Annotated in this window: 67 protein-coding genes and 2 pseudogenes (1 of these 69 only partly in view); 13 read left to right on the forward strand and 56 right to left on the reverse strand. The window is 32.2% G+C overall.

What is annotated here, in order from left to right:
- Positions 1-803: 803 nt before the first annotated feature.
- The 3 genes from EM808_RS19230 to EM808_RS19240 form a co-directional block, all read right to left on the reverse strand.
- Positions 804-1103 (reverse strand): ArsR family transcriptional regulator, encoded by a 300-nt coding sequence (locus tag EM808_RS19230; protein WP_127739829.1) that lies wholly within the window; start codon positions 1101-1103, stop codon positions 804-806.
- 299 nt (positions 1104-1402) lie between these two features.
- The gene (locus EM808_RS19235; protein WP_127739830.1) at positions 1403-2353 is read right to left on the reverse strand and encodes a cation diffusion facilitator family transporter; all 951 of its coding nucleotides are present in this window, start codon (positions 2351-2353) and stop codon (positions 1403-1405) included.
- Between the two features lie 222 nt (positions 2354-2575).
- On the reverse strand, positions 2576-3616 hold the full coding sequence (locus EM808_RS19240; RefSeq protein ID WP_127739831.1) for a flavin-containing monooxygenase: 1041 nt from the start codon (positions 3614-3616) through the stop codon (positions 2576-2578).
- 464 nt (positions 3617-4080) lie between these two features.
- Here EM808_RS19240 and EM808_RS19245 point away from each other — a divergent pair, with 464 nt between their 5' ends.
- Complete coding sequence (locus EM808_RS19245; RefSeq protein WP_127739832.1) at positions 4081-5037, forward strand: class I SAM-dependent methyltransferase; 957 nt, start codon at positions 4081-4083, stop codon at positions 5035-5037.
- Positions 5038-5312: 275 nt separating this feature from the next.
- Here the strand turns inward: EM808_RS19245 and EM808_RS29815 are convergent, their stop codons facing one another.
- Positions 5313-5552, reverse strand: coding sequence for a transposase (locus EM808_RS29815; protein ID WP_366881137.1), 240 nt, complete (start codon positions 5550-5552; stop codon positions 5313-5315).
- Positions 5553-6028: 476 nt separating this feature from the next.
- The gene (locus EM808_RS19250) at positions 6029-6349 is read right to left on the reverse strand and encodes a GNAT family N-acetyltransferase (RefSeq protein ID WP_235856665.1); all 321 of its coding nucleotides are present in this window, start codon (positions 6347-6349) and stop codon (positions 6029-6031) included.
- Between the two features lie 182 nt (positions 6350-6531).
- Here EM808_RS19250 and EM808_RS19255 point away from each other — a divergent pair, with 182 nt between their 5' ends.
- Positions 6532-6885 (forward strand): hypothetical protein, encoded by a 354-nt coding sequence (locus EM808_RS19255; RefSeq protein ID WP_127739833.1) that lies wholly within the window; start codon positions 6532-6534, stop codon positions 6883-6885.
- A gap of 121 nt (positions 6886-7006) precedes the next feature.
- Here EM808_RS19255 and EM808_RS29820 read toward each other — a convergent pair.
- Both EM808_RS29820 and EM808_RS19265 read right to left on the reverse strand, forming a co-directional pair.
- Positions 7007-7603: pseudogene (locus EM808_RS29820) on the reverse strand (cell wall hydrolase).
- Positions 7604-7765: 162 nt separating this feature from the next.
- Positions 7766-8668, reverse strand: a complete 903-nt coding sequence (locus EM808_RS19265; RefSeq protein WP_127739834.1) for a C39 family peptidase — start codon at positions 8666-8668, stop codon at positions 7766-7768.
- A gap of 159 nt (positions 8669-8827) precedes the next feature.
- On the opposite strand from EM808_RS19265, the gene EM808_RS19270 reads away from it, so the two are divergent.
- Positions 8828-9127 (forward strand): AbrB/MazE/SpoVT family DNA-binding domain-containing protein, encoded by a 300-nt coding sequence (locus EM808_RS19270; RefSeq protein ID WP_127739835.1) that lies wholly within the window; start codon positions 8828-8830, stop codon positions 9125-9127.
- Positions 9128-9338: 211 nt separating this feature from the next.
- Here the strand turns inward: EM808_RS19270 and EM808_RS29575 are convergent, their stop codons facing one another.
- Both EM808_RS29575 and EM808_RS19285 read right to left on the reverse strand, forming a co-directional pair.
- Positions 9339-9440 carry a DUF2933 domain-containing protein gene (locus tag EM808_RS29575; protein WP_259347179.1) on the reverse strand — a complete coding sequence of 34 codons (102 nt, stop codon included), beginning with the start codon at positions 9438-9440 and terminating at the stop codon, positions 9339-9341.
- A gap of 536 nt (positions 9441-9976) precedes the next feature.
- On the reverse strand, positions 9977-11236 hold the full coding sequence (locus tag EM808_RS19285) for a murein hydrolase activator EnvC family protein (RefSeq protein WP_127739836.1): 1260 nt from the start codon (positions 11234-11236) through the stop codon (positions 9977-9979).
- A gap of 266 nt (positions 11237-11502) precedes the next feature.
- Here EM808_RS19285 and EM808_RS19290 point away from each other — a divergent pair, with 266 nt between their 5' ends.
- The 3 genes from EM808_RS19290 to EM808_RS19300 are packed head-to-tail and all read left to right on the forward strand — an operon-like array spanning position 11503 to position 14143.
- Complete coding sequence (locus tag EM808_RS19290; RefSeq protein ID WP_127739837.1) at positions 11503-12888, forward strand: sensor histidine kinase; 1386 nt, start codon at positions 11503-11505, stop codon at positions 12886-12888.
- A complete protein-coding gene (locus EM808_RS19295) occupies positions 12885-13568 on the forward strand; it encodes a response regulator transcription factor (protein WP_127739838.1) in 684 nt (227 codons plus the stop codon). The genes EM808_RS19290 and EM808_RS19295 overlap by 4 nt, the downstream gene beginning before the upstream one ends.
- Positions 13565-14143 (forward strand): TVP38/TMEM64 family protein, encoded by a 579-nt coding sequence (locus tag EM808_RS19300; RefSeq protein WP_127739839.1) that lies wholly within the window; start codon positions 13565-13567, stop codon positions 14141-14143. Before EM808_RS19295 ends, EM808_RS19300 begins: the two co-directional genes overlap by 4 nt.
- A gap of 74 nt (positions 14144-14217) precedes the next feature.
- On the opposite strand, the gene lgt is transcribed toward EM808_RS19300, so the two are convergent.
- The 18 genes and pseudogenes from lgt to EM808_RS19390 form a co-directional block, all read right to left on the reverse strand.
- On the reverse strand, positions 14218-15018 hold the full coding sequence (gene lgt, locus EM808_RS19305; protein WP_213084036.1) for a prolipoprotein diacylglyceryl transferase: 801 nt from the start codon (positions 15016-15018) through the stop codon (positions 14218-14220).
- A 43-nt stretch (positions 15019-15061) separates the two neighbouring features.
- Positions 15062-15649: a lipoprotein heptaprenylglyceryl N-acetyltransferase LhaT gene (gene lhaT / locus EM808_RS19310; RefSeq protein WP_127739841.1), complete on the reverse strand. Its 588-nt coding sequence runs from the start codon at positions 15647-15649 to the stop codon at positions 15062-15064.
- Between the two features lie 89 nt (positions 15650-15738).
- The gene (locus tag EM808_RS19315; RefSeq protein ID WP_127739842.1) at positions 15739-17295 is read right to left on the reverse strand and encodes a multicopper oxidase family protein; all 1557 of its coding nucleotides are present in this window, start codon (positions 17293-17295) and stop codon (positions 15739-15741) included.
- A gap of 206 nt (positions 17296-17501) precedes the next feature.
- A complete protein-coding gene (locus tag EM808_RS19320) occupies positions 17502-19934 on the reverse strand; it encodes a heavy metal translocating P-type ATPase (protein WP_127739843.1) in 2433 nt (810 codons plus the stop codon).
- Between the two features lie 168 nt (positions 19935-20102).
- Complete coding sequence (copZ, locus tag EM808_RS19325) at positions 20103-20309, reverse strand: copper chaperone CopZ (protein ID WP_127739844.1); 207 nt, start codon at positions 20307-20309, stop codon at positions 20103-20105.
- A gap of 14 nt (positions 20310-20323) precedes the next feature.
- Entirely contained in the window at positions 20324-20665 is a 342-nt protein-coding gene (locus tag EM808_RS19330) for a metal-sensitive transcriptional regulator (protein WP_127739845.1), read from the reverse strand.
- 305 nt (positions 20666-20970) lie between these two features.
- Positions 20971-21276 carry a hypothetical protein gene (locus EM808_RS19335; RefSeq protein ID WP_127739846.1) on the reverse strand — a complete coding sequence of 102 codons (306 nt, stop codon included), beginning with the start codon at positions 21274-21276 and terminating at the stop codon, positions 20971-20973.
- 131 nt (positions 21277-21407) lie between these two features.
- Positions 21408-22526: a stage II sporulation protein P gene (gene spoIIP, locus EM808_RS19340; protein WP_127739847.1), complete on the reverse strand. Its 1119-nt coding sequence runs from the start codon at positions 22524-22526 to the stop codon at positions 21408-21410.
- 172 nt (positions 22527-22698) lie between these two features.
- Entirely contained in the window at positions 22699-22947 is a 249-nt protein-coding gene (locus EM808_RS19345) for a YwmB family TATA-box binding protein (RefSeq protein ID WP_127739848.1), read from the reverse strand.
- A gap of 38 nt (positions 22948-22985) precedes the next feature.
- Positions 22986-23198, reverse strand: coding sequence for a hypothetical protein (locus EM808_RS19350; RefSeq protein ID WP_127739849.1), 213 nt, complete (start codon positions 23196-23198; stop codon positions 22986-22988).
- 48 nt (positions 23199-23246) lie between these two features.
- Positions 23247-24370, reverse strand: a protein-coding gene (locus EM808_RS19355; RefSeq protein ID WP_127739850.1) for an IS3 family transposase whose coding sequence is annotated in 2 segments (ribosomal slippage) — positions 23247-24124 and positions 24124-24370 — 1125 coding nt in all. Because the reading frame shifts where the segments join, the coding sequence is not laid out codon by codon here.
- 14 nt (positions 24371-24384) lie between these two features.
- Positions 24385-24648, reverse strand: coding sequence for a hypothetical protein (locus tag EM808_RS19360; protein ID WP_127739851.1), 264 nt, complete (start codon positions 24646-24648; stop codon positions 24385-24387).
- A 141-nt stretch (positions 24649-24789) separates the two neighbouring features.
- A complete protein-coding gene (locus EM808_RS19365; RefSeq protein ID WP_127739852.1) occupies positions 24790-25407 on the reverse strand; it encodes an NAD(P)/FAD-dependent oxidoreductase in 618 nt (205 codons plus the stop codon).
- A gap of 79 nt (positions 25408-25486) precedes the next feature.
- Positions 25487-26353 (reverse strand): annotated as a pseudogene (locus EM808_RS19370) (IS3 family transposase); the annotation flags it as partial.
- Complete coding sequence (locus tag EM808_RS19375) at positions 26314-26658, reverse strand: helix-turn-helix domain-containing protein (RefSeq protein WP_127739854.1); 345 nt, start codon at positions 26656-26658, stop codon at positions 26314-26316. The pseudogene EM808_RS19370 and the gene EM808_RS19375, both read right to left, overlap by 40 nt.
- Positions 26655-26876, reverse strand: coding sequence for a helix-turn-helix domain-containing protein (locus EM808_RS19380; protein ID WP_127739855.1), 222 nt, complete (start codon positions 26874-26876; stop codon positions 26655-26657). The genes EM808_RS19375 and EM808_RS19380 overlap by 4 nt, the downstream gene beginning before the upstream one ends.
- A gap of 71 nt (positions 26877-26947) precedes the next feature.
- A complete protein-coding gene (locus EM808_RS19385) occupies positions 26948-27532 on the reverse strand; it encodes a YdhK family protein (RefSeq protein ID WP_127739856.1) in 585 nt (194 codons plus the stop codon).
- Between the two features lie 287 nt (positions 27533-27819).
- On the reverse strand, positions 27820-28149 hold the full coding sequence (locus tag EM808_RS19390) for a four-helix bundle copper-binding protein (protein ID WP_127739857.1): 330 nt from the start codon (positions 28147-28149) through the stop codon (positions 27820-27822).
- Between the two features lie 164 nt (positions 28150-28313).
- Here EM808_RS19390 and EM808_RS19395 point away from each other — a divergent pair, with 164 nt between their 5' ends.
- The gene (locus EM808_RS19395; RefSeq protein WP_164849716.1) at positions 28314-28982 is read left to right on the forward strand and encodes a response regulator transcription factor; all 669 of its coding nucleotides are present in this window, start codon (positions 28314-28316) and stop codon (positions 28980-28982) included.
- 299 nt (positions 28983-29281) lie between these two features.
- On the opposite strand, the gene EM808_RS19400 is transcribed toward EM808_RS19395, so the two are convergent.
- Positions 29282-30175, reverse strand: coding sequence for a hypothetical protein (locus EM808_RS19400; RefSeq protein ID WP_127739859.1), 894 nt, complete (start codon positions 30173-30175; stop codon positions 29282-29284).
- Between the two features lie 228 nt (positions 30176-30403).
- On the opposite strand from EM808_RS19400, the gene EM808_RS19405 reads away from it, so the two are divergent.
- Positions 30404-30670, forward strand: coding sequence for a hypothetical protein (locus EM808_RS19405; RefSeq protein ID WP_127739860.1), 267 nt, complete (start codon positions 30404-30406; stop codon positions 30668-30670).
- A gap of 330 nt (positions 30671-31000) precedes the next feature.
- Here EM808_RS19405 and EM808_RS19410 read toward each other — a convergent pair whose 3' ends face one another.
- From EM808_RS19410 to EM808_RS28680, 13 genes are all read right to left on the reverse strand, one after another.
- Positions 31001-32644: a C40 family peptidase gene (locus EM808_RS19410; RefSeq protein ID WP_164849717.1), complete on the reverse strand. Its 1644-nt coding sequence runs from the start codon at positions 32642-32644 to the stop codon at positions 31001-31003.
- Between the two features lie 105 nt (positions 32645-32749).
- Positions 32750-33028, reverse strand: coding sequence for a hypothetical protein (locus EM808_RS19415; RefSeq protein ID WP_127739861.1), 279 nt, complete (start codon positions 33026-33028; stop codon positions 32750-32752).
- Between the two features lie 13 nt (positions 33029-33041).
- A complete protein-coding gene (locus EM808_RS19420) occupies positions 33042-33503 on the reverse strand; it encodes a hypothetical protein (RefSeq protein WP_127739862.1) in 462 nt (153 codons plus the stop codon).
- A 229-nt stretch (positions 33504-33732) separates the two neighbouring features.
- Positions 33733-33999, reverse strand: a complete 267-nt coding sequence (locus EM808_RS19425; protein ID WP_225314822.1) for a hypothetical protein — start codon at positions 33997-33999, stop codon at positions 33733-33735.
- Entirely contained in the window at positions 33987-34472 is a 486-nt protein-coding gene (locus EM808_RS19430; RefSeq protein WP_235856656.1) for a hypothetical protein, read from the reverse strand. Before EM808_RS19430 ends, EM808_RS19425 begins: the two co-directional genes overlap by 13 nt.
- Positions 34473-34872: 400 nt before the next feature.
- On the reverse strand, positions 34873-35160 hold the full coding sequence (locus tag EM808_RS19435) for a hypothetical protein (protein WP_127739864.1): 288 nt from the start codon (positions 35158-35160) through the stop codon (positions 34873-34875).
- A 310-nt stretch (positions 35161-35470) separates the two neighbouring features.
- The gene (locus EM808_RS19440) at positions 35471-35761 is read right to left on the reverse strand and encodes a hypothetical protein (RefSeq protein ID WP_127739865.1); all 291 of its coding nucleotides are present in this window, start codon (positions 35759-35761) and stop codon (positions 35471-35473) included.
- 97 nt (positions 35762-35858) lie between these two features.
- Entirely contained in the window at positions 35859-36212 is a 354-nt protein-coding gene (locus EM808_RS19445) for a DUF4257 domain-containing protein (protein WP_225314823.1), read from the reverse strand.
- A gap of 242 nt (positions 36213-36454) precedes the next feature.
- On the reverse strand, positions 36455-36619 hold the full coding sequence (locus tag EM808_RS19450) for an aspartyl-phosphate phosphatase Spo0E family protein (protein WP_127739867.1): 165 nt from the start codon (positions 36617-36619) through the stop codon (positions 36455-36457).
- 114 nt (positions 36620-36733) lie between these two features.
- A complete protein-coding gene (locus tag EM808_RS19455) occupies positions 36734-37447 on the reverse strand; it encodes a thermonuclease family protein (protein ID WP_127739868.1) in 714 nt (237 codons plus the stop codon).
- A 402-nt stretch (positions 37448-37849) separates the two neighbouring features.
- A complete protein-coding gene (locus EM808_RS28675) occupies positions 37850-38008 on the reverse strand; it encodes a hypothetical protein (RefSeq protein WP_164849718.1) in 159 nt (52 codons plus the stop codon).
- Positions 38009-38023: 15 nt separating this feature from the next.
- A complete protein-coding gene (locus EM808_RS19460) occupies positions 38024-38998 on the reverse strand; it encodes a helix-turn-helix domain-containing protein (RefSeq protein WP_127739869.1) in 975 nt (324 codons plus the stop codon).
- 116 nt (positions 38999-39114) lie between these two features.
- The gene (locus tag EM808_RS28680; protein WP_164849719.1) at positions 39115-39279 is read right to left on the reverse strand and encodes a hypothetical protein; all 165 of its coding nucleotides are present in this window, start codon (positions 39277-39279) and stop codon (positions 39115-39117) included.
- Between the two features lie 222 nt (positions 39280-39501).
- Here EM808_RS28680 and EM808_RS19465 point away from each other — a divergent pair, with 222 nt between their 5' ends.
- Positions 39502-40509 carry an IS1595 family transposase gene (locus EM808_RS19465; protein WP_127739870.1) on the forward strand — a complete coding sequence of 336 codons (1008 nt, stop codon included), beginning with the start codon at positions 39502-39504 and terminating at the stop codon, positions 40507-40509.
- A gap of 33 nt (positions 40510-40542) precedes the next feature.
- Here EM808_RS19465 and EM808_RS19470 read toward each other — a convergent pair whose 3' ends face one another.
- Positions 40543-41067 carry a DinB family protein gene (locus EM808_RS19470; protein WP_127739871.1) on the reverse strand — a complete coding sequence of 175 codons (525 nt, stop codon included), beginning with the start codon at positions 41065-41067 and terminating at the stop codon, positions 40543-40545.
- Between the two features lie 380 nt (positions 41068-41447).
- Here EM808_RS19470 and EM808_RS19475 point away from each other — a divergent pair, with 380 nt between their 5' ends.
- Positions 41448-41810: a helix-turn-helix domain-containing protein gene (locus tag EM808_RS19475; RefSeq protein ID WP_127739872.1), complete on the forward strand. Its 363-nt coding sequence runs from the start codon at positions 41448-41450 to the stop codon at positions 41808-41810.
- 432 nt (positions 41811-42242) lie between these two features.
- Here the strand turns inward: EM808_RS19475 and EM808_RS19480 are convergent, their stop codons facing one another.
- Entirely contained in the window at positions 42243-43823 is a 1581-nt protein-coding gene (locus EM808_RS19480; protein WP_127739873.1) for an SH3 domain-containing protein, read from the reverse strand.
- A 479-nt stretch (positions 43824-44302) separates the two neighbouring features.
- Between EM808_RS19480 and EM808_RS19485 the strand changes: the two genes are divergently transcribed.
- From EM808_RS19485 to EM808_RS19495, 3 genes are all read left to right on the forward strand, one after another.
- Positions 44303-45163 (forward strand): abortive infection system antitoxin AbiGi family protein, encoded by an 861-nt coding sequence (locus EM808_RS19485; RefSeq protein WP_127739874.1) that lies wholly within the window; start codon positions 44303-44305, stop codon positions 45161-45163.
- Between the two features lie 2 nt (positions 45164-45165).
- Positions 45166-46368: an abortive infection system toxin AbiGii family protein gene (locus tag EM808_RS19490; RefSeq protein WP_127739875.1), complete on the forward strand. Its 1203-nt coding sequence runs from the start codon at positions 45166-45168 to the stop codon at positions 46366-46368.
- 300 nt (positions 46369-46668) lie between these two features.
- A complete protein-coding gene (locus tag EM808_RS19495; protein ID WP_127739876.1) occupies positions 46669-47835 on the forward strand; it encodes a tyrosine-type recombinase/integrase in 1167 nt (388 codons plus the stop codon).
- A 101-nt stretch (positions 47836-47936) separates the two neighbouring features.
- Here the strand turns inward: EM808_RS19495 and EM808_RS19500 are convergent, their stop codons facing one another.
- From EM808_RS19500 to EM808_RS19560, 13 genes are all read right to left on the reverse strand, one after another.
- On the reverse strand, positions 47937-49079 hold the full coding sequence (locus EM808_RS19500) for a DUF3800 domain-containing protein (RefSeq protein ID WP_127739877.1): 1143 nt from the start codon (positions 49077-49079) through the stop codon (positions 47937-47939).
- 111 nt (positions 49080-49190) lie between these two features.
- On the reverse strand, positions 49191-50495 hold the full coding sequence (locus EM808_RS19505) for an RES family NAD+ phosphorylase (protein WP_127739878.1): 1305 nt from the start codon (positions 50493-50495) through the stop codon (positions 49191-49193).
- 311 nt (positions 50496-50806) lie between these two features.
- Positions 50807-51295 carry a signal peptidase I gene (gene lepB, locus EM808_RS19510; protein ID WP_127739879.1) on the reverse strand — a complete coding sequence of 163 codons (489 nt, stop codon included), beginning with the start codon at positions 51293-51295 and terminating at the stop codon, positions 50807-50809.
- 60 nt (positions 51296-51355) lie between these two features.
- A complete protein-coding gene (locus EM808_RS19515) occupies positions 51356-51838 on the reverse strand; it encodes a hypothetical protein (protein WP_127739880.1) in 483 nt (160 codons plus the stop codon).
- 91 nt (positions 51839-51929) lie between these two features.
- Positions 51930-52160: a hypothetical protein gene (locus EM808_RS19520; RefSeq protein ID WP_127739881.1), complete on the reverse strand. Its 231-nt coding sequence runs from the start codon at positions 52158-52160 to the stop codon at positions 51930-51932.
- A gap of 262 nt (positions 52161-52422) precedes the next feature.
- Positions 52423-52806 (reverse strand): topoisomerase C-terminal repeat-containing protein, encoded by a 384-nt coding sequence (locus EM808_RS19525; protein ID WP_127739882.1) that lies wholly within the window; start codon positions 52804-52806, stop codon positions 52423-52425.
- 53 nt (positions 52807-52859) lie between these two features.
- Positions 52860-54188, reverse strand: a complete 1329-nt coding sequence (locus EM808_RS19530) for a DNA topoisomerase (RefSeq protein ID WP_127739883.1) — start codon at positions 54186-54188, stop codon at positions 52860-52862.
- Positions 54189-54212: 24 nt separating this feature from the next.
- The gene (locus EM808_RS19535; RefSeq protein WP_127739884.1) at positions 54213-54527 is read right to left on the reverse strand and encodes a hypothetical protein; all 315 of its coding nucleotides are present in this window, start codon (positions 54525-54527) and stop codon (positions 54213-54215) included.
- Between the two features lie 65 nt (positions 54528-54592).
- Complete coding sequence (locus tag EM808_RS19540) at positions 54593-55027, reverse strand: hypothetical protein (RefSeq protein WP_127739885.1); 435 nt, start codon at positions 55025-55027, stop codon at positions 54593-54595.
- Positions 55028-55157: 130 nt separating this feature from the next.
- Positions 55158-55757 carry a hypothetical protein gene (locus EM808_RS19545; protein ID WP_127739886.1) on the reverse strand — a complete coding sequence of 200 codons (600 nt, stop codon included), beginning with the start codon at positions 55755-55757 and terminating at the stop codon, positions 55158-55160.
- Positions 55758-55930: 173 nt separating this feature from the next.
- Positions 55931-56494 carry a hypothetical protein gene (locus tag EM808_RS19550; protein ID WP_127739887.1) on the reverse strand — a complete coding sequence of 188 codons (564 nt, stop codon included), beginning with the start codon at positions 56492-56494 and terminating at the stop codon, positions 55931-55933.
- Positions 56495-57187 carry a hypothetical protein gene (locus tag EM808_RS19555; RefSeq protein ID WP_127739888.1) on the reverse strand — a complete coding sequence of 231 codons (693 nt, stop codon included), beginning with the start codon at positions 57185-57187 and terminating at the stop codon, positions 56495-56497.
- A 269-nt stretch (positions 57188-57456) separates the two neighbouring features.
- Positions 57457-57671, reverse strand: partial view of a hypothetical protein gene (locus EM808_RS19560; protein WP_127739889.1) — the 3' end only. The gene runs 508 nt beyond the window's last position; 215 of the gene's 723 nt are visible here — the last part of the coding sequence; its start codon lies beyond the right edge, outside the window — the gene reads right to left on this strand; the stop codon is at positions 57457-57459.

The following is a 57671-nucleotide window of genomic DNA, read 5'->3' on the forward strand; positions in this document are numbered from 1 at the left end:
TTATTTTATAAGTATTAAACTAATCCACTTGTTCATATATGCAAATAGGATTAAGGTAGGTAAATTCTCCTATTGGAAACAAAATCGAAACAATATTCATTAGCTTTGGTTTTTTATATAATTGATTAACCTACAAACTTAATTTAGATATGTCAAAGACTTTTTTGGATTTATAGAGGTAACTATTAATGATTGTGAAAATACTGAATTAATCTTAATAATAGATTTTTCTATAGTCAATCGTAAAGAAGCATTAAAGTATATAGAGAAGTTAGGCAGCCTAGCAGCCTATGATAACCCATCTCTTGATCAGTTGCGTTTAAACTAACAGGTGGTACGATTGAAGAATATGACGGGCAAATTGACCTGATGCCTCCCCTTTTATATACTGGGTATTGATACTAAAAACTACATCCAATTTGGCATAAACCTTTTATCTGAAGGTCATAATGAACTTGTACCATTTAGAAATGGTGACTTTGTGAGTCCAACCATATCAGCAATTGATGAAAAATTTTACAATTCAAGGAAAGGTAATACAGGATGAGCAAACCATTGAGGCAAAAAGGCTTCTAGATAAGGTCACTACCACCCTTTCTCTTTCCGATAAAGTAGTAAATGGTGATCCTTTTAAGATTTTATACTCCTAAAAACTGTAAACCGATAAATCCTAATGATTACTTTTATACAAGAACTGATAATGATAACGAATAAATTTCATATCCAACAGAAAGAACCTATCCAGTAACTTACTGGATAGGTTCTTTCTGTTGGATGAAATTTAACTTTGGTATTTGATATTATTAATTTGCTTGTTTTAATAATTGATTTATTGTAATAATTAGTTCTTCGTCGTCATGTCTATAAAAATTCTCTGACCCTTTTCTACACTCAATATATTTTACATTTGTTAAATAGTTTACTTGATTAGATATCATAGAATTAGACATTTTCAGTCTGTCAGAAATCTGATTTATTGTTAACTCTTTTTTATATATCAAAGATAATATTTTTATTCTTGTTGGATTTGTAAGTACTTTACAAACACGTGAAAGTCCCTTTATATTTTCGTCAGATAACAAAGAGTTGATATCTCTTTTCATTTACTTATCCACCAGCTTTCTAAAAAATAAATTAGAATGCATTGCTATATTCTTAAATGCGCACTCATTCATATAAAAAGAATATCCGATAATTATCATATTTGTCAAATCACTATGCCAACCGATTTTATATAGTAGGACAACTAAAAAAATATAATTTTTCTAAAATAAATCTGTTTTTAAAGAAAAATAACATCCTATTAGTAGATATATTGAAAAAAGCGAAACGCTTTTTTCAATATTCGTTAATAAATTCTAAAGCAACAAAGTACTGACCTATTTTTAGGTCTTGTATAAATTTAATGTTGATGATCATGCATAGGTTCATTTTTCACTTGGCATAAGACCTCATTTTCATGGTTATGCTCGCTAGTTTCCAATTGAATTGTTACATGGGTAATTCCTTTATGCTCAAGTTCATGTTCAATATCACGTAGAATAATTTCGCCTTCTGCAATAGTTAATTTACTGTCTACAACAGCATGGCAAGAAAGTGCATTCAATCCACTAGTAATCGTCCATATGTGTAAATCATGGATTTTAATAATACCCTTTGTCCCCTCAATTGTTGTAATGATATCTTTAACATCTATATTTTTAGGAGTTCCCTCCATTAATACATGGATAGCATCCTTAGTAACATAATAGCCACTTCTTAGGATAAGTAGTGCCACAATTACACTAGCAAGAGGGTCAGCCCACCCCCAACCAAAAAACATTATTAATAAAGCAGCAATTATTGCTCCTAATGAACCAAGCATGTCACTAATGACATGTAAATACGCCCCTCGCATATTTAAGTTATGTTCCGTATCACCGCTACGCAACATTATCCAAGCAACCAGTATATTGACCAATAACCCGATAAAACTGATTAACAGCATTCCTGTTGTAGCAACTTCAGGTGGGTTAGCAAACCGATCAATTGCTTCATAAAATATAAAAAGAGAGATCAGTAATAATGTTACTCCATTTATTACTGCAGCAATAATTTCAAAGCGTTTATAACCGAATGTCTTACTATGACTTGCCGTTCTTTCAGCTAATTTAAATGCGATAAGAGCAATCATTAAAGAGATAGAATCACTTAACATATGGCCTGCATCTGATATTAACGCTAAGCTGTTTGTTAAAAATCCTCCAAATGCCTCAATAACCATATAAATAGTAATAATACTAAAAGAAATCAATAAAACTTTTTTATTTGTCCCACTTGCATGATTATGGGAATGGTCATGTCCGTGTCCCATTGTTCTTCCTCCTTATGAATTTCATTTAATCCTGTATCTTGCACCATCTTCTTTTCTTAATATCACATTCTTTAAAGTGTATCGTAATAAAGAAAAAAATACACTGTAATTATATGAACATATATTCATATTAATAATATGCTTATTTCCTAAATAAGTCAAAATTTTCGAGTAGATGAAAATTCACATTATCACATTACTTGCCTAATTATCATTAATAACTTATGCTTTACTCATAATATGTTTTACAATGTATTTTGCATCGTATCCAACTCCTTGAAGTAAGGATGACCCCCTTCTATATTGCCACGGTAAGCCAATAAAATATAATCCCATTACGTTTGTGACACCCCGTTGATGAATTATTTCACCTTGTTTATTATATATTTCATTAACCTTCAGCCAAGGTAATGGATTTTTAAAACCTGTAGCCCATATAATATTGTTTACTCTTAATGATGATTGATCTTTAAAAATAATTTCGTCCTCTTTTATATCGATTACCCTTCCTTTGATAACTATTTTCTTTTTTCTAATAGTATGTTTTAAATCGTATCCGAATATTGGATCTCCCTTACTCTGAATGAATTTCCCTAACCTAGTGTTATAATTTTGTTTTAATAAACCTATTTTATCAAACCACCAAAAAATACTTTTTTTTAGTAATATTAAAGGTAAATACAGTAACTTTTCACCATGTGATAAATAAGTATCTTTTTCTTTAGACAATTCAACAGCAATCTGAGCACCGCTATTTCCCCCACCAACAACTAAAACATTACCATCTGCAAGTTGCTGAGGGTTTTTATATTGCGATGAATGTATTTGAAATATCCCTTCTGGTAATTTTCTTGAGAAAGACGGAATTTTAGGTGTTTGAAAAGCTCCAGAAGCAACTATAAGGTTTTTCGCCATATATTCTTTATAATTTGTTTTCACTAAATAATAGCCGTCTTGTTTATAGGCACTTTTTACTTCAACACCTAATTTAATTGGTATGTTAAACTTCTTGACGTAATTCATTAAATAGTTCGCGACTTCATCTTTTGTTGGGAAACCATGTTTATCTCCTTCCATTTTCATTCCCGGAAGAGAATTATACATACGTGGAGTGAATAAAATTAAAGAATCGTATCTATCCCTCCAACTTGACCCTATTTCTGACCTCCTTTCAAGAATAACGACATTTCGATTTAATTTGTTCAAATGATATCCAATAGAAATACCAGCTTGACCAGCCCCTATAATTAAAGTATCATACATATTTAACTCTCCTCTCTTTATATGATTATACATTCATATAATCATATTATTTGAATTACTTTAGAAAATCAACTAAATATACCATATTTTTCAAACACAAACACATCTATTTATTTTTAAAAAATTTAATAACAAATAAGTTGACTCTGCTTTATTGCATATTTTAAACTTCCGGAAATACATGAATCAAAACAAAAAAAGTTAAATCACATAAAATACTTTCTTAATAGACATAATTATAAAAGGAAGAAAAGCCTACTAATAATTTTGCCATAGAGAAGAGAAAGTAAATAAAATAAAAACGAATCCCACTAAGCAAAGAAGTATTTAAAAAAGAAGTTAATGTTATTTTAATTAAAATTAATAACATAACAATCTTCCAAAAATTATTATAATTAAATACATGGATTGTATAAATGTTTTATATTTAGAAAAACTAAAATTTCAAAGCACTGGAGAAAGAAATGAAAAACTTTACAAAGGACTTATCACTACAAATTCTAAAAAATGAGATTAGTGTAGAAAAACTTTTGACTCAATATCCGGAATATAAAGGAGATGTTTTAAAGGAGATAAATGCCATAATAAATTCAAAAGATTCTAATTTAATTAACACAATAATTGAAAAATACACTTTAAATGCAAAAATAGCTAGTAAAAAAATTGCAAAGAGTGGGTATAACGAAAAAACATTAAATGCCTTTATGCCAAATATAATCAAAGCCCGATTTGCCATATTTTTGTTACAAAGGCTTATCTTCGCTTCTTCTACAAATAAAATAAAAAACAAAACACGGTTAAATATATGGGACGGATTTATTTTACAGAAGCTCCTATTTGAAAAAGATTTAATAAGGAAACCAGTCTCATTAGGTTTATTTACGTTCTTTTGGAAATTCATTGTAAATAAAAAAGTTTTACTACCTCTTGTGAATGAGAGAGGAATTTATTGTTTTTATACAAAACAATTAATTAATAATCTCTCAACTATATTAGACGGTAAATATTGTGTAGAGATTGCAGCAGGGGATGGTACATTAACTAAGTTTTTGAAAGACAAAAATATTAACTGCATAGCCACAGATGACTTTAGTTGGGATTATTTTATAAACTATCCCGATTTTGTTGAAAAAGCAAATGCAAAAGCTGCTCTTAATAAATACAATCCAGAAGTTGTCCTATGTTCGTGGCCCGTTCCTAATAATTCATATGAGAAACACGTTTTTAAAACTAAATCAGTTGAATTATATATTGTAATTGGTACAAAAAAACCTAAAATTACTGGCGATTATGATGCCTATTATAACGCTGCGTCTGAAAACTTCACTATGGAACTAGATGAACGATTGTCTTCTCTCATTTTACCACCATCGGAAGATAATGCTGTTTATCTCTTTCGCCGAAAGAACAACTTTAGCTAATTCTGCTATACTATAAATTGCTAACAATAGGTAGCAGAATTATAATTAAAATTATAGATAACAATACACCCATCATAATTACAATGTATTCGCTGTTTTAACCATTGAAGATACTGTCAGGACAAACTCTAGCTTAAATAACATTTTTCGCTGTATGGCTTAAGCATTTAATTTACGACCGCCAAACAGTATAGGCCAATTTTGCTGGTACCCTTCTGATGAATGTCTAATGTATATATGCTGAGTATACAAATTTATTATGTTTCCAGCTTCCTTCAATAAATTCGTTTATAATTAAATTGTTTGTTAAATTTACGGTTTAAATTTAAATTCATTCGACGATAGCCAAATATTGCTTCAATCTTATGATGAATTACTTTTATTTCCTTCAAAAGTTCTTCATTTTTCGTATCCTTTAGTAGTCGGGGTGCGGTTTTGACATTTATAGTAGGAGGGTAATCAGGCGATCCCTGCCATTTTACATAGTTGAATAATAGAGTACTTTTCCTTTTCATGTAATTCTTGAATAGCTATTTATTTATCCATGTAACGAACTTGGTTTAATGTCGCCTCCTTTTTAAATCCTCTAACTTTTATAAGAATGCATTTTCAGCAAGTATCCGTTCGTTTCCTCTTTCAAGTCGTTTCATTTCAAGTTTAAAATTTTCTTCTGCGGTTAACTCCTGTTCCTCTTTGTTTCTTCCTCATTTATCTTGAAGACCATCTGAGCCACTAACTTCATATTTCAAAAATGAATAATCCCCAGTTAAATAATCTCTAACTGGCAGTCTCCATCGTTTTAAAGCGGGATAAGTAATGTTTATTTATTACAAAGTTCGTAAGAATCATCCCCCACCTTTAAGCAACGAACTTTTTGTTTTTTGTCTGCCAATTTTAAGGAGAGCATATCACTGGATTAATGCCCTCTTTCTTCATATATTTAGAGTCATACACTTATTTATTAAATTCTTTCATCATAAAATATCTTTTTTCATAGAAGAGTATTATATTTCCTTCGCAATATAAAATGGTTACATGAAAGTTCTTTTAACACTGTTGAAACCAATTTAATTCCTAAACCTTCCTTCCGATATAAACTATGAATAACTATATCTTCTATATAGGCTCTAGAGTTCCCATCTGACACTGCTCTTACTAAGCCAATCAAAGATTCGTCCTTCCAAGCACCAAGGGTCAGTACTTTATTTAATTTATCCTCTTTATCTTGAAATACTCTCTCCTCTAACAACTCCGAATTCCTATAAAGTTTGATAACTTCTTCGTAATCAATTGGTCTTTCATTACATGCCATTATTTTCACTATTACATTACTCCTACAACTATTTATTGAATGAAACACATTAATTAGTACTTTATCAATAACTCCCTCAATAAACAAACATTTATCTCTAAAAAACGCAGTTTCACGTAGTGAATGAGCGTAATCTTTCTTAACATGGTATTAAATATTAAAAGTCGTAGGATATTTTAACGTTGCAGGCAGCCTGGATAGTAGGATGGTACGTCATTGTCCCACTGGCTTTCGCTTCGTTGCTTACTGGTATAATTATAATATATCACTTGGCACACCATAGGGTTTATTCAAGCACTATTGAGTTCTCTTCAAACTTATTCCATTATCGTTTTCTATTGCATATGCCATTAGTGAGCGCTTTAGCTGCTAAAACAAAAAGAAGGGATACTGCCAATTTTGTTCTACCAAGTGAACTTTTCCATCCAGGGGTTGGTTTACTTGTGTTAATCCTGATTGTAATCTTGTCTGTATATAAGCCAATGGGATTGACTCCCTATGGTTGGCGTAAACACCAAGAGTTGCGTAAGATGTGATAGAACTTATATTCATATTTATCTACTCTAATAAAGTTATAAAAAAAGTCGTAATCAAATTCGTTCAAGTTCCTAAATTTAATAAAAACACAAAGGGGTCCCCTTTGTGTTTCATGTTTGTTTACTTTGCAAAAGAATGATTTCCAATTCTCACCGTTACTTCTTTAATTAGAATCCACTCACTTTTTGCTGTTTTGGGATTGTAAAAATACAGGGATCTACTCCCTTTCCCTCTATATGCTACTGCCTCATCTACTACTCTATATTCTACCGTAGTTGGGTTATTCTTTATTTTCCCATTTTGAACTGGCGAAAAAGCATAATATCCATTAGAACGTTCATATATTACTTCTCTTATTGTATTAGGAAAAAAGATTACTATCTACACGGTTTAGAACTACAGTCGCGCTACTGCAACCTTTCCAGAATAAAGTTCTCCCTGTGCTTCGGCATAAATCAATTGTGCTAATAAAGTTCTTTCGCTTTCAGTAATTGGTTCTGGTAATGTCAATCGTTGTCCTACATTTAATTTATTAACTTTTAGATTATTTGCTATTTGTATAGATCCTATAGGAAATCCATTTTGCTGACTTATTTTTCACAGTGTATCTCCAGATTTCACTGTGTATAATGAAGATGCTTCTGAATTTATTCCAAAAAATAACGATAATAGTATTACTAGTAACGTTGAAGATAAAAATTTATTGTTAAAGTCCATATACCCCCCTAGTACTAAAGTCTACGAGAACAATATTATCAACGAAACTATTTATACACTACCTCCAAAATTTTCCTATGCACTTTAAAGCCTGTGATTTAAAGGTTACTAAAATGTGTTACTTATTTCCACTTGAACTGTAATTCTGTTAATAAGTTATTCTTAGTTTAACTTTAATGAAAGGGCTTGGCTCCCCATTTGTTTCCAAGCATCTATAAATGGTCCTAATTGTACTTTTTTGTTCTTTTCACCACTAATGGGATCATTAAAGAATACGAAAGAATTATCATACCCTGTAATTAGCACAGAATGTTCTTTATACGTTATTTCAACTTTTCCATTTGGTGTCTCCCATTCCTCAAAAGAGGTATTAGGCAATTTTTTATAACTTGTGTTAGTAATTATCCAAACAGGTCTGTCATTTGAAAGATATAATTTTAATTCCTCAAACTGTTTTCCTGTTAAATTTTCTATTTTGTTTGGTAGATACTCTTCTGCCAACTCCATTATAGGTCTATGATAAACCCCATATCCTGGATTGTTATACGAATACATGTCTCCAATATATCCTTGATTTGGATCTCCCCAATGTATCTTTCCATTTTGAGTTGTTAAAGGAGTTGAATCCCTTTTTATGTTTTTAGCAAGTTCCATTTTATCTGTTTCAACTTGATAATATTGTAAAAACATTGCTAAACTAGTTACTTCACAGCCCCTAGGCAACTCTGGAAATTGCTTTATTATAGGTGCATCTATTAAAATGTCATCCTTAATTAGTTCTAAATTAGATATTGTATCTACTTCATTATCTTTGTTATTTAGTTCTTTAGGGTTTTCCCTTGTCTGTTTCAACAAAGACTTCGGTATAGAAATATCTATCGCTATTTCTTTGCGTAAAATTTCATTGACTTTCTTATTATCAATACTAAATAAAGACAATATTATGATTAAATACAAAGAAATAAGTGAAATTATAACTAATTTGGTTCTTTTCACAAGCAATATTATTAAAATACTTATACACAACAAACTTATCATAATCAAGACAATAAACTGAAATTGCATTATTATTCTCCCTAACTACTTAATAACATGAGTTTATAATCAATTCATCAAAAAAGTATGGAGAAAAGAAGGTAATTTGATTTCTGCACAATTTCTTCAATAATAATTTCTATAATAGAAAAAGTTATTATTAAAGCAAAATTAAAAAGGTGTGGAAAAATGACTGTGTATAGAAGGAGAATTTATAACAATGGACAAATCTCTGTTCCAAAAAAAGTACAGAATCTGTTGAACTTAAAAGATGGAGACCTTTTATTTATTGATATATTAGACAAATCTATTATAATAATAGCAAACCATGATAATAAAAATTTAAATCAATGTTATTTAAGCAGGAATCGTATTTCTATACCAAAGGAAATACGAAATATACTTGGAATAACAAGTGATACACCACTTATTATGGGCATCACAGATGATGAAAAGGGAATTTTTATACACATAGAGACTGGTAAGTAATTCCACTGATTTAACATTTCAAAATAAACTAAACTAGTTTATTAAAAACTTTAGAAAGAAATAGAAAAAGAACACCTTAAAGTGGAATTAAAACACAATAAGGTGTTCTTTTATAATCTTAAGAAACATCAAATCATTTAGTAGAAATTTCATTTAGTTTCCTATGCAATTCTTTATTTTCGATTTCCAAATTAATAATTCTTGCATCTAGTTATTTATTGTTCACCTTATCTTTATGTCCTCCATGACTTTTCATCATAAATAACATCATAATTGGACATATAAGTACTAGTAAAATAGATAACCATTCCATTTTTTATCACTCCTTTACTTTTTATTAGGATAATATTCAAACAAGGATTTTTTACGAGAAATTACGAAAATATTTTCAAATTTTTAAATCAAAATGAATAATATACATAGATGAATAAATTTCAATAAAAGTAGTGCAAATAGATAAATTAATAACTTGAATAATGAACTGTTTTTTATAAAGATTTTTATTCATTTTAATTTTAAGGTCGCTAAATTTTTCTCGCATAACAGAAAAACAATACTCTCCTTTTTTTCTTCTTTTTTTAGAGGTACGAAAACGAATCGCATCGAGGGGACACATATATAAATGTCCAATCCGCTATAGCATATTAATTTCTCTTTCCTTTAACTTTCGATAAAATGAAGCCTGACTAACCTTTGTAAAGGCACATATCTCATTTACCGTTTTATCTGTCAATTTCCCCCTTTTGGGTTCCATATTTATATTAAATAATTCAAAAAAAAACATTAACTTAATTAAACTTTTTTTAATCAAGTTAATGATAAAATAATTATTGTGATTAATTGGAATTTTTACAATGGAATATAGTCGAGTGGGTTGACAGCATTCGATTTAGACGCATTCCACTGACCTTTATGGAGTTCAAAATGCAAATGCTGACCAAATGATTGTCCAGTGTTACCTATAATTCCTACCTGTTGCCCCTTAGAAATAGTTTCTCCTGCCTCAACGACTCTACTATCCATGTGCGCATAAACAGTTGTATAGACCTGTCCATTAATAGAATGAGAGATAAAGACTACATTGCCATAACTTGTGGAATAATAAGATCTACTAACAACTCCATCAGCAGCAGCAACTATTGGAACATCGGCACTATTAGCAATATCTATACCAGCATGAAACTTGTTCCATCTTTCACCAAGAGTAGAAGTTAAACGCCCCTGAACTGGAGCTGTCCACGCTCCTTTTGCCTGTTTAGAAATAGTTGTATTCGAATCATTATTTATTGAAGAATTACTTGATCCAGTTTTATTTTTAACTACAGTTTCCTTCTCAGATTCTAATTTTATTGCTTTTCCAATAGCTTCATCTTGAGAATTAAGCAATGAGTTTTGTTCTTCCAAACTTAGTTTTTCATTTTCTAAATCTTTTTCTTTAGACTTTAAGGATTTCATAATATTATCCTTTTCCTTCTTTTGTATGTCTAAATCGCTTTTTAGCTTCTTTTGAGATTCACCAAAATTTTCAAGTTTTTCTAACAGGTCTTTTGCTTGATTTTGCTTATCTTCTAACAATTTTTTTTCATCCAAATGTTTTTGTATTAACTCTTGATCTGCAGTGATTATGGTTGTTACCGCTCCCGCTCTGTCTAGAAAGTCACTAAAACTTTGTGATCCTATTAAAACATCTAAATAGTTAATAGTTCCAGTCTCTTGATAGGAACGAGCTCTTTCCTTTAGCAACTCCTCACGTTGCTGTATGCGCTCTTTAAGAGTTTTTATCTCCGTATTTAACTTTTTAACCTTAGTGTTTGCTTCTTTAATATTTTCATCGTTTTCACGTATTTCGCTATTGGTTTTGGAAATCAATGTATCCAGACGTTTAATTTCTGCATTAATATCATCTTGTTCCTTTTTTATGTTTTCAAGTTCTTCTTCTGCTTTGTCTAAACCACTTTGGACTTTACTACGATTTTCTTGTATATTAATTTTTACATTTTGCAAATCCTTCTCAGAAGATGCTAATGCTAAAGATGTATTATTAAATAAAGTTAATGAAGCAGCAATCCCAATCGTTATGGTAGATTTCTTAATCAATAATTTACTCATTAGTATTTCCTTTCTTTTTAATTCTCTAGTAACAAGCAAAATTATAACATCACATTTTGTCGAATTTGGAGATGAAAATTATTACAATTACATTTCATTGTAATATCCTGATAAAATTTAAGGAGTAATTTACCACAAAATGTATGATAAAGGAGTACTTTATTCATAATAAAAATCCTATAGTGAATTATACTACCTACCTCCCTGCATAATTTCTTCATACAAATGTAGTATTATAAAAATACAATAAAAATTCAGGTGAGCTAATGAGAAAACTTTCAATAAAATTAGGAATTCTATTTTGCATAATTATTTTCGGACTAGAAGCATTTATGTTTTCTTATCTTCATAATTCTATAGTTAATGCCAGAATTGATGATGAGCTATCATCCTTACAAGCAAGAGGTAACTCTCATAGAGATATTCTAGAGAAACATTTTGTAGAAGATTCCATTAGTCACGTAATTTTAATGGAGTCAGAGGCTTTAACAGATGTAGTAATTGTTAATCAAAAAGGAGAAGTTCTAGGTTCCTCATTTGATAATGAAAATTTCAAGAAATACTTAATTTACCCCCAAAAAACAGAAATAAAGAAAAAGGGGGAAATTGTAGAGGATGACTGGAAAAATAAACCTTACATTATTACTATAAGTCCGATATTGCAAAAAAAGGAAATTATCGGTTATGTTTACATGTACCAAGAAACAGACTCCATTCACACTTTAATTGGAAGGTTAAATGAGCATTTTGTTCTTGCTGGTATAATTGCACTTCTTTTAACCTTTATTGTGATTATACTCCTTACTAAAGCTTTAACTAAACCACTCGTAAAGATGAAGGAAGCTACTTATCAAATAAGTAAAGGGAATTTCTTAGTCGATCTCCCAAAAACAAGTAATGATGAATTAGGAGAATTAGCAGTATCCTTAAAAGAATTAGCAAGAGACTTAAATTTCTTAAAAAAAGAGAGAAATGATTTTTTGGCTAGTATTTCTCATGAACTTAGAACGCCGTTAACTTATATAAAGGGTTATGCTGATATTTCTCTTAGAAAAAATATTGAAGAGGAAGAAAAAGAAAAGTACCTTCGAATTATTGTAGAAGAAGCAAATAGACTTTCTACTTTAATAGAGGACTTATTTGAGTTAGCAAAGATTGATAAAAACACATTTCTCATCCAGAAACAACAAATAAATCTATATGAGCTATTAGTGAAATTACAAATAAAAATGTCACCGGCCTTTAAAGAAAAAGAAATCGATTTAACAATTAATTGTCCTAGAACTTCTTCTTTACATGGAGACCCAGCGAGAATGGAACAAATAATATTCAACTTATTGGATAATGCTATGAAGTACTCTCCAAAAAACAGTAAAGTAGAAGTTATAGTAACAGCTAGAAAAAAAGAAACGGAAATAATTATCCATGATAATGGAAACGGAATACCCGAAGAGGATCTTCCTTATATTTTCAATCGATTTTACCGTGTTGACAAGTCAAGAACAAGATCTTTAGGGGGTACTGGACTAGGTTTATCCATTGTACAAGAATTGGTTCAAGCACATGAAGGAACAATAAGAGTAGAAAGTAAGCTTAATATCGGAACAACATTTATACTATCTTTTAAAACGTATGGAGGGGAAGTCAATTGAAACAAATCTTAATTGTAGATGATGAACAGCAAATGCTTGATCTAATTGCTCTGTATTTGTCACCATTAGGCTATCACTGCAAAAAAATAAATTCAGCAATTGATGCTTTACTTTATTTAGAATCAAACCCCGTTGATCTTATTTTATTAGATTTAATGATGCCTGATATGAATGGCTGGGAAGCATGTATAGAAATTAAAAAATACTGGGAAACTCCAATAATAATGCTTACTGCAAGAACAGATAAAAAAGATGTTGTTAAAGGGTTAAATACAGGGGCAGATGACTATATATCCAAACCTTTTGATGGTGAGGAACTTGTTGCTAGAATTGAAGCAGTATTAAGAAGAAAAGGTAATAGGTCCGAATTGATAGAGTTTGATGGCTTAGTCTTAGATCAAGAGTCCTTTGATTTACAATACCAGACGAAGAATATTCCTCTAACTCCAAAGGAATTTGCTCTTATGAAACTTTTTCTCCAAAACCTAAATAAAGTATTCACTAGAGACCATCTGATACACTCCATATGGGGACATGGAGTAGAAACTGAAGATAGAACAATAGATTCACACATAAGAAATTTGCGTGACAAACTTAGAAAGGCTGGTTTTCCTTCAGAGGAATACTTATTAACAGTATGGGGTGTTGGATACAAGTGGATTGGAAAAGAATCTGATTGAAGAACATCTTTATAGAGTATTTACCAGGGAACCCCATCGTCATAGCTGCTGTTACTATAATTGCAAATATTATAATAGCAATTTTTGGAGTTATTCCTAGTGCCTTTCTTACTACTATAAATATTATTTATTTTGATTTAAAATTAGCAATTATTATTTCAATAATTGGTGAATCATTAGGTGCTATAGTAAGTTTTATCTTATACCGTAAAGGGTTAAAACGCTTTACCACTAAGTATAAGATAAAAAGTCACTTCTTAAAAAAGTTACAAAACACAACTGAATTTAATGCCGTAATACTTATAATCCTGTTAAGAATTCTTCCTTTTATTCCTTCATGTGCCGTGACATTAACAGCAGCATTAGGTAGCATTAGAATTATCCCGTTTACTATAGCTAGTACAATAGGAAAAATTCCATCGCTTCTAATTGAAGTTTATTCCATTAATAAGGTATTCAATATCAATTTATCTGGATGGAAAGAGACAATAATATATTGCTCAATAATCCTGTTATTAATATATATTTTAAAAGAGTTAAAAAAAATAAAGCAACAAGATAAAAAATGGAGATAAAGTCACCTATCATAGAAAAAACAACAAAAAATAGGCTTCTGAAAAACTGGTGCCTATTTTTTGTAGATGTTAAATTATCTAAGTTTTTCACATTCCTGCCTTCTTCTATACCAGATTAATAGTACAGCGGCAATAAAGAATATCAAAGAAATTACTTGTGCAACCCGTAAGTTATCTGTAAGCATTAAGCTATCCGTTCTTAACCCCTCAATAAAAAACCTCCCAAAAGAATACCACATTATATAACCTAAAAATAGTTCTCCCTTTTTAAGGGTAATAATTCTTCTAACAACAATTAATAAAGTAAAGCCAAGAATATTCCATAAGGATTCATACAAAAAAGTGGGATGATAATACGCGCCCTCAATATACATTTGATTAATAATAATATCTGGCAAATTTAAATTCTCCAGAAAATCTCTAGTAACCTTGCCACCGTGAGCTTCCTGGTTCATAAAGTTCCCCCAACGTCCTATTGCCTGACCTAGTATAAGACTAGGTGCTGCTATGTCAGCCAATTGCCAAAAGGATAAACCTTTCTTTTTAGCAAAAACCCAAGCAGTCAGGACCCCTCCTATAATAGCTCCATGTATCGCAATACCCCCTTCCCATATTGCCACGATTTCTCCTATATTCTCTTTGTAATAGTCCCACTGAAATAAAATATAATAAATCCTGGCACTAATAATTGAAATAGGTATAGCCCATAATAAGAGATCGGAAAAAATGTCTTTAGGAAGTCCTTGTTTTTTAGATTCATTAGTAGCAAGAATCCACCCAAGAAGTAAACCAGCTCCAATAATTATTCCATACCAATAAACAGTGAAATTTCCAAACTCAAAAGCGATTCTATTTAACTGTTGTATGTTCTCCACAAAGATTCACCTCGTTTTAAATTTTCAAGACTGAGATTTTGTTTCAAATTTCCGGTATTGCATTTTTCTTTCTTATACAAAGAAAATACGTAATGCCAATAGAAATAACACTTAGCCAGAAAGTAAAATAGCCTATTTGCGGAATATAATTATCCAATACACTATATCTTGGCATCATGTTAAATAGATAATCAATCACATCATTATGAAGAGTCCAAATTGCAGCAACTACTAGATGCCAACCTTTTATTTTATAGAAACTTTTATATAGTAAACCCTGAATTGCCATGGCTCCATGGGAGAAAATCAGCATGTAACTAGACCAATCTAAATATCCTATCTCTATCAGAACTAATACATTCATTACAACTGCCCATATTCCATATTTAAATAACGTTACAATAGCTAGAGCCTCAAACAAAGGTAAATTTGTTCTTAAAATCAAACCAATTAATACAAACACAAAAAACAAACTAGCTGTTGGGCTATCAGGAACAAAAATTAGATATTTATTAGGTGTAACCGAAAGTTGACCACCATACCAAATAAATCCATATAATGTGCCTATAATATTGACAACTAATAGAATAAACAACACCTTTTTATCCCTTAATAATAAAGTAAAATTCAAATGTTCCCCGTCCTTTATCGGTTACTATTTTTATTAGCAGTAAAATGCTGCCCTAAAAGGCCGCATTTTATCCTATTTTATAAGATAAATTATTCTGGCTGATTATTTGCATTTTTATCAGGAGTAAAAGATGGCTGAAACCCTTTATATTTAACCATTGTTACCATACCTGCAGAAGCATGATGTAAATCATGGCAGTGGAATAGCCAATTCCCAGGATTATCAGCTTTGAAAGCTATTATATACTCATCTCCAGGTTCTAGATTTACAGTGTCTTTAATAATAGAAGCTCCCTCAAGATTTTTTCCGTTTTTACTTAGAATTTGAAAAGATGTACCATGTAAATGCATAGGATGGTCTTCACCTTTAGAGTTATTAACAAGCTTTACTTTTACAAGGTCCCCTTCTTTAACTGAAATATTTTCTGTATTCGGAAAAGCCTTTCCATTAATTGTGTAAGCCGTATTATTATCTAATACCTCTGTATTTAGGTTCATTGTATATTTAACATCATATTTCTGATTTAAAGTGAACTCACTTTCTTTTGAGGAACCATAATTTGTGTAAGTGAACTCTGGAAGTTCTTTCTCCTGATTCGGTTTGTCTGTAGATAAGGAACTTCCTTCATATTGTAGTTTCACTTTCATTCCAGCAGTTCCTTCCATATTTCCATGACACTCCAGAAACCACTCCCCTGGGTTATCTGCTACAAACTCAATATCATACCGTTCACCTGGCGATATAGAAATTAACTGATTTTCTATTACTTCTGGGTTGTCTATTTCTTGCCCATCAATCGCAACAACCTTAAATTTCTGACCATGCAAATGCATTTTGTGTGTCATATACCCAATATTAGCCAAACGGAGTCTTACCGTCTCACCCTCCTTCATTTTTAAAGGCTCAATAATCTCACCACTTTTTCCATTGATGGTAAAGATGTCATATGCGCTCATATCGTCCATCGTCATGCTTGCACCATCATTACTCGTATCCATATCCATATCTTCCATTTCATCACTTTCACCCATGTCCATACCTTCCATATCACTCATATCCATACCTTCCTCTGGATTACTCATCCATTCGTCAAGCATTAACGTATAATCACGATCGTATGTTTTTTCTTTTGGTTCAACAATTAAGGCACCATATAGACCTTTATCAAGTTGATTAACACCGTCTTGATGAGTGTGATACATATAAGTGCCAGGAGTTTGGGGTGTAAACTCATAAGTAAATGTTTCACCTGGTTGTACAGCATTTTGAGTAACACCCGGAATACCATCCATATTATTTGGGAGAACAAGTCCATGCCAATGTATAGTTACAGGATCGGCTAATTCATTTTTTAAGTTGATTTTTACTTTCTCCCCTTGCATTACACGTATTTGAGAACCTGGAACCGAACCATTAAAAGTCCAAGCATCTACACTGACTTCTTTTGTCAATTGATGCTTTGCCTCTTTCGCGACAATAGAAAACTCGTTCCCTTTTAAGATTTCAGGTTCAGTTGTTTCTTCTGTAGTAATCTTCTCAGGCTGATTTTCAACATCTGCTCGATTTGTATTTTCGTTTTGTTTATTTGAGCATGCCGAAAGAATTAACAATATAAATCCAATTAATGCTATTATTTTTAATTTCATTCTCTCTCCTCACTTTCATGAATTATCATATTAAAAATAATTGGAGATTTTATGCATTTTATATGAACAAAAGTTCATAAATTTTAACGTTTTAACCTAACAAAAACTAGAACTTATTGGTAGAAATAAATCTGCAACAACAATAAACAGTAGTTACTTAAATAAAACAAAGAACCTGCAAGATATTTGCAGGTTCTTTTATCAACTTATCTAATAGGTTTCCATCTACGGAGGAATAATGTATTTCCTACAACAGATACGGAACTAAAAGCCATAGCACCACCGGCAAGTATTGGATTTAATAAACCAATTGCCGCAACAGGGATAAGGATGATATTATATGCAAATGCCCAAAACAAATTCTGGCGTATCTTTCGCATCGTTGATTTCGAAAGAAGAATTATATCGACTATCCCCATCAAATCTCCCCGCATTAAGGTAATATCAGCAGCCTCCATTGCAACATCAGTACCAGTCCCAATTGCAATTCCTACATCAGCCGCAGCAAGTGCGGGAGCATCATTAATTCCATCTCCAACCATTGCAACAACTTTTCCTTCTTGCTTCAGTTTTTCTACTTCGGCAGATTTGTCTTCTGGCAGAACTTCAGCAAGTACTCGGTCCACACCAACTTGCTTGGCAATAGCTTCTGCTGTAAGTCGGTTGTCCCCAGTAATCATGATGACCTCAATACCTAGTTGCTTTAGAGCCTTAATAGCATCTGTAGATGTTTCTTTAACAGTATCTGCCACAGCAATTATGGCTGCTAGACTTTCATCAATAGCCATAAGCATAGCAGTTTTTCCCTCACCCTCGAATTTTTCCATAGTATCAATAGAAGAACTAATATTCACCTTATTTTGAGCCATAAGCTTTTTATTACCGATTAAAATCCTTTGATTATTGATACTAACCTCAATCCCATGCCCCGGTATAGCTTTAAAGTTAGTTGCATTTAATAAATTTAACCCTTTATCAGACGCACTGTTTACAATAGCTTCACCAAGTGGATGTTCTGAACCTTTTTCTGCAGTTGCAGCAATTTGTAAAATTTCATCTTGAGAAAGATTTCCGAAGGGAACAATATCTGTTACATCAGGTTCGCCCTTTGTAATAGTACCGGTTTTATCTAACACAACTGTTGTTACACGCTGTGAGTTTTGTAGATGTTCTGCACCTTTTATAAGTAATCCATTTTCAGCCCCTTTACCTGTCCCTACCATCACAGCTGTTGGTGTGGCTAATCCTAAAGCACATGGACATGCGATAACTAGTACTGCAATTGTACTAACTAACGCTGGGGTAAATCCAAGAAGTACGAATGTAATACCAAATGTCGCTAAAGCTATTACAATTACAATTGGTACAAATACTGCTGATATTTTATCTGCAACTTGCTGAATTGGCGCTTTGGATCCTTGGGCTTCTTCAACTAGTTTAATTATTTGCGAAAGAGCAGTATCTTTTCCAACTTTAGTTGCCTGGAATTTAAACGAACCATGTTTATTCATAGTAGCACCAATAACATTATCTCCAGCTTTCTTACCAACAGGCATGCTTTCTCCTGTTAACATAGATTCATCAACTGTAGTATTTCCTTCTATAATTATTCCGTCAACTGGTATCTTTTCGCCTGCCCTAACGAAAATAATATCTTCTGTTTGAACATCTTCTAGTGGTATATCCACTTCCATACCATTACGGATAACTCTAGCTGTCTTTGCCTGTAAACCCATTAATTTTTTTATAGCCTCAGAAGTTTGACCTTTTGCCCTTATTTCCAGTAGCTTTCCTAAAACAATTAGAGTCATAACCACAGCTGCGGCTTCAAAATAAAGAAATTGCCCAGTCCCCATTATGGTAACAACTAAACTGTATAAATAGGCCGCTGATGTTCCTAGCACTACTAGTACAGCCATATTTGCGCTACCTCCTCGAACTGAATTATAAGCATCGCGGTAATAATGACCACCAACATAAAATTGAACTACTGTGGCTAGTAAAAATTGAATCCAAGGATTTAAGTGGAAAAACCCTCCATTTCCGTACTCCATCATAAAATCTGATATCATCATGATTAAGAAAGGTATAGATAAAATAGCACCAACAATAAATTTTATTTTTTGTTTTCTATATGCTTTTTCTCGAGCACTTTGTTCATAATCCCCATCATTTTCACTAATTAATTTTGCATCATAGCCAGCCTTCTTTACTACATTAACTAATTGATCTACATTGGTACTTCCCGGAATATATTCAACACTGGCCTTCTCTGTTGCAAGATTAACAGTAGCATTTTTCACTCCGTCTACCTTATTTAATACTTTTTCAATACGAGTAGCACAAGCGGCGCATGTCATACCTATGATATTTAAATTTACTTTTTCTTGTTCAACCCCATACCCTGTTTTGTTAACTTTTTCAATTATTTCCTCAATTGAAACTTGTGATGGATTATAGGTCACTGCTGCTTTTTCTGTAGCTAGATTTACATTTGCTTGTTGAACGCCTTGCACTTTTGATATGTTTTTTTCAATACGAGTTGCGCATGCTGCACATGTCATTCCAGTAATATTTAGTGAAACATTTTCACTAGTATTAGGTTTTGGTTGTGCTAATGAACCATTTTCTGTTGACATTTTATACCCTCCTATAACTTTCATTTACAGTTATAAAATCCTTTATTAATTTGACACAAAAAAGGTTTTATATTCTCTTCATAGTCCACATAAAAAATACCCCCTACAGGTATATTTATTTTATAAAGAGAGGGCAACGTTATTTTTTAACGTTCGCCCCTGTTAGTATTACTGTACTTCGTAACCCTGATCATCAATTGTTTCTTTAATTTTATCTAATGTAACTACCTCTTTATCAAACTCTACAAATACAGATCCGGCTCCAAGATCAACTTTTACATTTGATACGCCATCAATTTTACCTACACTACCTTCGATTGAGTTTACGCAATGATTACAAGACATACCCTGTACGTTCAATTTTACTTTTTCCATAATTATCTTCTCCCTTATTTTTTCATTAGTTTTTGTATTGTTACTAAAACTTCATCTAATACTTCTAAGTCACCTTCTTGTATTCGCTCAACAACGCACTCTTTCAGGTGACCCTCCAGTAAAATCTTTGCAACGCTATTTATAGCAGCTTGTGTAGCAGATATCTGTGTTATGACATCATCACAATAAGTATCTTTCTCTATTAATCCTTTTATACCTCGTATTTGACCTTCAATCCGATTTAACCTAGTTATAAGGTTTTGTTTGACCTTATTGGAGTGATGGCTTTTTCGATCACTTGAAGTGGAACAATGAGTTTCCTCTAAAGACTCATCATTATCTAAAAAAGATGTCATTAATACATTCACCTCCACAAACAAAGTATACTATACCCCCGCACCCTATGTAAAGCCTAAAGTTAATTTTTTCTTCTATTTATCGCTGGTCATACCCAAGGGTTTTTTTCAGCTTTGTCTTTGTAATAAGATTTTATAGAAGAATAAGTCACATATAACTCCCCTTGTTTTAAAAAGGATTTAAATGGTACTGTAGCAAACGTATGTATGAAATAAACCTAAAGTAACCTAGGCGTACCCTTTTCAGATTTTAATTAAGTTACTTAAGATCAACGTGTATATGGTTACTTAATATTTGATGACCATCACATTTTGTTGTGATTATATCCGATTACTATATTCCTATCTTCTTTCATTTCCTTACATACATATTCTTCTTCAAAAACCTGTACATCCTTGTTATTTTTAGAAATCACTATATTGTCTGGAATATCGACTAAATTCCAATTTTTATCTAACTTATAATTATTTCTTATAAGAACTACTTCTTTTACTTTTTCTTTACTATCCACCACGGATTTTGTTTTTTCATTTTGCGCGGTTATACATGCTGCTAAGATAAGGATGATTAAAGAAAGGAATGTTGTTTTTACTGCCAATTTGAAATTCATTCTCTTTTCTCCATTCCATTGTTCTAGTGGTTAATATAAATTAAAATTTGGAGAAAGTGTGGATTTTTAATCTTTACACCAAATTTATATGTTTATAATAATCACCCGCACAATTAGTACTGGAAATATATTTAATTATTTACTTCCTCTACTTGTTTATAATATTCACTAAACACCTCTGCAAATTTTTCAACCGTATTTGAAAGTTCCTTCTGTGTATTATCCACCCCACCAAATTCCAGGAGAATAGAATTACTTGATAAATCTTGATTATAAACTCCATTACCTTCATCTTTACTTTTCACAAAAACTCCTCTACTAATCCCAGGAATTTTATTTTCTAATCTTTCGTTTAAATCTTTGGCCAATTTAAGATTTCGTTCATAGTTTTTATTATCCTTTCCAACTACAAAGAATAATCTTGCATATTCGATTCCATCATAATTTAATGTAGTTATTTTTCTTGCCTGTGAATCCCTATGTATATCAATAAGGTATACTAAAGAGTTTTCCTTGGCAGTTGCTTCTTGTACGATTTCTCTTGTTAAACTATAAGATTGTGAATAACCCCAACCCTTCTTTTTAAGTTCTGCAGTTACATTGGTAGTACTATGTTCAGTCCCTATACCTCTCTCTAGTAATTCATTCTGTAATTGGGTACCCACTTGAATAACATTTCTCGTTTCATCTATGCTAGACGCCTGATTAGGATTTGTCACACCTGAAAGTTGTGGTAAAAAAGCTTCCCAACTATGAGTATGATATATATAAACAACCTTTTTATCAGAAGTATCCTTCTTTGGGGTTTCAATTTTCTCTTCATTAGAGCTGCTATTTTTATTACTGTCATTTAAAAGAATGGCATCATTAGGAGGTGGAGACTCAATTGGCAATGTTGCTAAATTCGTTCCTTTCCCCGCAATAGCTATCTCTGTATTAAATTGCGAAAATCCTACTAATTCTCTTCCTAAAAAGGTTCTTATATCATCTGGCCAAATATTTGAAGTAACCCAAACCACACCGTTTAAAATGGAGGGTTTTACTATTTCTTTGTTCACATCTGATAAATTAAATTGTACAATTTCATTTGCTAATAAAGAGGAAAGCATATCTGCATCTAGTTGCTTTGTAGAGGTTGATACAATATCTGAAGAAAGCTTGATATCTAATTTCAGATAATTTATTAGGAAAATACTAAAATACATCACTAAAATAATAGCTAGTAGATAACCATTTACTTTTAGAATCATATTAGACCCTCCTTATTAGATAGTGTTATCTACATATTTATATGTGATAGATTCACCAGTAGTCTGCATATTTTCTGCACATTAATAGAGATAGAATTTTTTAGAATGGTATAATCTACTTCTCTTGCATAAAAAAATGGCATACTCATTATGGTAGCCATAGTTAAAACCTTCAATATTCTTCTGTTATTATGGGGCTTCCAATTGTTAAATTATAAGCGTTTTGGAGATCTTTATTAGTCCTTATACCAAATTGAACATTAAATTTATTTTTTTTACTACTAGTTAAATAATTTTCCCACGACTTGTTATAGGCTGTAATTGAGACAAAATCATCCTCAACTAATTTTTCAATAGATTTTACTGAAAATTTTTTTACAAGTAAAGTTGAAATTTGTTCAATATTTTCTTGCTTTTTCATTAATGCCTTGACTGTAAAATAGTATTCTTCTTTCTCATCTATGTTAATAATACTTTTTTGTATTCCTCTTTATTCCAACCCCTATTTTTATAACTATAGGTTTCCAAAATATTATATTTATCAGTTTCTTTAAATGCAGTTAGGGTAATTAACTGTTCTCTATTCTTCTCTTTTAATGAACCAGTTAACTTAATATGATGGTTTTCATCTTTCTCCACTTCCCAGTTAAACTGTTGATATTTTTTCTTCAACTCAGATTTTCTTTTATAGTGGAATGTCAACACCAAACTGGACAACTTTTATAAGGCCTGTTTCTTGAATTCTACTGGCGTTAAGTAACCGAGTGTTCCATGAATTCGAATATGGTTAAACCAATGAACATAATCATTTAATTTCAGTTTTAGCTGTTCAAGAGAAGTAAAATGGGCTCCATTTGCGAATTCCGTTTTGAAGACTTTGAACATAGCTTCGGCGACGGCGTTATCGTATGGACATCCCTTTGTACTCAAAGATCTTTGAATCCCAAATGTTTCTAAAGCCTCGGAAAGTAGTTTATTATCAAACTCTTTTCCTCGGTCTGTATGAAACAGTTGAATGTTATGAAAGTTACCTTTAATGCTTGCCAATGCTTTATATACCAGGTCAGCTGTCTTATTTGGACCAGCACTATAGCCGATAATTTCTCGGTTGAAAAGATCGACAAATAAGCATACGTAATGCCATTTTTTCTCGACACGGACGTATGTTAAATCACTTACAACTACTGTTAATGCTTCTTCTTGGTTAAATTGACGTTTTAACTCGTTTCGGGTAGGAGCTTCATTACTGGATTGTTTATATTGCTTGTATTGTGCCACCGTATAATTCGATACCAAGCCTAGTTGTTTCATAATCCGACCGATTCGACGACGAGAAACGATCCAGTTTTGCTTCTTTAACTCTACTTTGAGTTTGCGAGTACCATAGTTACAACGACTTCCCTTAAAAATGCGTTGAATTTCATTGGAAAGCTCCACTTCTTCTCTTTCATGGGCTTCTTTTTCGCACAAATTGGCTTGATAGTAGTAACTACTTTTGGGTATATGGAGGACGTTACACATTGCTGATACTGAATATTTGTGTGTGTTATTTCGAATCACATTTATTTTCGTCCCATGATCAGCGCAGCTTGCTTTAAAATGTCATTCTCCATCATTAAGCGTTGGTTTTCTTTGCGTAATCTCATTAACTCGTTCTCTTCCTCTGTACGATTATCTTTCGCAAAAAAGGATCCAGTTTCTTGATGATTTTTAATCCAACGATCTAATGAGGATGGTGTGATTTCATACTCTCGGCAGATATCCGCACGGGACTTTCCATTTTCATATAGCTTTACTAATTGAAGTTTAAATTCGGCTGTAAAAGTTCTACGTTGGCGCGGCATTGTACCAAGCTCCTTTAGGTTAGTATGTTTAGTGTACTAGCCCTTATAAATTCTGTCCAACTTAGTGTAGCCGATTCATAGTATTTCTTTAATGAAGAATCACTCTTCTCCTCTTTTTTTGTGAAGATAGACCACTGAGCAATATTAGCATTTATCGATTGGAGATTATCAATAGTTTGTAGTAATTTATCCTCTTTTCCAAGGACCTTAAAATTAAAATGAAAAAATAAAGAAATTAAAAGGACAGAAGCTGTTGAATAGATAATTGTTTTCTTCATATAAATATCCCCCTTCTAGCTTCATACTGTCCTATTTTAATTGTTTTTATACCTAATAGTCTTTTAATCTATTAAGCAAATATTAACTAGCAAAAATATGAAAAGGTTATAAAGCAAACTCTATAACCTTTTCTATCAAAATCAAAGACTTTCCTTGATTCGATCTATTCCCACTCGCTTAACAAATTTATAAAATTTTTCTCTCTTCTTACCTTCACAAATATATAATTCTATGATTTTATCAGCCTTTTGATATAGTTGCTCTGGTGAAAGATCCTTAAATAATAATGTTCCTATTTCTGCATCTTTCCCAGTACTTTCCCCCCCAATATACAAGGAATAAGTATCTTTTATTTTCATTACTCCTATATCGTTTACTAATGGTTCACCACAACCCACGGGACAACCAGTATAAGCAAATTTCAAAGTAAATGGTACTTCCCTACCTGCAACTCTTCTGTTCAATTCCTGTGCTACAGGCATACCTTCCTCCTCAGAACCTTTACAAAAATTACATGTACGTAGGCTTTTCACATAATTGCCTACTGGATAACAACTTAATCCAGACATCCTAAATTCCTTCATTATTTCTTGAGCATTACTTTTTGGAATCTCTAAATATATTTGTTGGAAGGTAGTTAATTCTACCTCTTGATTCTCATCTAAATATTTAGCCAGAATCGATAGTTGCCTTGCATTTATTCTAGCTCCGAACTGGATACCACCGTTAACAGTAATTTTTATCTTTTCAGCCCCCATTTTGTCCAACTCCCATATTAATTTTAATGATAAAAAAAGGCTACCGTAAGGTAGTGACCCCTTAAAGTTAGAGTTTTTATTACACAGCTAATTGGCTGGCATGAGTTCGGAATTTTACCGGACTCATGCCGGCCAGTTTTTGTTTAATTCGATCGTTGTTATAGTAATGGATGTACTTCTCAATCTTCATCTTCAAGGCTTCATAAGAAATTAATTGTTCTCCGTAATACATTTCCTGCTTCAGTAAGCCAAAGAAGTTTTCCATTGCTGCATTGTCTGCACATGTTGCTTTGCGAGACATGCTTTGGTACATCTTATTTTCTTTCAATGTGTGTACCCATTTGTAGTGCTGATAGTGCCAGCCTTGATCGGAGTGAATGGTGGTTCTATATTTGGCACGCTCTTGAATAATAGGAAGCACCTGTTTTAATGAATCCATCACAAATTCCAGCGTTGGACTTTTAGACATACTAAACCCAATAATTTCGCCGTTATATAAATCCATGATAGGGCTTAAATACAACTTCTCATCATTTGTACATTTGAATTCCGTTACGTCGGTCACAACTTTTTGAAGGGTATGTGGTGTGTGGAAACGACGGTTCAAACGATTTTTCGCCACTTTCCCAACCGTACCTTTATACGATTTGTAGCGTGATTTACGCACGAATTTTTCGCATTTCAAACCTAGTTTCTTCATGATACGTTGTACTTTCTTATGGTTAACGGGGTAACCTTGCGTTTTCAATTCCGCATGAATACGACGGTAACCATATCTGCCTTCATGCTTCTCAAACGTCTCTAAAATCAGCGTTTCCCACGTTTCATTTGGATTCTTTTGTTTCATCTGTTTGATTTGATATTGATACGTTGCCTCTGGAATTTTCACTTGTGTTAAGACATCTTTTAATCGGAATCCTTCTTCTTTAAGTTCGAAGGCGATGGCTGCTTGTGCTTTTCGAGGAAGGCATCCGGATTCTCTCGAAAAGCCTTCAACTTTTTTAAATAGGCAACCTCTAAACGAAGCATTTCATTTTCACGTTCTAACTGTTCCTCACGTGACATTGGTTTATTCTGTTTATTCGCTGTTGTTTTTGGTTTTTTAGACATAGACGGGCGCCCCTTTGCTTTTTGTTGCAGGCCCTCTATTCCTTCTTTTTCTAATTTACTGTTCCAATTGGCGATTAAACTCGGATTATTTATCCTAAATTGAATCGCTGTCTCTTGAAAAGAAGCACCTGTTTGTTTCATAAAGTGTAATACATCCAATTTGAATGAACAGGGTATTCCTCATTAACTATTTTCCGTTGTAACCCTTCCTCGCCAAAAGCTTTATAAGCACTTACCCAATTCTTAATTGGCGAAGAAGATGGAATACTGTATTTTTGCGCCAATCGGTCATAACTTAAAGCACTTTGCAAATACTCTTGTACAATTTTCAGTTTGAAATTCCCACTATATTTAGCCATAAAAAAACACCCCCAAAAGTTAGATTTCAACTCTAACTTTTGGGGTGCAGCACTTAAGATAGCCTTTTTTATTATTCTACTGGAGATAATTCACTTTCAGTAACCCATTGATGGTTCGTTACTTTTTCTCCCCCTGTAGTTGGAGTGTAATCGACCATATAAACCGTTGTTTTCTCTGCAGAATCAATTGTAGCCTTTGCCCCATTCATGCCTTCCATATGAGCTGCATTGATTATTACTTCTGTACCTGGCTCAATTGCTTCATCCCCAGCATCTTCAATTTCTTCTTGAATCACCCATTTATGGTCTGTTACTTTCTCTCCACCTGTTGTAGGTGTGTACGATATCGTATAAACAAATGTATCATAAGCACCTACAATAGTTGCCTCAGCACCGTCCATGCCTTCCATATGGTCTGCATTGATGATAGCATTACTTCCTACATCATACTTAGGATTTTCAGCGACTTTTAAACCTTCAGGCACTTCTCCTGATCCTGACATATCCATACCTTCCATATCTTGAGAAGACATATCCATACCTTCTTCTTCACTTGAGTTTGAGCTATTATCGTTGTTATTGTTAGAACAAGCAGCTAATAATAAGACCAATAGAGTCAAGATAAGACTGCTTTTCATAAAAGTTTTTTTCTTCATTTTTCCTCTCCTTTTTCTGGTTCAATAATTAGAATGCTTTTTCTCATAAAAACATCTGAAAAATGATGGGAAATATTGATTAGAATTCAGCTTCTGCTCCTCCCTATGTATTTTTCCCTATTTTACTAAGAAAAAATGCATAAATTATGCAGAATTTTTTATCCTAAATTAAGAACATCCTTATAATACTAAATAATAACAATAACGGAACAACTGAAAAAACAAAAATCCAATAAGTTATTTATTTGGTAAATAACTTATTGGATTTGTTCTATTGATAAATCAGCTTAAGAAACCATTTTTCGGCAAATCTCTGCGCATTTAAAACAAGACTCTGCACATTTTTGGCAGTGTTCATGATGACTGTGTTTTTTACATTCTTCTCCACATTTTTCACAAATCTCTGCACATAACAAACATATTTCCTTCATTACTGGACTATTAGACTGGATAGCCTTAGCGGCTAAGCTACAAATGTCTGCACACTCTCTATCTAGCCTGATGCAATCGACCATCATTTTAACGTCATCCTCTTTTAAACAAGCATCAAAACAGTAATTGCATGCCTCCATACATTCTAAACAAGCTTTTACACATTCTTCGTAAGTCATATTCATATTATTACCTCCTCAATAGTTTTAGTAACAATATTATACTTCCCATAAGATATTTAAATAAACTACATAAAAAATGCATATTTAATAGGATTTTGTTTAATTAAATGCAAAATTTCTACACAATTTTTTTATAAAATGATGAAAAAAACGCTAGGAGAATTATGATGAAAAAAATCTTAATCATAGGAGGAGACAAAGGGTATTATTGGTTTAAACTCCTAAAGAGATACGGATTTGATTGCATTGAACCCGTAAATCCTAAAGATATGATTAATTCTATTATTAGTCAAAACATTACTATGGTATTAATAGATAACTCCTCACTAAAACTAAAAGTGGAAGACATATGTAAGGAAATTAGAGTTGTTTCTTCTGTCTTTTTAGTAGTAATTAGTAATAATACTAATGATTCACTGGTTAGTATCCTTAAAAATGGTGCGGATATTTGTTTAAAAGAACCAATTTATGAAGAAGAATTATTAGCTAGGATAAACTCATTATTCCGTACTCTACCTAAAGTGAAGAGTGAAGTCTATACATTTAATCATTTACAATTAGAGAAAAGTAAGCATGAATTGACTTATAATAAAAAACTGATACCACTTTCTCAAATTGAAATTAAAATTATAGAATTGCTGATTAATAATCCTAATAAAGTTCTAACCCCCAGTTCCTTAATAAAAAGTATTTGGACACACAATCCTATTAGTCAACAAACTCTTCGCTCATACATTAGAAACATTAGAGATAAAATTAGAGAAACAGGATTTCCTATTGATAAACATTTAGAAACAATATGGGGTGTTGGTTATATTTGGAAGCAAGATGGTTGATTTTATTACGGTTATTATAGTTGATTTTTTCACTCTCTTTACCTCCCTTTAAAGTAATTTTTCCAAAAACGTTTATGATTATGCTACAACCCTAGCGACATAAAAAGGACTTCCCTTTAATTAGGAAATCCCTGTTATACTTAATACGAGGAATTACTCTTCAACACAAGAGTAGAGCTATTCCTTTACTTATAAACAAAACACTCTCTGTCTAGAGAGTGTTTTGTTTAGTCAAAATTGTTTCCCTTTTGGGTTATCTCATTCACTTTTAAAATATGTATCCATTATAACATTACCTGTTATTTTATAAGTTTTTGTAATTCTTTTACCGTTTTATCTTTTTGTTCAAATAGGTTTTGAAGTTGATTGTTTTTTGCTTTTTCCATAGTGGATATGACACCGTTTAATCTATTCTTCTCTGTTTTTTCTTTTGACTCTAAATTGCTAATTTTGTAATTAAGAACTGTTTTAGAAATCGATCCCCTTTTAAATTGAGAATTCCATTTGTCCTTTTCGAAACTAGTTGTTAAACCTAGTAATTTAATCTCTGTTTCCTTCCCTTTTATATCGTTATCAAAATGTAATCGAATGGCCTGTGTTTTGTATTTAACAACAGCTTTATTGATTAAAGTAATATTATTCATAATCTCATCTGTTCCAGCATTCATTTCTATTCTTTTAGATTCTTCTTTTTGCATGGAAGAGATATTGTATTCCATCGATTTCCCTATAGAGGCTAATTGTTTCGATTGAGAATCATTTAATTGTGCGATCTTCTTTTCAAAATTCTTCTCTATGTTCGTTTGTTCCGTATCTATATTACTTAATTTTTTATTATACGTTTGCTTCGCTTGTGTAGCATTCTTCTTTTTTTCCTCTTTATACACTTGTAACGCTTCATATCTTTGTTCCGTTATTTTAAATAGCTGACTTTTCTTTGTGACTTCCTCTACTAGAATAAGGCTCTCTATTTCTGTCTTTACTGTTTGTTTTTCCTCTTGATAGTAATCCAACATGGAATTATTCAAGTATCTTAAAATCTCATTTTCCTTCTTGGGTATACTTCCACTTGTATCAACATTAGAAGCTGCTTCTACACGTGTGTTTTCCAAAGTAATTGGATTAACCAATCCTCCAATAGTCAGTATTCCTGTAAGTGTTAATCCCATCATAAATTTCTTTTTTCTATCCATCTATTCATCTCTCCTAAGCTTTAATAGAGTAATTATATAGGGTTAAAAATAGTGCAATTGTTACTTATGTCAGTATAATCAAAAAAAGTTATTCGACATTATCCCTGACACTGTGAAAAACCTTAGTTGGTATTAACTTTCAACAGCTGGTTGTAAATGAAGCAAGAACAGCGTATTATGTTCGTTAAGTTAATGCGATGCGATAAAACTATAGAAAGAAGGATATTTATGCTTAAATTAGGGCTAAGAATATTAGATCGGTTAGGTACAAAAGAAAACATTACCTTTGGTTCCGTTTATATTGCGTTAGGCTGCATTTATAAATTAGAAGAACAAATTCTATATGTACGTAAATTCGCTGAAATAGATCCGGATTATGTTATAACTTTAAGAAAGTATGTGGAGAGAGAATCTAGGAGAACAGGAGATATGGAGATTGCTAAGGGCTGGTATAAAGCCATTTCTATTGTGGATTCTGAGAATGATGAAAATTAAAAGTCAAACCTTTAAAGACATAGGTTTTAATGGCTTATGGTTGGGTCACTCTTGGAATCCCAGTAAACAAGAGTGCCCCAACCACTTGCATGTAAGGTGATAGCAAGCAAATGGATTTAAACTTGCTACTCTTATATTATTCCCAAAGTTATAACATTTATGTATAGTTATATCGCACCTGGAGTCACAATGTAAAAAAGGTTTAAAATAACAAAAAGAAGAGGATATTACTCCCCTTCCTTTTATTGAGTTTCGCTAATAACTTTTGGTTAGAAGTGACGAGCTTCTACCCTCTTATTATACCATGAATAGGAACTGATTCTTGAATCATTAAATATTAGTAACTCGCTGAACTCGGTGATTAAATTTTTCTTTCCAATAGCCTGTAGTCATATCCTCTATAGCTACCCCATTGGAACTTTGAGCACCAATGAATTTACCATCACCTATATAAATACCGACATGCCCATCCTTTTTATATGTATCAAAAAAGACTAAATCACCTGGCTGCATTTCCTTCTCTTCAACAGCAGTACCCCTATTTTTTAATGTCTCCGTACTTACTGAGCTTTGTTCTCCTAACTGAACCCCTATTTGATTATACGCCCAATAAACGAAGCTAGAGCAATCAAATCTACCGTTCTTTACATCCTCTTGATTGCGACCACCACCAAATACATAAACGGAGTTTCCAATCCACCGGTTACCTACAGTAGTAACGTCATACTCCCCACCGGATTTCAGTTGAACATCTCCATCCTTAGAGATTTGGGTACCATTTTTGAAGTTTTCAGCTAAGTTGATTACTTTTTCCACATACCAGTCTGCATGGTTATAATGCCAGATAGCTTTTCTCGGATCTGTGGCAAATCCATTACTAGATAAATAGTTAGCAGCTGCAGCTACTCCATCTGCAACGCTATAAGGGTCTGCTTTGCCGTCATTATCTGCATCCACACCATAACCATTTCCCTTTTTGATTGTTTCTAGGTCAGTAATATCTACATCCTCTCCAACCAAACCTCCGCTCGATTCATACTTGTACCCAACCCAAGTACTTGGAATGAATTGCATGCTACCAATTGCTCCAACCGAAGAAGTCATAGTAGGACTAGTGGAGAAGCTTGTCTCTATGGAATGAATGGCAGCCAGATAGTACCAAGGTACACCATATTCTTTTTCTCCGTACAGATAGTACTTCATATACTGTGATGGAACTCCAGTAACGCTTGTATCTATAGATGGACTAATAACAGTAGTATTAGAAGGGATATTACTTTGACCAAAGAATGCACTTCCCTGTTCTGCTCTCTCCTCTTCATTGCTGATTGCCTCTTCTATTAGGTTCTTTTCTTTCTCTATTTTCTTGTTTTTTTCTAGGAGTTGTTGCTTTTGTTCCTTGGAAGCTGCTTCTTTTTGTTTCAGCTGCTCCACCAATTGTTCCTTTTCACTTTGTTGTTCTTGTAGCTGTGAAACCATGCCTTCTAATTCCACTTGGTTACTTTCCAGTTCCGACGTAGCTTCATTTAGCTCTTCTTGCAGCGTAAGTAATTGACTTACCTGTTGAACGTTATCCAATAAATATTGTTGTTTATTAACTGTCGTAATGGCAGGAATTCCAAGGATTAGATCTTGATGGACCATTTTACTTAACTGACCATCTGGATCTATTTCCTTCATTTGTTTGTTAATCGTTTCTAACCGAGAAGAAATAGATTCTAATCGTTCCTGTTCTTTTTTTATGGTAAGTTGATTCTGCTCCAACGCCTTATCATACTGGTTCAATTGTCGTTCCAGAATAACTCGTTCATTTTTATAAGCGTTTATCTCTTTATCCATCTTTGTGACTTGTTCCTGAATGCTGTCTTGATTACTTTGTAAGTGATCGGATACCGTTTGACTTTGTTCTTCTGCACTTACATGCGTTGTTCCAATTACCCCAACACTTAAACAAATAGCAGCTATTTTCTTCATATTTCCTCCTTAAATATAAAAACCCCTAAGAAGACATAGGATTACTATATCTCCTTAGGGGCTCTCCCTTTATTTATATTTGATTATTAAATCCCTTTACTAAAGTCACTCCACTATCCCTGCAGCAATCGTCTGAAATAAAGGGCGTAACGGACTTTTTCGTTTCTTCATTATCTTTACCATTTGAACGATTTCTCTGAGCTCTGTGTCGGATGAAACTTCAATTATTACTTCCCCTAAAGCTTCCCCCCTCATAATAGAACGATTAGAGCAAGGTACCGAGATGAACTTTTCTTTTTTCAATATATTTCTGAGAAACCTCTTGTCGTGCTCGTGTGCAACCGATTTAGGGTCTGCCTCTAATAAGTATGCCTCCATATTCACTTTTCCTTCTCCCTTACGCTACTTCCTCGGCGATAGTGTCGTTTACCTTGTTCGCAAACTCCTGAAGGTTCCCTTTTTCTAGGATAGAGATTTGAATAGGGATAGAATGGCCAGCATTATTGGTTACAATTAAGGTAGATGTATAAGAATTAAATAGCGGCACGATTCCTAACACCAAAAATAAAAGACCAAATAAATTAAAATTAAATAACTCTGGTATACCAATCAAGGTAAAAACTAAACCAATCGCAAAGCGTTTTAAGTGGAATTTTGTAGAGGTAGAAACGCTCGCAATAGATTTCAAAGGCATCGTTACTTCGTTTTTTCCTAATGGCAAAAGGCTAAATAAGGTGTTGCGATCATATCCCTTAAATCGTTTATTCGTTAGCGCTAAATCAGTAGTTAACCACCTTAACACCACATTGGTACAATAAGTATCCTCCATAATCACTCTTTCATTTTTAATTTCTGACATGATTAAAATCACTCCTTTTAAAAATAAAAAAGCCCCTAGAAGAGAACATACCTGTGGCATGTTCTACATCTAGGGGCTCTCCCTTTAGTGTTATCTAAATTAAGTTAAGTTTATCAATGTAACGGGATATTGTAAAGAAGGAATAAGGTACTAACCTAAATCCCTATTATTTTCATCCTTAATCAACCGTTTTTTAATTATTTCAACTCTACTCATTTGTTTACTGTAACTAATCACGAATAATAAATTTTTCTCTTTCTTCATCTGTAAGATCCTTTGGCTTTTTCCCATGTTCAGCACAATATTTAGACAATGCTCTGAATCGAATTTTAGGTTCATTAGTTTCCTTTGGATCTACAAAGATGCCATCTGGAAAATATTTATCTGCCTTATCAAATTCCTTAAGCATATCATTCCTCACCTCTTCATTATTGTTTCCAACATGAAGATTCCGCAAAACACTATAATCTGATAAATCACGAGCTATTTTACCCATTGTATAGCACCTCCAGGAAAATACCTTTTTGCTAGTCTCTGACCAATGTTCTCATCAAAAATGATTAATTGACTTTTCTCTTCGAAAAATTCGCCACCAAGCTCATTTGATGTGTAAAAATTAATTGTTTCTGTCTTAGATGTTAAATGCATATAACCATCGCAACCATTCTCTAAACTATACTGGCAAGCAAAGGCAACAAGATTATTTCCTACACCTTTATATATTCTAAAATCGTTAACTCCATACCTCTCTAATCCAATCCTGTAAAGCTTATTTTCCTTAGAAGATTCAGCTGAAACTAGTTGTACTCTATATTCCCCCTTATACACTCTTAAGGCAACTATACCTTGAGCTATTCCAGGGTATTCTTTTGTCTCTAATGAAAAGACTTCACAATCTTTATTAAAATCATTTTTAAAATTGAATACCCAATTTGGAGGAATATATTCTCCTACTTCATTTTTACCCACTCTACGGTAATAACAATCTACGAATTGACGCGTCCTGATATTATATAGCATAGTCTCATTCACTTTCTATATATATTATACAATTATACCATATTCTAAAATCATAGAATCCAAGCATTTAATAAATTCAAACTTTTCAGACATATAATATAGTAATACTATAATGGTTTAATTATGTTTTTTGATTTATTCTCCCTGAGCAACAGATACTGTATCCCTGTATTTAAACTTCTTTTAATGTCAACCTGATGTCTATGGAAATTTTAAGTTCTTATAGGTGCAAAAATTATGAGTCATTCTCCCAAAACAAAAGGACAAAGATCAACTCTTTATCCTTTACTTTTTTTATTTTGATATTAAAAGGCTCTACTCCTATTAACTTGGAATAAAGCCTACTTTTTTATAAAGATGCAACCTTAGAAAGTTTAGATAACCTTCTTCTATTTATTAAATTACTGATTTTAAATGCAAGAGATTCTTTTCGCTTCGCTGTAAATTCAACTGTAGCCGATTGTTCTTCTGAGGCTTTTAGCATCTCATAATAACGAGCTCTAGCTGAATCCAATATCTCATTAATATCAGAGACTATGATAGCTCTTTGTTTGTCTCCAAAAGCATCCATAAGCAACAATTTTAATTCATCAACTTTTTGTTTTTCTTCATCAGTCAATACATCCAATAATCGCATAGGTCAATGTTCTCCTTCCATGATCCTTAAAGTAACTTCGGCCTTATTTGTTATTTACATTATACTACATTTGAGCCAATACTAAATCTAATTAAAGAAGAAGCAATTATTGTTCCTTCTTATTTTTAGGCATTGGTAAGACTTCCTTTACTATGCTATCCACCTTTTTCATTTTAGGTTCTTATAGGTGCAAAAATTATGAGTAATTTCCAAAAACAAAAGGACAAAGATCAACTCTTTATCCTTTACTTTCTTTATTTAGATATTAAAAAGGCTCTATTCCATTTATCTTGGAATAAAGCCTACTTTTCTATAAAGATGCAACCTTAGAAAGTTTAGATAACCTTCTTCTATTTCTTAAATTACTGATTTTAAATGCAAGAGACTCTTTTCGCTTCGCTGTAAATTCAACTGTTGCAGATTGTTCTTCTGAAGCATTTAACATTTCATAATATCTAGCCTTCGCTGTATCAAATATTTCTCTAACTTCTTGTCCTAAAACATATCTTTCCTTATCACTAAAAGCATCAAGAATAAGCAATTTCAATTCATCTACTCTTTGCTTTTCTTCAGCAGTTAATACATCCCTTAAGCGCACCATGGTCATTTCTCCTTTCTCTTTTTGCCTCAACGTTCTATATAATTATTAATATTATACCACAAATGACCTTTTGCTAAATATGAAGAAGGAGCAATTTTTATTGTTCTTTCTTTTTTTTATTAGCTGGTGGTAATTCTTCGTTCTCCTCTAAAACAAGTGAATTTACAACTTCGCTGTTCTTTAATGTTTTATCTTTCTCGACCATATTAATTGCATTTTCCCCTGCATATCCGCCTAAAATTGCTGTTAAAAAGATACGCTCCATTCCATTAGGATCTGCAAATAAAATCGCAACAACTGCAACAACTGCACCAAATCCAATGTCTAAGAGTACACCTGGGTTAAAAGTTGTTTTATGGTTTCTTGGTTTTTTAATAGTATTGTTTCTTTTCGCGTGAGTTAACAAACCCATAAAACCGCCAATACAACCCGCAATAACTAAATTTTCCAACAAACTTATCACCTCTTTATGCTTAATTGTCAATAAACGCAAAAAAGCCTTTGAGATAATAAACCCGATATTTACGCAAAGTAAATAAAGAGTCTATTAGCCCAAAGGCTGCTACGTTTATTAGTTAACCTGCTAATCTAAAAAGATTGCAAAAAAAAGTAAAAATGAAAAAGTAAAATACTTTTCTATTTTACTATATTTTACGTTAACTACCAACTAGTTTTATATTTTTCTCTTTGAACTTAAGAGATTTGCTTTTCCCCTATATTTAATTTCTGATATTGCAGGATCAGATCATCTAATTTTTTACTTAATTTAAGTGTTTTATCTGACCTAAAACCTTCGCTTAATCCTATATTAATCATCTCATTTCTAACATTCTCTATGCGATCTAAGATCTCTTCCAATATTGTTCCTCTCCTAACTTCGTATGTATTATCTCCGTTCCCCTAATATCTGTAAATCCATATTTTATCTATACAATCTCCTCATTCTAAACTGAGCGGCTGTCTTACCATTTCCTAATTCTTCATAAGATTTTTAGCATGATTAAGGTAATCTAGAACACTTTTTACAGTAGTAGATGCTTCATCCAGGATTGATTCTTTTACTACATTTGTATTAAAGACATTCTCTTCACTGTCGGCATATCCTGAAATACTCCAGATATTAAGGCTATTATTTTTCGCTAATTCCTCTGCTTCTTTATATAAATCCGTATATTCATAATCATTATAAAGATAAGCAACTTTAGCTAATCCTTCTGCTATAAGTAAATACTGTATACTCTTACCACCGACAAAAGCATGGACTAGTAATCTTCCATATTTATCGGTTTCACCAGCCTTAGGATCACTCTTAATTTGTATCTCTTTCCCTTCCACAAGCTGTGAAAGAAATGCTTGTGCGTCTTGTCCGTAAGGTTCATTTTTCCCTTTTGTAATCTCTGGAGTGTTAATGGATAAAAGGCGGGCTTTCGATCCATCTTGAAATACAACGGTATCACCATCAATAACCCGTTCAACGGTCATCGTTCGCATCTCTTCTATTGTAGATTCTTGTGTTTCTTCTGTGCCATTTATCAGATTTTCAAGGAATGAGCCACTCTCACTTGCTGAATCCTTTGCAACTTCATATGTTTTCCTATCTGTATAATCCATTAGATCACTAGAAGAACAGCCACTTAGCAAAACAATCATACATATGGCGATAATTACATTTTTAAAATTTCTCATTAAAGTCCCACTCCTATATAGAAAAATAAAAGAACACCAATATACCACTAAAACTTACCTAAAAGTTGTATTCGAGGTGTTCTCATCCATTTTTTATTTAATTATCTTAACTACATCCAGATCCTTTTCCTCTTTCTCTTTGTTTATCCCTCAAGCCTCTCTGTACACTTTAATTAATAATCAACTCTCTAAATCCATCTCTTTTTTGCCCCCTTTTAAAAACAAAAAGAAGCCTTCAGGCCTAAACAAAATTTGCATACATCGAAATGAAATACAAAATTTGTTTTTTAGGCCCAAAGGCTTCTTGTTTATTAGTTAGTCTGCTAATCCATACGGATCGCTAAAAAATTGAAATTTAAAATAATATTACCAATACATCTTACCATATTTTTCTTACTTCATCTATTTGAACATGAAAAATTTCGCTTTTCTCTTCTCTATCCTCTCTTTTAATTCTTCATACTCTTGTAGTAATTCCTTTGTTCGAGCATCTCTTTTCTCTTTCGGATCACCAAATTCTACAACTTGGTACTTTGGTTTAAACGGAAAGATTTTTCCCATTTCGTACACCCCTTCTTAATTTCCATCATTAAAATAATTAGAAACAATGTCTGCTAAAAGTTCTTCCATCGTTATATTTTTTTCATCAGAAGCTTGTTTCACTTTCTTCTTGAGAGAAGAGGGTACCGCAAAAGTTAATATCTCATGATCACTATCAATATATATACCTTTACGAGATGGAGTAATACTTCCCTCTTTAAGGTGAAGATTTAAGAGGTCAACGATTTTTTCGTTAAGCAAATTGTCTGGAAATACATATGGCTTTATTTCTAAAGTTAATATAGACTCTTCTAATCCTAATTTCATATTTTTTGGCCCCAGGTGACTATAACAAATTTCAATAAAATCATAGAGAGGGTAGTCAATCTTGTCCTGATAAGAAAATGCGAATGTAGCATATCCCTTTTTAGATACATAACCATGGTCCACAATAAGTGTTTGTGGTAAGTAACCGTTACCCTCTATTTCATTTATTGTTATCCTTAAACCTGATTTAGTTACCAGCACAGGTTCATAATCTTCTATTAAAATCCTTGCCTCCATACCATCCTGGTTAGCAAAGCGTTGAAACCATGCAGTTTCTAAATCCTTATCATAAAACTCCTTTTTTTCTGCACGCTTTTTACCTAGATACTTTTTAGAGAAACGATCAAATTCTTCTTTACTTATGAAATTAAGTTCTCTTCCTTTATATATGTGTTTTTCTGCTTTTAATAATCCTTTAGCTACATATTGAGAAATAGTGACAGTATGTAAATTTAATATCTTTGCGACATCACCAGTTGTATAACCTGGCTTTTCTAATTCTTTCTTAAGACGAAGTAGATCTGCTTCATAAAAGTATTTTCTATTATCTATATGCCAACTCGCCTCATTCGAAGGAGTAAGTTTGCCTTCCTTAACATATTTATGAATTGTTGTTACCTTAACATTTAACAGTTCAGCCGCTTCCTTCGTAGACAGCTCTTTACTGTACTGTTTATCATCCATTTAGTTCACCCTTAATAATCATATTTGGGTATATTATATCATTTGAAGACCGTTTTTATAAACACGCTAATAAAATAGGTAACTTTTATAAAATAAGCACTTAACTTTATATTACATCATGAATCTTCGGTTTCTCTTTTTTTGATTGCCTCATTAATAAGGGTAGCTGCATTCGTACAATATTCCTTCACCAGTGATTCTAATTCTTCCTTTGTTGGATTTGGTAAGGCTTCACTAACGGCTGTAAACTGTTTGACTTGAGATTTACCTCCTCCTAACATAAGACTTACCTCCACTACATTAGAATAGAAAAATCTATTTACCTCGACACGATAACCATCTTTAAACTCATGTAGAAAATAAACTGTCTTCCTCACTCTTACCTTTTTTCTAAACCCAATTTCTCTTTCTTCTTTTTTAAAGGCTGTTTTCGCATAGATTGTTGCTATTTTGACCATCTTTATAAGAGGTGATAAAATACTCTTTCAGGAGGCGGTTTTTCTATGATGAAAGATATCTATGCCCATTTTTCGGATTTAACTAAAGATGAGCAAATTCAACTTTTTAACCTTTTAAAAGAAGATTTCATAGATAATAATGATGCAGATATGAAAGATGCGTTTACAATAATTAGAGAAACCCGTTTTAAAGAGGGCTTAGGTTGCATTCATTGTGGAAGTGTGAAAGTTAAGCGTAATGGGAAGTACAGAGATAGACAAAGGTATCTCTGTCGTGACTGCGGGAAGTCCTTCAATGACCTCTCTAATACACCGATTTCTGGGACACGATATCTTGGTAAGTGGGCTAAATACTTTCAAATGATGGTAGAAGGATACACTCTACCGAAAATCGCAAAGAGGTTAAAAATCCATATCTCTACTGCATTTTACTGGAGGCATAAAATCCTTTTCGCCCTGCGTTCAATTGGATATCAAATGTTGAAAGGGATTATCGAAAGCGACGAAACCTTTTTTAAAGAGTCTCTAAAGGGGAGGAGAACTTTGGACAGGGAACCTAAGAAACGTGGAGGTAGAGATAAAAAGAGAGGTATTAGTAATCTTAAAATTGCTGTTGTGGTCGCTCAGGACCGAAGTGGGCAGGTCATTGCTCAGAAGGCTGGAACTGGTCGAGTAAGAGCTGAAGAAATTGACGCGGTTATTGGAAGTTATATTGACCCGTCTTCTTTGTTGTGCACAGATACAGCTACCAACTACAAAAAATTCGCTCTTATCAAGTCACTAAAACACGAACCCATCAATCTGAGCAAAGAGGGATATGTCAAAAAAGGCATCTACCACTTGCAGAACGTGAACAACTACCATAAACGATTAAAGGGGTGGATGGATAGATTTCAAGGAGTGGCTACAAAATATTTGGATAATTACCTTTATTGGTTCAGCTTCCTTCAACAAAGCAAGAAGTTGGCTGAAAAAGAACAGATAAACCAAATGCTCCTCAGTTCTTGTCAAAACTCAAATAATATAACTGTGAATTTCTTACGAGAGATATAGAAAAGCCATTCTGTTAAGGAACGGCTTTAATTGTTATTCATTTAAGGAATTCTGAGACAACATTTTTCTAATTATTCTTATTTGACCTCTATGGTTAATTTCATCTTCAAATACGTGAAACCAAATAAAATAGTTGTTAGATTGGTGGTTATCCCATATTCTGTTTTCGTACAACCAAACATCATCTAGATTAGCGAATTCTTTAAAAGTTCTATTTCTAACTTCTTCTAGTTTGGCTATATAAAACTCTAAGGGATGTCCTTTGATATGTGTCCTGCCTTTATCTCCAAGACTGTATGGTGCACCCCATTCTTCCATTTCTTGTCCGTTCGGTTTCCGACCATCAAAAATCTCTATTTGAAACCCCTTTTCAACAGCAGCCATATGCAATAAAAGGGCACCGATACTATTACTATCCTTGCTCGGTAAATAGTCTAATTCGGCAGTCGTTAAGCCATTTACGGCTTCTAAAGTCGTTTTTCTAGCATAGTTCATTTGCGAGACAAGATGACCTATTTGGGAGCTAAATCCATCTAATTTTTCAATCTTAAATTCCATAGAACTTGCACCTCATTTACTCGGATAGAAATCTGGATATCTTTTATAACAATAATACCATAAAAAGTAAATTTTATCCTTGTCTTTATTGAAAGCAACAATTCTTACGAAAAGAGCCTTTTTAAAATAGTATTTTTCCTCCATGGAATTTTTTCTCCTTCTAGAGTAAATCTAATTTTTGTTAGTAAATCAATTTAACATCATTTAAACAAACGTAAAAATTAACTATAAATTTAACTATAAAATCATAATTAATTTTATCATAAACTTCCAAATGTGGTAAACACATAACTTATAAGTATTATTTATTAATAAAACTAACTTATATGATACTGTTAAGAGTTCCCAACTTTTTTTACTCTTATAAGGAGGTGTATAGAATGAATGATCTTGTTAGAGTAATCGGAGAAAGAATAAAATACTTCCGCTTAAATAAAGGGTATACGCAAGAAAAACTAGCTGAAATCGCCAACATTCATTCCGCTTATATTGGTGGTGTGGAAAGAGCAGAGAGAAATATTTCTCTTGGAACATTAAATAAAATAACGCAAGCATTAGAAATAGAAGCTAAAGATTTATTTAAACCAATTAGTGAAACGGAACAAATTATTAATAAGGACGTTTTGTTAACAACACATATGAACCTTTTAAGTTCAAGATCCCAGGAAGAGCTTATACTAATCCATGAATTAGTAAGTAATTTAGTATCTATATTGGATAAAAATCAAACTAATGAAGATTAAACAGTAAAATTAGTGTATAGAGGGGATTGTTTATGAAAGACCCAGGAATGTTAGGTTAAAGAGAACATACTCCTGTTCAAATGGGAGATTCAGGTGAAGGTATACAAATTAGATTTTGGTTTTAAGATAAATAAGATTCAGGTAAAATTGGTGTGAAAACTAGAAAATATCCAGGGGAATAGATGTAAGGATTTAGCAATTAATCCTCAATGGTGGTTGAATTTTGCTTTAAACAGATTTATATATCCACTTACTATTGGTATGGTTCATTTTTTATTCGAGTGGAATAATTTAATTTAGCATGCATATATGTGTATTTTTCTACTCTACTTTAAAATAAATTATTTTCGGCAGATTTTCACAATATCATCGTGCTCTTTACGTTTTCATAACAAAAAGGGATAAATCACTAGTGTGATTTATCCCTTTTTGTTATTTCTTTACATAATTACCATATATCCAACCAAAGCTTTTACCATCTTTGATTTTATACCAGTTGTTCTTTTTCTCGACTACTTCTACTACTTTATTTTTAGCCAAATGCTTATAAGTCTTTGCTTTTCCACTGTCACTTGTATGAACAGCGGCTTTATCTTTTGTTACTTTCATCTTGTATAGTGTATTTTGCGTTAGGTTAGTGGATACATATTGATTCCAAACCCAGCCATAACTTGATCCGTCTTTGATCTTATACCAAGTACCTTTTTTCTCTACTACTTCCACAATATTATTTTTGTACAAATGCTTGTATGTTTTAGATTTTCCACTATTACTTGTATGTATAGCGGCTTTATCCTTTACAATTCTTAAATCGTACAATGATTGTGGTGTTAGATTAGTGGATACATATTGGTTCCAGATCCAACCATAACCTGTTCCATCTTTAATTTTATACCAAGTACCTTTTTTCTCTACAACCTCTACAATATTGTTTGTATAAAGGTGTTTATACGTTTTGGATTTACCACTATTACTCGTATGAACAGCAGCTTTTTCCTTAGTTACTCTTAGTTCATAAAGTACTTTTGATGGTACTTCTGGTGTTAAGTCAGTGGATACATATTGATTCCAAATCCAACCATACGTTGAACCATCTTTAATTTTATACCAAGTACCTTTTTGCTCTACTACTTCTACAATGTCATTCAGGTTCAAATGCTTGTACGTTTTAGAACTGCCACTATTACTTGTATGAACAGCTGCACTATCCTTTGTCACTCTTAAGTTATAAAGAACTGTTGGTACTTCTGGTGTTAAATCAGTTGATACGTACTGGTTCCAAATCCAACCATACGTTGAACCATCTTTAATTTTATACCAAGTACCTTTTTGCTCTACCACTTCTACAATGTCATTCAAGTTCAAATGCTTGTACGTTTTAGAACTTCCACTATTGCTTGTATGAACAGCTGCATTGTCCTTTGTAACTCTTAAGCTATAAAGAACTGTTGGTACTTCTGGCGTCAAATCCTTTGAAACATATTGATTCCAAATCCAACCATAAGTTGAACCATCTTTGATTTTATACCAAGTACCTTTTTGTTCTACCACTTCTACAATGTTATTTAACTTCAAATGCTTGTAGGTTTTAGAACTACCACTGTTGCTTGTATGAACAGCAGCATTATCCTTAGTTACCCTAATTTTAAAAAGTGTCGGTAGATCTGTATCAGATCCCTCTTCATCTTTACTACTATCTTTAATGTAGACAGTTAAGTCTGCTTCCACATGATTATCATCCATTACAGCCATTGTAAATACTTGTCCATTTTTTGTAACAGTATCATGAATTAACCCGAATAGATTATAAGTTTTAGAATCTGGAGCATAATATCCAAAAACTTGGTCATTACAAGCCCCCGATGCAGATGCTGGATTTGCTTGTGTATTTTTAGCAGCATCAATTGTCATAGTACATTGTGCTTTTTCTAACTCAGCCGCTTTAATCCCGATTGGTATTATTGTTAGAAAACTTAAAATAACTACCAATAGTATAGTAAGATGTTTTTTCATTATTGAATTTCCTCTCTTTTCCCCTTTATTAATAACTATGTATGTATATATATGTATATTTTACTATTCCATCTAATAATTTTAAATACGAAATAGTAATAAAAACACAGGACTTTTTAACTATTTGTGTAAAAGTCATTTTATTTGCAATAAATAATATCGCTCAATATCCAGTGTACATCCTCTTAAAATACTCACCTCTCATTCTTTTTTGAACGCAAAAAAGCCTTTGAGTTAACACCTCTTTAAATACAAACGTAAATAAGAGTATGTTAGCCCAAAGGCTGCTGAGTTTATTAGTTGAGACTGCTAATCTAAGTAGATTGCAAGAAAAAGTAAAATATAAAATATATACAATATTATTTTACTTCAATAGCTAAGTATTTTCAAATAGAAATTTTGAATAATTCATCTAAAACCCTCTTATAAAGTATAATATATGTAACTAGTTATACTATTATCAGTGAAAGGATTATCAAATGACTATCTTAGATAAAGAAAAAATACAGGTAATTAATCTTCAAAACAACCCAAGTCTTAATAGTGAGCAAATTTATATCCCATCTAAACAAAGTGCCAACGTTTTGTTTAGATTTATGAACAAATTAGAATTCCTAGAAGATATTATTTTAAAAAAGGCAATAATTCCAAGATACTACGAAGAGAAACTAGATTATTTACAACTTGATAGCCTAGAAAAAATCGCAATTCCCATGAGTTGTTTTTGTGATATCCATTTAAATAAACTTGCTCCTCACATGGAAAATTACGGATTATACGGGATAGGATTGAGTAAAGAATGGGGAATTAAAAGAGGAATTCAACCGATACATTACGTTAATCAACATTCTAATTTACTATCAGATTTCAAAGAAGTTATTAATAAAACTCTTTCTGCACAAACGGAAGAAGAAAGAAGTACCTATACAGTTTATAACAATCTAATTTTACATCAATTATTTTATATGAAACCAATCGAAGGAGAAATGAGATATTCAGTTCAGAACAAAAGTAAGTACGAAAAAAGAAATTTCCACGATGAAAAAGAATGGAGATTTATACCTAATATAAATGGAATAGATACAGATCTTCCCCTGGTTATTAGTCAAGACCATTTAAATCCCAAAAGTTATAATACTTATTCAGATGGATTACGCCATAAGCCGGAGTTGTGGCTGGATTTTGAATATGATGCCATTAAATATATTATAGTGAATGATCAAGCAGATAGAAGTGAATTGATTTCATACATTGTCCATAACTGTAAAATAAGCGAAATAGAAAAGTACACCCTAATTTCAAAGATTTTAGTTTTTAATGAATTAAAAGAGGATTGGTGATTATGTTTACAAATTTTGAAAAAGCATTTTTTAAGCAAAATGAAATAGATCAAAAAATCCCTGCCGAAGTAATGCAATCTTTAAATGAAAAATTACCAGAGGGGTTTGTTTATACAGACTTAGGAGAAGGAGCTGCCGGACTCTTACCTAATACCGGAGGCGACTTCCAGCTTTCAGGTTTTAGTGTTCAATTGCCAGCTGATCTCCCTGATGATTTAAAACCATCAACTTTCTTTGAATTAATAGAATATATGTATAGAACGCAAACAAAAATTAAACTTATATCTAAAAATAATATTATAAAAATTAACAATAAAGAATTTGATATAGATGAATTACTAAAGCTCCCTTTTTCTGATTTGGAAGTAAGAGATTCTGAATTCTATATGGTGCCTAAACCATTTCAAAATCCCTTCAAAGTTATCCTAGAAAGTGATGAAGTTAAGCGGGAGTTTTTAATGAAAAGACAACCATATCCACACATGCATAAAAGTCTATTCAAAAGTATTGATAATAGTGTATTAGAAATTTCTTATTTAATCGATGAAATAAATAATCAAATTAAATTTAACTTTACATTAGATATTGATAAAACGAAGGACATCAAACAGTTGATAGAAGCATTAAAAATATATAAAGCTTGTATGAATGGACACATAAAAATAAATAAACAACCACTACCTCAAGCAACAGATAGTAAAACTGAATTAACTTCAATCGATGAAAATATTAATTTCTGGGTAAAGGTTTTGAAACTCCAAAGCTTATTAGGGGTAAATTTTATACCTACGTCAGAAATAAAACACAACGATGTTTTATTAGTCGAGGAACTTTATCGCTCCTTATATGAAAACAAGCCATTTAAGGAATATATTAAATTAAATGATTTAACCCTTAATGGAGTACGTGGAGTTAACCCTAAGGAATTAATAGATCAAAGCTTATCATTCCAATTTATAAGGAATAGCAAAAAAGAATTATTTGGTTGTGAAATCGAGCTTTTCAGCTTGATTGGCTACTTCGATTTTAAAGTTATTGGTGTTAATATATTAGATAATGATAAATACATGTTAGAAACTGAACCTACACCAACAAAAAAAACCTTTCAGACAACCATACACTTTATCAATGAAATAAATGCTAAAAGGTACCAAGAAGAAAAGGATATGGATGTTTTTCAAAACGCAGAAGAAATAATTTTATAAGTTACTGGACAGCAGATTACCTGCTGTCTTTTTATTTTTATATAAATATATTATTTTTTACGTTATTATTAACATTATAATTAAATATAAAAGTTATAATAGTTTATATATAATAGACAAATAAACTGTTTTTCTATATATCCCTAGATTATTATAATTTATCTAATTAACTTTAAAGATATTATAAATGTATTAACTTTATATTTAAATAACAAAAATTTATTAAATATTTATTAACTTAAAATAAATAAAATAAAAAACTATGCCTTTTATTCAAATTTTAAAAAAGAGGATAAACTTATGAACAATTACCCTACTAATCACAAAATTACAAACAATAGTATAATTAACTTCGAAAATTTCAATAATACAAAAGAATTAACAACCTTTATGTTAAACGAAAAATTATATACAAGATTATTAGTAGAGACAGATTTTTTAGATAATCCCAATGCCCTCCAATTTAGCGATCTAGAAATGATATATCTATTTGTACATAATAAAAAAGACATGAATGAAAAAAAGAACAGAATGACGAACACTAAGCAAGAGTACTTAAGAGATCTTTTAATTATTTATAAACAACTTTTAGAAAACCTAACTACTTTCCAAATTAAATTAAGCTATCAAGTATTGGGCCATGCTCCTTCCTTATTTCAATCGTTAACTCATAGCAATTTAAGAAAGTATCAAGAATGGTTGTTAACAGCTCCTTTAGGAAAAGGCGGAAAGCCTTATGCAGCTGCAACATTAAACCGAAAAATGATTATCCTTAAAAGTTTTTTATCTTACCTATATATAAATGAATATATAAAAATCCCCTTACATGAAAAGATGTTAAGCAGCAACGTGAGGGATGCAGATATTCCAAATAGAGACCTTAGCTCAAATGAGGTTCTTCAATTACTTGACTACTTTAAAGGACACCCAATTCTTCATTGTTTTATTGCCGTCCTTTCTACAACAGGCTTAAGGATTCGAGAATTGTGTAGTAGCCGGATTTCAGATATTACTTATCAAGATGGTGATTACTGGTTGAATGTAATGGGGAAAGGAAGGAAACAACGAGAGGTTCTATTGCACCCTAATATAATAGAAGAAATTAGATTGTTTAGGATAAGAAGAAGATTAGAATTCAAACTAGATACTACCGATGATTCTCCTATTTTTACAACTGCTACCGGAAACCCTTATAACTATAAATACTTGTCTAACTACTTAACGAAGCATATTAATAAGGCCGACATTACATTTATCAAAATACGCAGAACACCAATAACGCCTCACTTCCTGCGTCATGCTTATGCAATAATAAGTGCGGAGAACGGAGCAACATTAGAATCAATAAGTCCTAGTTTGGGCCACTCAAGCTATCGAACAACAGCTCGTTATTTAGAAAAACGACTATCACGTAAAAACAGTGCTTCTCATACATGGAAGAATTCAAATATAATTAATAGTCTCTGACAAGGGATTAGACTTAGAACAATTAAATAGATGGAATTTATTTAATTTATTAAAAAATATAAACATAAAAGGGATTGCTTCTTTAGCAAACCCTTTTATGTTTATATTCCCTTCCTTTTAAAACTTACCAGATCAAAGAAACAGCTTATTTTGTCTGCTGTGTGTAAATCACCGGACCAATGTTGAAAGGCTTTATTTTCTTGTAGAGAATTCTCAAGTATACCTACAAACCTCACAGTATTACCTGATTCTAACTCACCACAAGCCTCAAAATCCTCTTTAATCTTTTCAATGCTAGAGTTATTAAGATACCTTAACCAAGTTCTTAATATACCAGCTACTATGTCAGAGAGCTGTGTAAATTTATTTTCATGTGAATGTAAAAATTTATAGTTATTAAGCGGTATATCATTTATTAACATTGATACACTATTAATCTTTTCTTCAATAGTTGCCTCTTCATCAAAATAGTGATATGAGTTTTTAAATATTATTATTCTAGTTAAATATATGTCTTCAAAAGAGGATATTAATTCTAGATTTTTATTATTTTCCAACAATTGAAGACCATCATTTCTGGCAGATTTTAAGGATTGACGAAAGTACTCCATTAAAAAATCCTCTTGCCAATCCTCAAATTCTTTATCAGAAAGCCAATTCAAAATACTTTCAACAAAACCATTAACATCCGTAATGTTTGGATAGTTATAGTATCTTAAAATAGAAATAAAGTTCTCCTGATCGATTTTGATATATTTATATAATATAGTTTTCAGCTGTGTAAGCATCTCTCTAGGTAATAAGTAAACTTCCCCTAAGGTATCAATTAAATCCACTAGGCCATAATACAAATTATCTCTATATGAATAATGTATCCAAATCTTATTGTCTTCTATCCATTTTAGAACTAATCCTATCTTTTTTGCTTTCATAGTTGAATAAAAATCTTTAGCCCCATTTGAAGCTTGCTTAAATTTTATTTCTTTCATGTTTTTCTGAGTTATTAACTGAGCAAATAACTGTTCTACTTTTTCATTAGATATGTGATTTTCACTTCTATGTACTATTCCACCAAGAATGAAAAAATCATTTTCATTTACATTAAAACCTTCATTTGTAATTTTAAATTTCTTAGGATTATTTGTCTCATCATAAAAAAAGGAATAATTAATATCTACATTTTTCAAATCATTCATCTGAATAGCTCTTTCTCTTTGTAAAGAGACGTCCAAAATAGTCATCATTAAATATTACCCTTCTATTTACATATTGAAGACTTCCGATTTGTGCATGTTAATCTTAATTCCACCTATATCGCTTCAATTCACCATAATCAGATTTTCAAATTAATTACTTTATGCACTCAATAACTCATATAATGATACTAATCTGAACCAATTATATTGATAATCAAAAAAGACATAATTATAAACATCATCGTTAAACTTACTTCGGTATACAATACCAGTTATACCTTTACTTTTTGCACATTGGGCTATAAAGTTTGGGACAAGATAATCTAAGCCAGAGGAGCTTTCCAAGCTATAAGTGCAAAACTCAACAAGTGGATGCTTTTTATTAGTTAAATCAATCATTTTTACTGGCTCGATTAACTCCCATTCAATTACATCAACCGTTGTATCTTTATCTTTTACACACTCTCTAATAGCAATCTCTTTATTATCACAAGTATATAATTCTCCTTGCCCTACAACATTATATCTACCTTGTTTCGATAATCCGAAAGGTGCCGAAAACATTTCTGGTTGTGTATATGGGATTGGTCGCTTCTTTTTATCTCTTGGTCTTGCCCTAAATAATTTTATATTCTTCTCTAAACTAATAGTTTTTACAGTGTCTAGTTGCTCTATAATTCTGCGACCTACCTCGTGTTCTCCTCCAAGCATTGGATAATCTGCCAAATGCAAATAAAACGAAACAGCTTCATTTTTAGAAATACTCTCTAAAAGATCCGTAGCCCCAACGGTACTTACAAATGATTTGACAGGTATTTCTTCTTTACCACTGCTTTTTACAATAATAGTATTAAACTTATTGTTCTCAATATTTGATTTAATAGAATAATCATCTGGTGAAATACCTTTAAAAATTTTATTAGCAGATTTATTATCTACATTAGAATAAAATTGATTTAATGTTTGTATCGGAACAACAAGATTCTTAGAAAATTTAACGGAGCTAATCTTATTAGATGTTGTGCTCAAAGCAGTTGAGATTCCAGTTATAGATTTACCTACAGAAGCAGTTTTCCAAGTATCTAAGATCTCTGTTATTGGTTTTCTTACAGAAGTTGCAGTCTTCCAGGCCTCTAAGACTTCCGTTATTGGTTTTCTTACAGAAGTTGCAGTCTTCCAAGCATCTAAGATTTCCGTCATTGGTTCACTTACAGAAGTTGCAGTTTTCCAAGCATCTAAGATATCCGTCGTAGGTTTACCTACAGAAGTTACAGTTTTCCAAGTATCCAAGATTTCTGTTATTGGTTTCCTTAAAGAGGTTGCAGTTTTCCAAGCATCCAAGATTTCCGTTGTAGGTTTACCTACAGAAACAGTTTTCCAAGCATCTGAGATTTCTGTTGATGTTTGGTTAATCAACATTGATTCAACTAATGATTCGGTCTTATCTTTGTTTTCATTGGTCATATATTAGCTCCTGATTTCGAATTAAATATACAAAGAGTATTATAAATTTTCATTTACATTATTAATATACCAGATTCTAGCAGAAAATCTAAATATAGATTAACCTTAAAACCAAAATAATTTTACATGATATTCTAAAAGGCAACCTTAAAAATCTAATCGTCCAATAGTTAATAAAGCTTACAAGATAAAAAGGTAGCAATTAAGCTCTAAACCTGCATATAATACTTATCGTATTAGCCTTCATTAAACGTTTAATAATAATCATATTTACATTTTAAACGTAAACATATAACAGCCAATTTTATGATTTATAATCCAGTTATTGGCCATATTTTAAAAGATGCTTCCCCTAATATATGCGAAATTGGAAGGGTTCCAAATACTCGACTATCCGTACTATGATCTCTATTATCACCCATAACAAAAATTTCACCATCTGGTATACTCATAGTTTCAAAATCCTCAGTTTCTTCCTTTAGAAAAGACTCCTTAACTATTCTTCCATTAACATATAAATGGTTATTTTTATATTCTAATATTTCACCGGGTAAACCTATAACACGTTTGATTAATACGGAATTATCCGGAAGGGTAAACATGATGATATCAAAACGTTTTGGTTCCCCTATTTTATAACTAACCTTATTCAACAGAACATAATCATGGTCATTTAAAGTTGGATACATGGACTCCCCATCTACCTTACCTAAGGAAAAGAAGTAAGATCTTATAACAAATAGACAGATACATGCGACAATAAATACAAGAAGTTTATTTCTAATATATTTCTTATTCATTAAACGGTACTCCTAATTAAGCTAGTGGTTTTTCAAAGTTATAAATGATATGTTGCTGGTTCAACGTATCCGATGTAATAAAGTCTGCTCTACAATATCATCTATCACACCATGTTTATCCTGTTCCCCTATAGTTGGATTGGACATCTTATTTTTCTGGAATTGAACATAAGATCTTGTCAGATATTTAGTTAGAATAGCTTCTGTTTGTTCTAAAAACAATTTTGCATGGTAAGCACTTTTAAAAGTTATTACTGTCCCTTCTAGCAATTCATTAAAGGTACGTGTGGTATAAATCATCTTTTCAAATTGACTATTATATGGGTACATCCTTAATTTAATGTTTTTCTCGCGCTCTTTCAGTTTTACGCTGAAGTCTCCACCATTAAATTTTGGTTTCAACAAGATATATTCTAAGAATTTGTTATTAATAACACTTACCTTAATCCTTAAGTTATGGCACCGGTTTGCACTATCTTCATGATCATGTTGGAATTCATGTTCTATGGAAAGTATTTTTAATTTTGGTTTATGTAAATTCATATGTTTTCCTTTCTTTCTATGTTTTTAAATGCATTTATTTAGCTTTATATTAAAAAACTTCTCCCCTTAGAGGTAACGCCTGTTTCAATCGTTAAATCCAATCATAAACATCCTCTAAGGTAAAATGAGATTCTGATAAAGTTTCTGGAAATGACTCTTCTTGCTCTAATATCCTATGCATTTTATTAAGAGCTTCTGGCATTACGCCAAAACTGAATAAGTATCTATGCTTCACTGAGTTACTCTCTCTATAGGATTGCCTAACATAAATATAAAATTTCCCTTTTGTATATTTCTTTGTAAGATAGCCTGCTTTACCCATTTAACCCCTCACTTCGCCCTGTTTCCCCTACATAAACTTATATGGTCCGTGTAGGGTAAACCACGTTTTAAATATGGATTTATCGCCGTTATAAGTAAGTGATAACAATCTTAAGCCAGCCTAATATAGATATCCATAAAGGAACACTCAAAAGAGTTCCCCAAAATAACCCAACACTAAAGCTGCCGTCAGAATGATTCCATGTTACAACCTCTTTCATATGCTGTTTTTTCGTTACTGAAATTTATAGACAATGCTTTGTTTAATAGAATCCCAAGGTTCCATCTTTACCATTCTTTTTGAATCCCTTAATTAGAGATGTTGTACCGGTTGTAAGTAGTTTCTCTATATTAACCTTGGTGATGGTTACGCCTGCCTTCTGTTTGGGAATGCTAAAAGTACAGTTATTGGCGGAATAATTACTGCATCCATAAAATTTATCTCTCTCTATTAAATTTCCACCACAAGATAAACATCGTCCTATCTCTTTTGGTACTATATCCTGAATTAATTGCTCAGAGAAGTTCCAAGTCTTAGATTTCTCCTTTAATTCATTAAGAACAATCAAACTCATCTTTTCTGTTCTTTTTAAAAAATCATCAACCGAAGCTTTCCCATTTTTTATATCATCCAGATACCTTTCCATACGTCCTGTAGTTAGAACCGAAGTTAAATAACTATTCGCTCCTAAAGCCTCAATTAAAACCCTTCCTGCAGGTAGTAATAAACCTGATTATCTTGAACAGATATGTATTTATCTTTAACTTTGTTTATAATTTCATGTATGGTAGCGGCAGTTCCTAACACTAGTTCTTTATTCTTGAAATCCTCTTTTTCCCTGACCCAATTACCAGCGTTACTCATTATCTTGATAAGATCTCCATCTGTAAATCTAGGTTTTGGTTTTGTAAATCCTTCTTCTAATGAATGAGATAAGAGTATTCCTGTTTCTCCCTCATGTACAAGAGGAAGCATCTTCATTTCTAACTCTGTGTCTTCTTGTTCATCAAGGGATTTATTATATAGTTGTTTCCAACCATTTTGTGTGATTACTTTCCCGTTTGCCTTAAATGTAAATTGGTCATCGATAGAGAGGATCATTTCTCTAGACTGATATATGTGGTCTGGATAATGAGCAGCGATTAATGATTTAACAATTAAATCGTAGATCAGTCTCTCTTTACTACTAATGAATGAGTAATTACTAACATCCTCTGTAGGAAGAAGCGCAAAGTGATCCGAAACCTTAGAAGAATCTACATACCTCTTGTCATCTGTAATATCCTTCATAGCATCATTTAGGAGCGGTTTGTAATCCTCTAACTCATTTAGCTTTCGTAGAATATCAGGGAGTGTAGCTGCTTCCTCCGCTGTTAAGTAACAACTATCAGTCCTTGGGTAAGAAACGAGCTTCCACTTCTCATATAACGATTGTAAAAGCTTTAGCACGCGATCCGAAGAAAACTTATATAATTGATTAGCCTTTGATTGCAGAGTGGATAGACTAAATAGTTGAGGCGGCTTAACGATGTGCTCCTTCTCTTCAATGGAATAAACCTTTGGGCTTTTATTCTGGCAGAAATCCCTTACTAATAAGGCAGCTTCCTTATTAAAAATGTGACTTTCCTTATCGTTAAACCACTTTGCTGTTATGGTTCCATTCTTAAATTGTGTAGAAATGTAGAAGTCCCAATAAGATTCACTTTCAAATGTTTCAATTTCTAATTCTCTTTGATAAACAATTCCCATTAAACTGGTTTGTACTCTTCCAGCATTCATTGTTATATTCAAACCTTTTTCACCCATCAAAGTCGTTAACGCTCTTGTTGTATTGATCCCAATTAACCAATCAGCTCTTTGCCTCGCAATACCCGCTTGATATAAATGATTGTATTCCTTATTACTCTTCAGGGATTTAAACGCTGTCTCTACTCCATTTTTCGTGAGGGATGAGGTCCATAAACGTTTCACAGGCTTTTTGTTTCCTAAGTAATATAAAATTTCATCTATGAGCAGTTGTCCCTCCATGGCTGAATCTCCAGCATTAACAATTTATTTAATGGATGGATCCTTTAGAAATTTTCGAAACGTTTGTAAGGAACGATTTTTACTAGGAATAACCTTTAATTTAAATGTTCTAGGTACGATAGGTAAGTCTTTAATATTCCACGACTTAAGAGATTCATCATAGTCTCCAGGATTATAAAGTTCTAAAATATGACCAACTGCAGATATAAAGACAGCGGAATCAGGAAATGTCTTGCATGGTTCCACTAAGATATGATCACCTACCTTTTTATGTGGAAATGGTGCTACTAATTGATTCATCTGAATAGGCTTTTCGCAACAAACTAACACTTTCCCCAAAATCTCTCTCCTCTTTTCTGGTTAACTTTTAAGCTTTAGGAAGCGGCAATGGTATCTATTGTTCTTTAAATGCATTGGTTCTCTATTTTGTTTTGGTGGTAACGGTTATAATGTATCAAAATGGAAGCACCCACTTCTGGATGAACAAAATACTCATTGTTTTCTAGAATGTCTTCTATCGCTTGCTTCATTTCTGAAGCACTCATATTTTTAGAGAGAAACCCTGTAAATAAGTGAAGATCTTCCGGCAATTCAGGACCGTCCTTAAGTATCACTAATTTTGCGCCATCTCTCTTTTGGTTTTCTAGCTGAGTAAAGGAAGAAGCTTCTTTTAGATGGGTTGAGGTTACTACGATTAATCTAGGTGATTCATCATTAACCTTAAGATCACTTTTAGATATAACAGAGTATTTTGCTCCAAACATAATATCTATCACATCTTTTAATCCACTTTCGAAGCTAATGTTACTGCCTCCTACTACACAGATATCTGCACTCATAAATAATTCTCCTTTTTAATAAAAAAAGACCCTTTTCCAAAAAAACACATGCTGCATGTGCTTCAATGAAAAAGGGTCCTTCCCTTGATTTATGATATTGATTTCATTATAATCCAACAACATTACCTTATCAATAGCTTCTTTTCCAATTGCGTGGTCTAGGATAACGGGTTTTAGTTATATCGCCATTGAATATAAGCGCATATTGACCATATCCTTCCTCATCTACTACCCAGGCAATTCTAGATGCAAGGCCTAATGATGATTTATGGTCATGAAGAGGAATTGGTGAACGATATACATTTGCATGCCATCTTTTTTCTACCTCATCAACATCTTTAACGATAGAAAATTTGTTTGCAGATCCGTTTATAATCCAGCAACCGTAGGTTCCACATGGGGCGACAAACCAGGTAGCATCTAAGTCCGGTTTCATAGGATATTTAGAAGCATCTAATATTGCTTTTTGCTCCAATACTTCTTTTAACATGGAGTCATCGTCAATATTGTTAAGTGCCTTTGGTTTAGGTCGCTCATAATTCTCATCAGGAACTATTTTACTGAGGAAGTGAGTGCATCCCAACACTTCATATGTACTATCTACATTTACATTCGATTTAATCGAGCAGCTTTCGGTTATTTCATCATAATATTCACAAGAGTTTCTACAAGTTAGTTTTTCCTCTGTATTTTCTTGGTTTGTTGTATTATTTACAACCAATTTCAGCAATGTTATCACCTATTATTCAAAATATCTGCAGCTCGCTTAATTCTGTCCTTTTTTAGTAAAGGCATATCATTAGTAACACCCGTTTTTAACAACTTTTCTACGTGGATTATCTAATATCATTTTAACTTCTGATTCATTTACCTTATATCGAGCTGGCATACTTGTACTTCTCCTTACACTGCTCCAAATACTACTGGCATGATGCTTGTTAAGACAAATAATAATCCAGCAGCTACCCATAATCTTTTACTCCATCGCCCGAACTCTGGATGTTTTAAAAATTTAAAGAAAAGGAACATGGCGAATCCTATGAGAACCATCCCTAAAACGGTAAAATAACCAGTAGTACGAATTAAACGAATCACATCTGATGCAATCAGTGTAACATTTGTGCTGTTAATTGTAAATAACAAGATTAGAAAAATTCTAATTAAGAAGAATGCGATTGGCACCCATATCAGTAATCCAGTAGATCCCTTCATTACTTGCCCTGTTTTAGTGATAATAGAGTAACCTAACCTTACAACTCCAAATAAAAACATTAACACAAAGATAGCAGAGAAAAGGAAGGAAACTGTAGGAGCATATGCATTAATATTCGATGTCCAATTTACAACATCACTACTAAAAGATGATCCTTGATTAAAATTAATAGGGCTTGCGAATGCTTGAATGGGAAAAGCTATAGCTGCCACTAATAGCATTAGTAAAGGTATTCCTCGCTTTTTTATATTCATTTAGTATTCCTTCTTCGAATCATTTTTAAATCGGAAGGAAGTAGTAGATTCATAGGATATATTAGCCATACGCCCATTTAGCACTTGTAAATGCTCTACATATTTGTAATCTTTTTTTCCGTAATCAATTATTTTATCTGCAGTGGCCATCCATTGATTCAAGCATTGATGATTAATTCCTGGGTTATCTTTGAGATGAGGAACTATTTTCTTCCCTTCGATCTCCAAGATAAAGTCCACTTTGGTAACCATATGGTTATTACCAAAGAAAACAACTTCTTTCACAAAGGATTGAAACTTAACAACCCTCATAAATGGATTATATAGAACCTCTTGTACTCTATGCTTATTTCCATTGCATTCAACAGGAACTGGAACCGTTACTACTAGTCTAACCTTATTATGTTCCATGTCTCCTTCCGGCAGTACCTTTAAATTCGCAGTAAAATTAATATTTAAGGCTTCGCACATTGGTGAGATCCAGTTGAAATCAGCATAAACCAAATTATCTTCAATTGCTTCGTAATAATCATCAGTTTGGTTAATCCCTTGAATACCTTTTCCATCCAACAACAGTGATTGTTCACGAGCACTATATTTCAAGTGAAAACTATTAAGGTTGTACTTTTTCTCCCTTAGTACATTTATGATGGTGTTAATATTTTCTTCTGTTAGCATTGGCTGAATAGTCACTACAACTATCCCCTTTCCTGTTTATTGCAGTTTTCTTTCCTTGCTTACTTTATACATTATAGACATATAAATAACTCAACTTTGTCGAATTTTGTCAAAAACAAGCATCTTTTGACTCACTAAATAAAATACACAATAAATCTTTAGACTCATTTTGATGCAATGCCTATTTTTTTATGTATTTAATACCATAGGAACATCTGCTCCAAATATACATAAAGATATATATTTGGAGCAGAAGGTGACCATGATTGGTCACTTCCTACAAACTATATAGCTCTTGAATAGCTGTTATTGAATTCTATTTCTTCGTCCGGAATGAGATAATCTTCCGATATAGTTGAATCTAAAAATGTAATATTTAATACTTCAATGTTTCTTCCATGGCGGATGACATCAACAGCTAACAAGTCACCTCGTTTCAACCCCTGTGCATCCTCTCCAGCGTTTATCCAAGCGCGATGGCCATCAGATACATGTAAGT

Source organism: Niallia taxi (genome assembly GCF_004005475.1).
GTDB lineage: Bacteria > Bacillota > Bacilli > Bacillales > Cytobacillaceae > Niallia > Niallia taxi.

Bases quoted from the DNA above. Each gene is read 5' to 3' on its own strand.
- EM808_RS19230 (WP_127739829.1), bottom strand. From the start codon at position 1,103: ATGAAAAGAGATATCAACTCTTTGTTATCTGACGAAAATATAAAGGGA.
- EM808_RS19235 (WP_127739830.1), bottom strand. From the start codon at position 2,353: ATGGGACACGGACATGACCATTCCCATAATCATGCAAGTGGGACAAAT.
- EM808_RS19240 (WP_127739831.1), bottom strand. From the start codon at position 3,616: ATGTATGATACTTTAATTATAGGGGCTGGTCAAGCTGGTATTTCTATT.
- EM808_RS19245 (WP_127739832.1), top strand. From the start codon at position 4,081: ATGAAAAACTTTACAAAGGACTTATCACTACAAATTCTAAAAAATGAG.
- EM808_RS29815 (WP_366881137.1), bottom strand. From the start codon at position 5,552: ATGAAAAGGAAAAGTACTCTATTATTCAACTATGTAAAATGGCAGGGA.
- EM808_RS19250 (WP_235856665.1), bottom strand. From the start codon at position 6,349: ATGGCATGTAATGAAAGACCAATTGATTACGAAGAAGTTATCAAACTT.
- EM808_RS19265 (WP_127739834.1), bottom strand. From the start codon at position 8,668: ATGCAATTTCAGTTTATTGTCTTGATTATGATAAGTTTGTTGTGTATA.
- EM808_RS19270 (WP_127739835.1), top strand. From the start codon at position 8,828: ATGACTGTGTATAGAAGGAGAATTTATAACAATGGACAAATCTCTGTT.
- EM808_RS29575 (WP_259347179.1), bottom strand. From the start codon at position 9,440: ATGGAATGGTTATCTATTTTACTAGTACTTATATGTCCAATTATGATG.
- EM808_RS19285 (WP_127739836.1), bottom strand. From the start codon at position 11,236: ATGAGTAAATTATTGATTAAGAAATCTACCATAACGATTGGGATTGCT.
- EM808_RS19290 (WP_127739837.1), top strand. From the start codon at position 11,503: ATGAGAAAACTTTCAATAAAATTAGGAATTCTATTTTGCATAATTATT.
- EM808_RS19315 (WP_127739842.1), bottom strand. From the start codon at position 17,295: ATGAAATTAAAAATAATAGCATTAATTGGATTTATATTGTTAATTCTT.
- EM808_RS19320 (WP_127739843.1), bottom strand. From the start codon at position 19,934: ATGTCAACAGAAAATGGTTCATTAGCACAACCAAAACCTAATACTAGT.
- copZ (WP_127739844.1), bottom strand. From the start codon at position 20,309: ATGGAAAAAGTAAAATTGAACGTACAGGGTATGTCTTGTAATCATTGC.
- EM808_RS19330 (WP_127739845.1), bottom strand. From the start codon at position 20,665: ATGACATCTTTTTTAGATAATGATGAGTCTTTAGAGGAAACTCATTGT.
- EM808_RS19335 (WP_127739846.1), bottom strand. From the start codon at position 21,276: ATGAATTTCAAATTGGCAGTAAAAACAACATTCCTTTCTTTAATCATC.
- spoIIP (WP_127739847.1), bottom strand. From the start codon at position 22,526: ATGATTCTAAAAGTAAATGGTTATCTACTAGCTATTATTTTAGTGATG.
- EM808_RS19345 (WP_127739848.1), bottom strand. From the start codon at position 22,947: ATGAAAAAGCAAGAAAATATTGAACAAATTTCAACTTTACTTGTAAAA.
- EM808_RS19360 (WP_127739851.1), bottom strand. From the start codon at position 24,648: ATGAAGAAAACAATTATCTATTCAACAGCTTCTGTCCTTTTAATTTCT.
- EM808_RS19365 (WP_127739852.1), bottom strand. From the start codon at position 25,407: ATGGGGGCTGAAAAGATAAAAATTACTGTTAACGGTGGTATCCAGTTC.
- EM808_RS19375 (WP_127739854.1), bottom strand. From the start codon at position 26,658: ATGAAACAAACAGGTGCTTCTTTTCAAGAGACAGCGATTCAATTTAGG.
- EM808_RS19380 (WP_127739855.1), bottom strand. From the start codon at position 26,876: ATGGCTAAATATAGTGGGAATTTCAAACTGAAAATTGTACAAGAGTAT.
- EM808_RS19385 (WP_127739856.1), bottom strand. From the start codon at position 27,532: ATGAAGAAAAAAACTTTTATGAAAAGCAGTCTTATCTTGACTCTATTG.
- EM808_RS19390 (WP_127739857.1), bottom strand. From the start codon at position 28,149: ATGAATATGACTTACGAAGAATGTGTAAAAGCTTGTTTAGAATGTATG.
- EM808_RS19395 (WP_164849716.1), top strand. From the start codon at position 28,314: ATGAAAAAAATCTTAATCATAGGAGGAGACAAAGGGTATTATTGGTTT.
- EM808_RS19400 (WP_127739859.1), bottom strand. From the start codon at position 30,175: ATGGATAGAAAAAAGAAATTTATGATGGGATTAACACTTACAGGAATA.
- EM808_RS19405 (WP_127739860.1), top strand. From the start codon at position 30,404: ATGCTTAAATTAGGGCTAAGAATATTAGATCGGTTAGGTACAAAAGAA.
- EM808_RS19410 (WP_164849717.1), bottom strand. From the start codon at position 32,644: ATGAAGAAAATAGCTGCTATTTGTTTAAGTGTTGGGGTAATTGGAACA.
- EM808_RS19420 (WP_127739862.1), bottom strand. From the start codon at position 33,503: ATGTCAGAAATTAAAAATGAAAGAGTGATTATGGAGGATACTTATTGT.
- EM808_RS19425 (WP_225314822.1), bottom strand. From the start codon at position 33,999: ATGGGTAAAATAGCTCGTGATTTATCAGATTATAGTGTTTTGCGGAAT.
- EM808_RS19435 (WP_127739864.1), bottom strand. From the start codon at position 35,160: ATGCGATTATTGGATGTATTGACTGATGAAGAAAAACAAAAAGTTGAT.
- EM808_RS19440 (WP_127739865.1), bottom strand. From the start codon at position 35,761: ATGGTGCGCTTAAGGGATGTATTAACTGCTGAAGAAAAGCAAAGAGTA.
- EM808_RS19455 (WP_127739868.1), bottom strand. From the start codon at position 37,447: ATGAGAAATTTTAAAAATGTAATTATCGCCATATGTATGATTGTTTTG.
- EM808_RS28675 (WP_164849718.1), bottom strand. From the start codon at position 38,008: ATGGGAAAAATCTTTCCGTTTAAACCAAAGTACCAAGTTGTAGAATTT.
- EM808_RS19460 (WP_127739869.1), bottom strand. From the start codon at position 38,998: ATGGATGATAAACAGTACAGTAAAGAGCTGTCTACGAAGGAAGCGGCT.
- EM808_RS28680 (WP_164849719.1), bottom strand. From the start codon at position 39,279: ATGTTAGGAGGAGGTAAATCTCAAGTCAAACAGTTTACAGCCGTTAGT.
- EM808_RS19465 (WP_127739870.1), top strand. From the start codon at position 39,502: ATGATGAAAGATATCTATGCCCATTTTTCGGATTTAACTAAAGATGAG.
- EM808_RS19470 (WP_127739871.1), bottom strand. From the start codon at position 41,067: ATGGAATTTAAGATTGAAAAATTAGATGGATTTAGCTCCCAAATAGGT.
- EM808_RS19475 (WP_127739872.1), top strand. From the start codon at position 41,448: ATGAATGATCTTGTTAGAGTAATCGGAGAAAGAATAAAATACTTCCGC.
- EM808_RS19480 (WP_127739873.1), bottom strand. From the start codon at position 43,823: ATGAAAAAACATCTTACTATACTATTGGTAGTTATTTTAAGTTTTCTA.
- EM808_RS19485 (WP_127739874.1), top strand. From the start codon at position 44,303: ATGACTATCTTAGATAAAGAAAAAATACAGGTAATTAATCTTCAAAAC.
- EM808_RS19490 (WP_127739875.1), top strand. From the start codon at position 45,166: ATGTTTACAAATTTTGAAAAAGCATTTTTTAAGCAAAATGAAATAGAT.
- EM808_RS19495 (WP_127739876.1), top strand. From the start codon at position 46,669: ATGAACAATTACCCTACTAATCACAAAATTACAAACAATAGTATAATT.
- EM808_RS19500 (WP_127739877.1), bottom strand. From the start codon at position 49,079: ATGATGACTATTTTGGACGTCTCTTTACAAAGAGAAAGAGCTATTCAG.
- EM808_RS19505 (WP_127739878.1), bottom strand. From the start codon at position 50,495: ATGACCAATGAAAACAAAGATAAGACCGAATCATTAGTTGAATCAATG.
- lepB (WP_127739879.1), bottom strand. From the start codon at position 51,295: ATGAATAAGAAATATATTAGAAATAAACTTCTTGTATTTATTGTCGCA.
- EM808_RS19515 (WP_127739880.1), bottom strand. From the start codon at position 51,838: ATGAATTTACATAAACCAAAATTAAAAATACTTTCCATAGAACATGAA.
- EM808_RS19520 (WP_127739881.1), bottom strand. From the start codon at position 52,160: ATGGGTAAAGCAGGCTATCTTACAAAGAAATATACAAAAGGGAAATTT.
- EM808_RS19525 (WP_127739882.1), bottom strand. From the start codon at position 52,806: ATGGAAAGGTATCTGGATGATATAAAAAATGGGAAAGCTTCGGTTGAT.
- EM808_RS19530 (WP_127739883.1), bottom strand. From the start codon at position 54,188: ATGGAGGGACAACTGCTCATAGATGAAATTTTATATTACTTAGGAAAC.
- EM808_RS19540 (WP_127739885.1), bottom strand. From the start codon at position 55,027: ATGAGTGCAGATATCTGTGTAGTAGGAGGCAGTAACATTAGCTTCGAA.
- EM808_RS19550 (WP_127739887.1), bottom strand. From the start codon at position 56,494: ATGAATATAAAAAAGCGAGGAATACCTTTACTAATGCTATTAGTGGCA.